The sequence below is a fragment of the Ruegeria lacuscaerulensis genome, from assembly GCF_013031245.1.
GTDB lineage: Bacteria > Pseudomonadota > Alphaproteobacteria > Rhodobacterales > Rhodobacteraceae > Ruegeria > Ruegeria lacuscaerulensis_C.
In genome coordinates this window covers 224,751-282,421 of record NZ_WPZL01000002.1, presented here as the reverse complement: position 1 = coordinate 282,421, position 57,671 = coordinate 224,751, and the positions used below count along the sequence as shown (strand labels likewise).

Below are 57,671 nucleotides of genomic sequence, written 5' to 3'. Positions count from 1 at the left end.
ATTGGCAAAGCGAAAAAAACACAACAAAAATGCTCGTCTCTCATTCCAAGAAATTCATCTACATCAAAACCGCAAAGACTGCAGGTACGTCGATGGAGGCCGCGCTACAGAAGTATTGCCTGCCACCGGGCATGGAATTGCCGGAAGGCCGATTCGATCAAATAGAAACCGAATACGGTATCGTTGCTGCGCGCGGAGCAAATGCGGGAGAGACGAATAAGTGGTACAACCACATCCCTTCTACCCAGGTAAAAAGCCAGCTTCCGCCCGAGATTTGGAACAGCTACACCAAGTTCTGCAATATTCGGAACCCCTGGGACAAGGTTGTGTCCTTCTTTCATTTTCGCGACCGGGACTTGGCTTCGCGGCCGGAAAATGAAATTTTTGCCGAATTCAGAAAATTTCTGCAACCAGATAGCAACAGCGGCAGATACCGGATCGGGATAGACACGCATATCTATTTCGTGGACGGTAAGCCAGCTATGGATGACTATATCCGCTACGATAACCTAACCGAGGACTACGCGCATATCTGCAACAAGCTAGGAATTGAAAACACCGAGCTACCCCGCCTAAAGACGGCCAGTCGTGGGAAGAAGAAGATTGACTACCGCAAATACTACGATGACGATCTGCGCGACACCGTGGCTAAGATTTTCGAAAAGGAAATCGATGTGTTCGGCTGGAAATTCTGAACAGAAAAAACGTTCCAAACCACGCGGTCCAACCATTCCTCAACAAACGGACTTCCTGTTCAGCGGACTTAGCGCCCGATGACAATATCCGCACACAGGCCTCCCAGATTTTGGCTTTCGCTCAACCGCAACGTTCCGCCATGCACGCGGGCGATATCGGCAACGATCGCAAGGCCAAGCCCAACCCCGCTGCCCTGGTTCTGATTTCGCGCCGGATCAAGACGCGAAAAGGGTTTGACTGCCTCTGTGCGCTGTTCAATCGGAATTCCCGGACCATCATCTTCAACACGAATGCGAAGAGATTTTGGTTTGATGGAAAGGCTGACATCCGCCCGGTCGCCATATCGGACAGCATTTCCGATCAGGTTTTCGACAGCACGTCGTATGGCCGTAGGGCGCAATGTGACAGTCCCTTCGCCTTCGACTGAGGTCAGGCTGACCTCATGCCCGGCCCGGCGTGCGTCTTTAATGATCTGACGCAACAATGCTTCGGGATCGACGGTCTCTGGTGATCCTTCGGCTGCCCCGCGCGAAAACTCAAGGAACGCATCCAGCAGCAACTGCATTTCATCAACATCCTGCTTCAGAGGTGCGGCCTCATCCTCGGGCAGCATCGAAAGCCCCAGTTTCAAGCGTGTCAAAGGGGTTCGCAAATCATGACTAACGCCAGACAGCATCATCGTGCGCTGTTCTATCTGCCGTTCTATGCGGGCGCGCATATCCAAAAATGCACTGCCAGCGGCGCGGACTTCAATGGCCCCGCCCGGTGTATACGGAACCACTCTGCCCCGGCCAAAGGCTTGCGCGGCGTCGGCCAGCCGAGTGATTGGACGCAGTTGATTGCGCATATACAAAAACGAAATCGTGGTCATGACGACGGCAAAAAACAACATCGTAACGATCAACTGATGCGGTGCCGTCGGAGACAGTCGGCGGCGGTCAAAGGTCAACTCCAAAAGACCAAGTTTTGTCTTTAGATACAACCGCGCCTCATGACCGCTAGGCAGGGCGACTGCCTCCAATTCCGGCAACCGGGCTCGCAGATCGGCTTCCACCTGTGGCGCGATGAAGTCATACCAGCGACGCGTGCCAAGCACCGGCTCTTCGTTGATGCCCAAAAACCGGACCTGCATCTCCAAAGCCGCCAAGTCTGGGCGAACGGCGGCCATTGCCTGTTGCTGGGTCTCGGCATCTTCCATGACGTCAATTACCAGCAACACCTCACGCGAGGCTGCGCGCGTCATCTGGGCTGTGACGTCTTCCAGGTGTTTTTGAAGGAACGCAACTCCGACCACCAACAGCAGCACGATCACTGGCAGAACCAGAATCAACGCAGAACGAGCATATAAGCTGCGTGGCATATAAGGTTTGAGCCATTGTGCGGACATGCGCTAAACCTAACGGGCTGTTACGACAAGAGAAAGAGTGCAGAATGCAGGCGCCTGACGATTTCAACCCGATCCCCGGTAAAGCCGTCGAATTGCAGCCGGGCCTAAGGCGCATTTTGGCTCCGAACCCTTCGCCGATGACCTATCGCGGGACCAATACCTATCTGTTGGGCACTGGTGAGCTTGCCGTGATCGACCCTGGCCCTCTAAACGACGCGCATCTGCAAGCGATTCTGGATGCTATACAGGCCGGTCAGCGCATTAGTCATATCATTGTCACCCACAGTCACCTGGACCACTCTCCGCTGGCCAGACCGCTGGCGGACCGAACCGGCGCCCCGATTCTGGCCTTTGGCGGACCGGAGGCCGGACGCAGCGCCATCATGACCGAACTGGCCCTGCACGGCCTTGCGGGTGGCGGCGAAGGCATAGACTCTGCTTTCTATCCCGACACCGAGGTAGCAGATGGCGCGCTTATAGATGGAGATGGCTGGCAGCTTGAAGTGATCCACACCCCGGGCCATTTGGGAAACCACATCGCGTTGGGCTGGAGTGATGTTTGCTTCACCGGGGATCATGTCATGGGGTGGGCAAGTTCGCTGGTGTCTCCTCCTGACGGCGACCTGACCGACTTCATGAGGGCTTGCCATCGTCTGCGCGCGCGCGACTGGACGGTTTTTCACTCAGGTCACGGTGCGCCGATCAATGACCCGGGCGGGCGGCTGGATTGGTTAATTAATCACCGCTTGGAACGCGAGGCACAGATTCTGGCGGCGTTGGAGGAGGAACCCGGCACTGCCCGATCTCTGGCCGAGCGAATTTACACTGACACCCCCAAAGCCCTTTTGCCTGCGGCTGAAAGGAACGTGTTTTCTCATCTGATTGATTTGTTAGGGAAATCACTAGTTTTGGCCGATAAGGAACTGTCTGTAGACGTGAGATTTTCAAGACGGGCCTGACCCTCGGAAACTTTTTTGCGAAAACGTGACATTCCCCTCTGGACGGCAAGAATCCGGGTTGTTATACGCCCCTCAGTTCCGGCGTAGCTCAGCGGTAGAGCAGTTGACTGTTAATCAATTGGTCGTAGGTTCGATCCCTACCGCCGGAGCCAAAACTTCCTAATAAATTCTGCCCTTGAGAAACGTGTTTTAGCTCGGATCTCATCACAGGGTTTTTCGTCGAAAATTCTCCTGACTCCTCTGGACGCCATAGATTCAGGTTGCTATATGGCGCGAACCGTTCCGGCGTAGCTCAGCGGTAGAGCAGTTGACTGTTAATCAATTGGTCGTAGGTTCGATCCCTACCGCCGGAGCCAAAAAAAGCCCTTAAGGTCAAAGCCTTAAGGGCTTTTTTGGCGGCCGAAGTTCAAGTTTTATCTATTGCTCGCAGGTTCAATGAACCTGACTGGCGGTTTTCTGCAAAACACAAAGCATCTTGCAGACAATCGTTCCAAAATCCGGATCTCCAGCTATGCAGCAAACTCAATATGTTGCCCCCCTGCTCCGCGGATGAACTCCCCAACCTGCTGAATCAATTCCTCACCAAAATGGGGCTTAACCGCGCACTCCCAAACTATCGCCGTGCGCCAGCCAAGGCCATGTAGCTGCCCAAGCACCTTCGCATCTCTTCGACTATTTGCCTCAAACTTTTTGGTCCAGAACTCAACATTGGTAGAAGGCTTTGTTGCCTTGGAACAGCCAGGGTGCTGGTGCCAGAAGCACCCGTGTACGAAGATCACTGTTTGCCACTTTGGCAAAACGATATCCGGTGAGCCGGGCAAGCCCCGCGCATTGACCCGAAAGCGAAACCCTTCGCGGTGCAATGCCTGTCTGAGGCTCACCTCCGGTTTGGTGTTCCTGCTCCGAATGTTTGACATCATTCGGGACCTGGTTTGACTGTCGACTATGTCCGTCATGAACCCGACATAACACTTTCATCGACGAATTCGAGCTTCCGCGTCACGCGAAACCTGGTACAAGGCCTTTGTTGAGGGGATACGCATGACAAAAGAGTATGCTATCATAGATTTGTTCGCCGGCCCCGGAGGGCTGGGCGAAGGGTTTTCCCGGGCTGGTCGCGATACGGACACGCCCATGAAAATCCATCTTTCGGTGGAAATGGATGACCATGCTGTCCAGACACTGCGCCTACGCGCGTTTCTGAGATCGTTTCCAGATTTCCCGGTAGAATACTACAACGCGCTGAATTCCGGATGTGTTCTACCAAACTGGGCCGAGCTGTATCCGGAAAATTGGAAACACGCTCATAGCGAGGTCAGGCAAAGGGTTCTCGGAGAAAAAGGCGTCTTCGAGGAACTTGCGATCGAGCTTGATAAGGCTCGTGAAGCCTACAACGGCAATACAATTCTAATCGGAGGTCCCCCCTGTCAAGCATACTCGCTGGCTGGCCGATCCAGAAATTCAGGCAAGGCAAACTACGTCCTTGAGGACGACCACCGGCACTACCTCTACCGTGAGTATGTTCGCATTCTTCACAAGCTCCTTCCTGCTGCCTTTGTCATGGAGAACGTCAAGGGAATGCTCTCAAGCAAGGTAGACGGCGGTGGTATTTTTAGCCGAGTTCTGGACGATCTCGAGGCTGCCGGGGATGGTTATTTCCTCATCCCCCTGTCAAAGGCGACACCTGAGGACGGCGCTCGCGCACCTGCCAGAGACTTTCTCATCAGAGCAGAAGATCATGGAGTACCTCAAGCACGCCATCGCGTGATCGTCGTCGGCATCCGCAAGGATATGGCAGAGGGACTGCATCTCGAAGAACCGCTTCTTGGTCAACCTCAGGCACCGGTGAGTGTAGAACAGGCGATCGGCGACATTCCGAGTCTGCGAAGCGGCTTGAGCAAAGGCGACACGGTCGAAGCTTGGCAAAGCGCGCTTAGAGACCAAGCGTCTGCGATCGCATCCTCCGAAGCGGTACCGATGGAAGTCAGAGAAACCGCACGCGCGATCGAAATAGCAAACGAAATGCCTTTCCTACGCGTCAGCAGCAGAAAGCAACAGTCAAACAGAATGCCTCTTCATTTGCGAGACTGGTTTGCAGACGATCGCCTCAAGGCCTTGCTACAGCACGAAACACGCGGCCATATTCCGGGTGACCTCGGCCGATATCTCTTCTCTTCAGCGTTCAGCAGAGCTTTTGGCAAATCTCCCAAACTTGTCGAGTTTCCAGAGTTCCTCCAACCTTTGCATCGCAACCGAAGTAGCGGAAAGTTTGCTGACCGCTTCCGCACGCAAGTGGTAGGCCGCCCCTCAACGACGGTCACCAGCCATATTTCGAAAGACGGGCACTACTTCATCCACCATGATCCTATGCAGTGTCGTTCATTGACGGTTCGCGAAGCAGCGCGTCTCCAGACGTTTCCGGACAACTATCTCTTTTGTGGCCCCCGTACCAAACAGTATCATCAAGTTGGAAACGCCGTTCCCCCTTACCTCGCTTGGCAGATAGCGAAGGCAGTGCAACGTCTTCTCGCTTGAAAACAACATAGCTACCAAACACAAAATTCTTACTCTGCTACACAATCCCACCAGACAGCCATTGGACCTCATCTTGGGCGCAAACTACGCATAAAAAGGCTCTTGCTCTTGTAAAGGCGACATAGGCAAGCTCTCGTCTCTCCATTTCTTCACCTGTGACGACCAAGACAATCGCCGAGCGTTCGAGGCCCTTGAATCGCCTGACTGTATCGACAACTACCTCTTCAAGAGCCATTTCCTCCGCGTCAGTAACCGGGATGCTTGTGCCGCTGGTCAGCCCCAGGAACTGTTCTTTTGCCAATGGTCCGTTGAAAAGGACGGCTATGTCTCTTGGCGCCACCTCCTCGTTGAAAACAAGGCGGCGCATTTCCTTGTAAGCCGCCTGCATTTTCGTTTTGGTGTTGTCTTCTGTGACCCACGAAACTTCAAGTCCGTCAGGACCATCCGCAATGATATCCGGGCCCGTGTAGTGGACTGTAGCTACTGTATGGATATTCTTGGTATTTCGAAGATTTCGAGACAGTCTCAAAGGAACCACGCTCAAGTCTTGAGCAGTAATTCCAGCGTTGCCATAGACTTCTTGATTGCTGTCCATGAAGACGCGAAGCCTGCCATCAGTCGCGACGCATGCATCAATTGCAATCCACCAGTCCGGGCGAAAATCTTGCCCTTCATCTACAATAATGGTGTCCCATTTCAAGGCAGGGTTTTTCTCGACAGCCTGAAAAAGCATGTTGGGTAGTTCGGTTTCATAGAAATCCCGCTCACCAACATTCAAAGGCTTTGGGACACCAGCATTTTTTGATGTCTTCCCGCACAGGGCATGAAATCCTAAAACAGTCAAATTTTCGATGCCACCAAGTTTCCGTTTGAGGCTCATCGCCAACGGTCGGCTGTGACAAGTCAGGAGTGTTTTCCTTCCTTCGGACGCTGACCTGATTGCTTCCTCGACCGCAACCACAGTCTTTCCCGTACCTGCTCCCCCTCTAATCAAAGCGCGTGGAATATCAGCGATAGCATCCAAAATAAGGTACTGCGTTGGCTCCAAGACTCGAAATTCTGCTTCAGCTTCCGCAAGCGCAGCTCCAATCCTGAAACTGAGTGTGAATGGGTGCGCCAGTAGCCTTTTCAATGCGGCGATACCGTCATGACCAAGTGGTTCACAATTTGCCGGGCGTTTGCCTTCCTTCAGCCGATCCGAAATCCAACTCCTGAGATCACGATTGAATTGGCTCGCGCCGCAAAAAATATGCGCGGGCCGATCAGACCCAAGACTGCTTGCAGGTACACTCGCACTTGGGAATATCACACCATGTGCCGCATGAATGAAGCGCTTTGACCATTTCGGTACATCATTCAGGCGAGTAAGCATCTCGTGTTTTGCGCTTCGAGCCTGAGCAACCGGATCTTTAATCTTGTGAACGAAATTTCTATGGTCCTTGCTTCTCCATTGCCCGTCACTTGGATCAAAGGAAATCTCTTTGCCTCCCTTAACCTCGATGGCCAAGATACCGTGCTCAGGGTGCGCAACCAGAAAGTCGCATTCACCATCTTTTTCGTTTCCCAACCTGTCAGTTCCCAGCCATGGGCTCGAATAAAAAACATGGAAATCATCGTCGAGAACTTCTGAGAGCCTGTTGTAGACACGGACTTCAGCTTTGCGACGCTCATCATCGAGCACCGAGCGAGGTAGTTTCTTTGGCCAAAGTAACGCCATTAAGATCTCCGGAGCATGTCTTCAAAAAACCCGAGACCTGAGCCGGATCCATCGCCCGTAAGCAGCGCTCTGTCCAAAAAGCTGTTGAATGCTTCACAAGAGGTTTCCGGAACGAGACAACAGGCATGGCATACAGAATGGGAATAACTATTCAATGCTCCCATCATGTCTGTGATGCAAAGCGGATCCGAGGAACACCACTCGATCGCTTCGAGTGAGCGCTGCAGAATGCCTTCAATTCGACCTGCCTTTCCTTGGCGCTCAAGACCTCCAAGCGTTCCGTCGGCATCAGGTGTGGCAGTATAGACGAGAAGCCCGGCCATCTGCTCCTCTTCACAACCAGCGTAAATCCTTTCCTGTAATGAAGCTGACGAATAGCCACATTCCAGTGTCAGTTGCCGCATGAGAGCATGAGAAAGAGTGTGGCAAAGCATGTATCGAGGAGTAATTTGTTGCTGTGGGGCGGCATCATCCCCGTATCTCTCCCTCCAATCCGCCAGATGCCGATCTTCGCATTCTGAAACTCGATTGATAACATCATCCCGGCGCTCCCATTTCGCCAGCTTTTCTTCATTTAGAGCAAGAAACACTCCCTCGCCACGCACTTCGATTGCCGGAAGCCACTCAAGTGCCTCCTTGGAAAGTCGCGCCACCTCGGAGGAATCTGGATCACCGGGTGGATTGATCCTGGTAAACCCTTTGATCGCCCTTACTTCGCGCAGGCGAACGGCCCTGACCACTCGTGATATCCAAGGAGATATCTCAGACGGTACGGCCTCCCGGCGTGTTTCGAAATCAATGTCTGGAGTTCGACTGCGTCCCGGCTCGGTGACAAACTGCCTGTATTCAGCGGGACGTAGATCGTCAGTACGCAGTTGACCGAATGATGTGAGACGAGCTCGAATGGCCTCAGCCAACTCGGCTGGAGACATCTCGAGTTCTCTCAAAATGCTCTCCAAGTCGCCCTTTGCTAAGAGCTCGATATACTCCTCAAGCTTTGAGTGATCGTCGAGGTTTGTCAAAGAGCTCCACCAATCACCCAGTACTTCTTGAAGACGGTCAGACCATGGGGGGATGCTCAGCGCTGATTCCGTCACTGGGAAATACAGGTTGGACGCACCACGTTGGACTGCATACTGCTCGTTTCCACAGTTTTCATTACCATTTGCCAGCCATGGCCTGAGACCTCGACATTTTGGACCGTGCTCCCAAGTCTTCTTCGAGAAGACACCGTCCATGGATCTCCTCGCGCCACATTCCGGGCAACTAAGGATAAGTCCAGCGAGGCCAGGACTCTCTGAACGCAACCTTAATCCCCGGTGGCGATCCGAATTCTCCCTTTTCGCAGTTTTGCATCCTGGTTTGTGCCCTACCCACCAGTCCCAAGGGAATTCGTCGATGTGTCCATTTTTGCAAGCCATGACGAAGCGAACTGGAATGACAAAAACCTTGCTGTCGCCATGAGAAGCTTCAGTGCACTTTGGGCAATAGCGATATGCCTCTCCAGGATCGTTCTTCCATCGTCTTTCCGGCTTGATCACATCGCAATTAGGGCATTGAAGCCACTTCGGAAAGCGAACGGCAACCAAGCGCCTCAAGTCCGGATCGTCATCCTTGCCACGCTCAAGAATGACTGGTGGAGTTCTAAAACCTTTAACTCCGAGCTTCTTCTGTAGACGAGTTTCGCGAATGACTTGAGGATGAGCGAGACCAGCTGGCGGGAATGATTGGTCCCATTCCTCAAGCCCGGCCGCAATTCCTGAAACTGCACCTCCACCGGACCTGAAATCCACGACAGAACCGGGACCAAAAGTAGACACCACTGCACTACGCCGAAGTTCTTGGAGATCATTCTTCATTCATATCGTCCCTCGCCCTGAGTACAGGAGCCATCCTGAAAGGAGTGCCGGCTTCAACTGTCCTCATTGAGTTGAGTGTTGGCCACGCCGCACCAGCTTCTCTGCCGGATGCCCGGCGAGCTGCTGCCCTTTCCGCGCTTTGGAGAAGGGATTTCCCTCCTTTAAAGTCGCTCCAATATACCTCTGGAGCTCTGGCTCTCCAGGTATCCAAGAGGCGCTCGAGCTCTCCGCGAACAGCCGTCTCTTCAGGGTCTATCTTCTTTGCACGCCCCACAATCTGATCGATGATGTCCATCGCTTCATCCTCTGCATCGTCATCCATTCTCGGAGAATCGAGCATGTCAGGCACAAGGTGGCGCACTGCCGCCACCAAAGCCGCATGCAGAGCCCTATCGCGAGCACGTGATGCAAACGGGGTTACGCTTGTAGCTTCCACATCTCTGTAAAGAGTTCTGTGCCATCCAGAAAATGTCTCAAAATGGGAGCGGTCGCGCGCTTTGGCATTGTTGAGCACCGAAACCACAAGACCACTGACATCTCCCCGCCCAACACGGCTGGTGGATTGAATGTATTCAGCTATGGTCTTGGGCTGTCCATTCACAAGCATCAACCCGAGACGAGAAATATCGACACCGACACTGACCATATTCGTTGCCAAGACCGCGTCTACTGCGCCAGGTGATCCAACCTTTATGTCAAGGAGATCAAGCATTTCACGAATTTCTTCTTGTGTTCTTCTTGAGGTTAACTCCTCAACATTGCTCAAAGGCCTCGCATCTTCTGAGCGAGCGTTAGAATAGAGCTCCACACTGTCGGATACGTCGTCTTGCATCAGAACGAGGGCACCGCCAAGCTCGCGAAGAGAGTTGAAGTAACCAACAAGAGTCCAATAAGCATCTCTGCGATCGTCGTCGCTGAACGCGCCAAAGGCCGTTTGCAAAAGGGAGCCAGCCACAGCTTGTAGGGTAAATTTCGCTGAGCGCCCTGCAGTTGTAACCCCAAGATATCTTCTGCCAACGGCTTTTCGCCGTTGGTCACGAACCGCGAAACCTGAATCGTCGTGATCGATCGCAGGCGGGGGAAATTGAAAAGCTTGGCGATCAAACAATGCCAGCGCCTGCTCAGGTGCTCTACGGATCGTAGCCGTCGAGCCGATTACCTTTGCTCTGTGTCCATGCGATCCGAACATCAAATCGAACGCGGTCTCATAAGTGCCCGCGATAGTTCCCAGAGGGCCGGAAATAAGATGAAGCTCATCCTGAATAATTAGATCAGGTGGCGAGCCACTCGATACGCCGAATAGCCTGTTGGTTCTCTTCTCCCGGACAATTTGAGCGAATTTGTCCACCGTACCAATGAGCAAAGTTGGCCGCCTGTCGTAGACATCTTCGTCGACTGTAAAAACAGGCAAAGCACCATACATAGTGCATTGGCTGTTTGTGCACTGCACCAAAACTGGTGAAGTCGGGCTCGCAATGGACCAATCCAGTTTATCTCCGCACGCAGGGCAGCGAGCGAGTTGTTTAGGAGATGCAATTTCTTGTGCACGCTGGACAATGGAAGCAAATGCTGCCGTTCTCTTGTTAGGGGTGGCATCTCCACCTACCCAAAGGCCAATTGAGAAAGGCTCGTCGCCTTGCAACGGCAAACCCTGCGGACAAGTCACCTTACCTGTACGAATTGCCTCAAGGGCTACGATCATCGCAGCTGATCGGGCGAACTGCTGCGTTGTAAGAAGTCTGAGAGTGTAGCGCATCAATGCGCAGACACCACTGTGGTCGTCTGGTGTGTCCGAAAGGCGACGGTAGACCGCGATGCACGCTATCAACGCCAGATACGCCTCTGTTTTCCCGCCACCGGTTGGAAACCAAAGAAGGTCCAGAACTCCTCGGTGTTCATGGCCTCGCTCAACTGACGATGGCGCACTGAGGAGCAAAAATCCCAGTTGGAAAGGCCGCCAGCGTAGTGGACCGTGGCGGCTCTTTGTTTCGTCCCACGAATGTTGAAGATGCATGGCAAGATTTGCGAGCTGAAACGCTCGCTGGAGCCGAGGCTTGGAACAGAGCTCTTTGACTGATGCCTGCATTCGTTCAAGTGCCACTTGGCATTGGGCCAGATGAGCCACAGCCACATGTTTCAGCTCTGGATTTACATCATCGACATCATCAATTCGTTTTCGTTGCGATTTCACCCAACGTTCATATGCTCCGCAAAAACGATTTAAGCCCTCTTGAAGGGATAAGCTATCTGCATGAGCCAGTTCTTCTGCTGACAAAGGGTCGAAATTCGCAGCTTTTTCCAGATCGGAAAAATACTCATGACCATTAGGATCGACACCTTCAACGATTGCCGATGGCAACCACGTTGTCTCAACCCATCGCGCAGACCGTTGGTCGTCATTCTCTCCGCCTAACGTTTCCCACTCTGCGGAACATGTGTGGCCAACGGCAAATTCCAGTACGTTCCTATAAAGCAGGGCACCACTTACTTCGTCGCTCAACACCTCTTCTGAAGCGTTTGCCTCAAGGTTTTGACCCGCAGTCAAAGCACGACGAGGAGGCTTGGGGACCAATCGGGTTCCATCACATGGTTCTATTCGAATCGCGGTCTGGAAAAGAGATGACGCCTCGATTTCATCTCGAGCTTGCTCGGGAACCGCAGAGTTCACGAGTGCGAGCGTAGCCAGAACCGCGCCATCAACGTCCAAGCAACGCAAACTCAAGGAAACGCTGGGTAAACTTTGATCTAAGTCCCTGAGTGATATTTCTCTGGTTGGCCCTGGCTCCAACAATAGCTCAGAAATTTCGATGTTATGCGGTTGGCGTTTCCAAATGGTATTTTCTTCGCGCTCCTCGAGCCGATAGGTGGCGAAACTACAGGTAACGCGAACATGGGGGGCTCCAATGGAAGATGCACTAAAGGAAATGCCGGCTACAGAAGGCTTTTGGATGGATCTGGTTTTTACTGCGTCGTTTTCGCCACTGCTCTCTTCACTGGCACCTGCACCCGCAGTACCCAAACGTTCATCGTCCTCACCACCCATTGCTGTACACTGAGGCCAAAGAATGCCTGTGAGATAGACATCGGATGGCCGTGCGCTCAGTTCCTCATCAGACTGTCGCGGACCGATAAGGTCATCGAAGAGCCGACTGGCAACAATCACGCGATCTTGGGATCTATCCACTGCCATTAGGACCTCCGCTTAAAATAAAACGATGGATATGCGGCTATTCTTGGGGTTAGGAGAAATCCAGACGATGCCCAAGGTTCATGGAGCGTTGACGCTTCACTGTCGTCAGGAGCCAAGACCATCGTTGAGCAACCGTGCCCACGAACATAACTCAGTCGGCCTGGAGGTCTGTGACTATTCCCTTGATTCCGCTTTTTCAACAAATCCCAGAGATCGTAACCCACACTTCGCTCCATTGCTCCTGCGCAAGTTTCGCCGGAATCGGCAACAATCCGGTAGCGCCAATCCAACTCTGGATCGACCTGTAACGAATAGGTTGTGACAACATCCGAAACGCCGGCGAGAAAGTTCTGAGCTTTTGCCGCTTCGGAAGCACTTAGTTCGTTAGAACCTACAAGTCCTCTGGGGGCGATATCTCCATCGCGACCAATTTCGAGCATGGTCTTGCCATTTCTCGTCCATCCATACGCTCGACCAGATGACAAGGAGGCGGACCTCGAAACTGTCCCCTCCCCAACCATTAGCGAAGTTTTCGCACGAGTGGCGCCTACAAAAAGTACCCGCGTTTCTTCAGCCTCTTCTTCGGCATTCTCGAATTCGGCACCTGTCGGTAGAAGGAGGACAACATTCTGCGCCTCGCGACCTTTGCTCGCGTGGATAGTTCCTACGATTGGGCCGAATAAACCATATTCCTGAGTTGTAAGATCAATAGGGGGACGCTTCTGGCTCAATCGGCGGCGCAACTTACTCATTTCGACCGAGCCATCGTTTTTTCCCGCCACTCGCAATAGGCGCCACCAGGCTTCAGCCGGACCATATTCAGGCGTGGCTTTAGTTTCCACTCGCTCCGACCAAAGTTCGTAAAACATAGCCTCATCCAAGAAGGCATCGGAGTAGTCATAAAAACAAAGGGCTAACCAAGAAGGCAGCGTACCTCCGTAACCTGACAATCTAAGCCGATGCGGAATATCGCAAAACTGCGATGCCATCAGAACTTCCGATCGTGTTCTGAAAAGAAGGAGATCATCGCTCGAGAAGTCTGCGACTTTCATCTGCATCCACTTAAGGCCACTCTCATCCGCGAAGTCGCAGATTTTCTGTGCTATTTCATCATGGAAACCTTCTTTGCGCTTCTGAATACCAAGGACATCCTTCCTGACCTCGGAAAAAATTCGTCGAAGCCCCGGGGAAGAGGTGCGGTGAATTTCTTTGAGAGCCAACAACGTGAATTCCAATTCACGAACAGACTTCAAGCGTATGAGAAGAGGCTGACCAATATTGCCAACGCTCGTTTGAAGATGCCCTACACGATCATCCGAAAAGCCATAAATGGCCTGAGCTTCATCTGTGAAAACCGTGACGCCGCAGTCCTCAGGCAAACGCTTCAGCAATGCCTCTACAAGGTCGGCACGCTTGCCCACCAAATCCTGAGCCTCATCGATGACAACGTGCTCAATCTGAGACAACTCGTGGGCAACATCCTCGTCGGCCTTTAGAAGCTCAATGACACGCTCGATGTTTTTCTCATACGAGCCCGTGAGGCTTGCGTTGGGGTCGTGCCCGGAGTGTATGGACCAAGCGTGTGAATCAACCGTAGCAATACGGATGCCGAAAGAATTGTCGCCCACATATGAATGCAACCGAGCCCGAATCTCGGCAACTGCAGTTCGTGTGAAACTGATCATCCAAGTGTTACTGGGTTCGATGTCTTCTTCTTCGATCAAGTGCGCGAGCCGCGCACAAGCAACGGCAGTTTTGCCGGTACCAGGGCCAGATTCTACAATAATCCGGGCGTCATACTCAGCTGTGATCACCTTGACCTGATCTGCATCCCAATCGGCAGTTTGGCCTATCTCTTGCACAATATTCACAGCTAAAAATTACTCCGCGCCTTATTTATTCTTGTAGCACTGACCCAACTCAGGCGTTTTGATTTAAGTCATCATTCTACCTACAAAGTTGAGCACGGTGGATGTCAGGTTGATTCCTTCGTGCCGCTTTTGGGGATTTTGTGCCAACTTCAACTCTTCGATGCAACAGTATGGCCAGCATAGACGAATTTCTCGCAATTGAGTGGCCCCAACGCCCAGAGTCTGGCTTGGCATCACCCGTTCTTCATACATCCTTCAGGCGATTCTGACCTGACAAGCAAAGCGCGCCAGATCGGAGTAATCCACATTTAGAGAGGCGGGTTAAGTTAAGTGAAATTCCGAGTTGTGGTTTCGTTTTCCCTTGTTTTGAGCATTCCTCGCGAAGCCCCAAACAAGGAAAAAACAAACCAGATTTTCCGATCAGCCGAGAGATCGCAGCCTCTCCGAACAGACAACCGCGCAGACCCAAGGAGGAAATCAGGCGCCCTTGAAACCCGAGCATGATGCGAGGGTGCTGCAAAGGAGAACAGAGAAATGTTCGACTTACACCACGACCCCCTGAAGGATCTCAGGGAGTTTTTCCTAAATCATTCGGAAGCCCTACAGAATGCGGCAGTGCTACTCGGTGGCCAGATCGGTGTTCGGTGCGTTCATGCAATCATGGACGACCTGTCTATTCAACCAAAGCTGACGCGCCGGATGGAGCGAAACCTGGTCCGCCTACGTGAGTTGCTGACATTGGAAAATGTCCATGATCCTGATCGGGTCGAGGCAGCGTGTTTCGCCGAGGTCGACCCGGGCTCCGCCATCGTGGAAGATATCTGCCTTCTGGCGGATGAGTTTACAGATCATCTACGGGCACATTTCGTCGCTCAGAAGGCATCCTCAACTGCGCCGCTGCCAGCGTGAAAAGCCAACGGCCGGGGCCTGTCAGCCCGCCCCGGCTTCTTGAGAGGCAATGGCGCCTCGTTTTCACCCGCCACAGCAAAGGGGAATTTCCATGGCGAAAGATCTTAACGAACAGCTCGAACAGGCCGTTCTTTCAACCATCAAGCAAGGGCGTTGGCTCGCTGAAAAGTGGAAAGAAGCCGGAATCCATCCTGGAAAAAATCTTCGACCACTTCTGCCGCAACTGGTTCAACGTCTGCGGGACGGCGAGCCTCTGGCGATCAATGACGACAAAGGGTTGAATCTGATGGCTGAAGAAATCGCAAGAGCGTTGAACGAGCTCAAGCCCGGCTATGGTGATCTGGCGATGCGCATCGATACCTCGGAACATCTGATCTTTGACAAGGATCGGGAGCAGCTGCGGCAACTGGCCGAGAGCTGGAAAAGCTTCCAGGGCATTCGCAGGCATACTCGTGATCTGCAAGCAGCATTGCGGCAGCTCAAATTGGCATTGCGACGCGTTTAACCCGGCGTCAGGACAAGTTTACTTCGCCCTTGGTCCAAGCCCTGTGCATGGGCCAGGCGGCAAGATTCCGAAATTTCGAGAAAAGGCCAATATGAGCTCCAGCAGGCTCACTACATGTGTTCGGGCAAGGGCTGCTCATGACAAGATCATGCGCCAGACGCCTGAAGTTACAAAAAGTTTGACGTGTTTTCATGAGGTTAGAAGAAATCCATAAGTTCGTTATTTGTTTTTGGTTTGTTTGGCCAATGTTCCTTTCGCCAATACGAAAATGAAAGGAAAAACCCTGCACCTTTGCCTGCTGCTCGAGGTTCTCAGAGCAAGCGCTGAAGAAACGACAATCACCGTCAATCAGCGATCGAATTCTTGACGTGATTGAGAGGATCCGTCGGCCCCATGGGGTCCACGCAAATTCAGGCTAAGGGAAACAGCCATGGAGAAGATTTTCACTCCAAAACAGCTCGCCAATCGGTGGGGTTGTTCAACACGAACCGTCAGAGCCGTGGTCCTTTCTGGCTCATTACCACATTTCAGAGTGGGACGCCTTATGCGCATTCCGGAAGAGGCCGTCCAAACGTTCGAGAAACGCTTCTGAAACTGAACAGGAAGCGCGCTGGCGAGCCTTGGTGCACACCATGCTTCCAAGAGCTCCGTCAGCCAATTTCAAGGAGGTCTGTTTTGAACAACAGCAAAACACCTAAACAACTCGCAGAACGATGGAACTGTTCCGCCAACACGGTTCGCAATCTGATTTTTGCAGGCGAGCTTCATGCATTTCGCATTGGAGAAAAACTGATCCGCATTCCAGTTGAAGCAATCGAGGAATACGAAAAATGCGCGAATTCATGATCGAGAAACGAGGAAACACTTACGTGGTCCACTGGAAGGACAGAGCCGGAAGAAAGAGTAACCACAGGCTGCGCCAGCCCAGCTTTGACACCAGACAGGCGGTGATCATGGATGCAGAAAAACTTTTTGAGCGCTGCGCTCGGAACCAAATGAAGTCACCCGATCCCGATGTATGCCGCGGTTCGGACCGTGTTTCAGCCGTGTCCGAACAGCTCAAAATCGCAAACGCAAATGGGGAGAAATACTGACATGCCCCAGATTCACATTGGTAAACTGAAAGGTGGATACGCCGTATACTGGTATGAGAACAATGGCGGTAAGCGAAACCGCCGCAGATTCCGCCTAAAGGCCACGAACAAGCAGGATGCCTGGCCGGAGGGATTACGGATATATGAATCCGTAATGATACTTCAGGGCAACAAGCTGACCTTCGGAGACGCATGGGAAAGGTACCAAAATGATCTGGATGGTCGCCGCACCTCGGAGCAAATGAAGGGTATCTGGAAAACCGTAGGTCCATTCTTCGAGAAGTTTGATCCCCTGCAGATCGACGACAATCTCGTCAAGAAATACGTAAATATCCGAAAGAAAGACTTCTTCAAAAAGCACGGTCGGGAGATCGGTCCTGGCACGCTTTTTCACGAGGTGAACATGATCCAATCCACACTTAACTATGCGTGGAAGAAGAAACTGATCAGCGAGGAACCCTACAAGCTGGCAAAACCATCGCGACCAGCCCCTGTTGATCGATGGTTGAAAGAAGATGAAATTCAACGGCTGTTGTCTGCCAGTGTGCAAACCCCGCATCTGCACGTCGCTATTGTGTTGATGCTATCGACCGCAGGCCGCGTTGGCGCTGTACTCGAGTTAACCTGGGATCGGATCGACTTTCAGAACCGGACGATTGATCTTCGCGTCGAGGAAACCGGCCCGAGAAAGAAACGGGCTTTTGTTCCGATGAACGAAGGAACCTACAAACTTCTGTCTGCGTGGAAACCTATGTGTGACTCAGAGTTCGTGGTGGAATACAAGAGTGGTGGTGTTAACAGTATTAGCAACGCATTCAGGAAGGCTACAATAAGGGCGAAGTTGAAGAACGTCACGCCCCATGTCCTTCGCCATACAGCGGCAGTCCACATGGTCGCCAGCGGTAGCTCAATGGAAAGGGTTTCTCAGTACCTCGGGCATTCGAGTGTATCAGTCACCGAAAAAATCTATGCAAGATTTGCGCCGGAACACCTTAAGGAAGAGTCTGAAGCCGTAGATTTTCTGAAGGATGAACACGACTTCCTCCAAACAGACTTCGATGTGCCTCGTAACGATGAGTGAAAATTGAACCGTCCCACCATCTATAATACAAGTGAAAAGCCCGCTGCAAAAGCGGGCTTTTCCATTCGAAACTCTCATACTATTTGCACGCAGGTTCAACGAACCTGCCTCCCTGAGCCAAGCGCTTCAAGCTGAGCGAAACTTGATAAATACGCCCCCAAATTAGCCAAATAACAACTACTTAGTTGGCGTACACCTGTCTGTTAATCAATTGGTCGTAGGTTCGATCCCTACCGCCGGAGCCATACTTCCCTTCAGACAATGCAAAACTCCGCGAAATGAAAGAGCGCTTTGCCCGGCCTTGGCGTGAAAAGCCAGTGACTGTCTTGCGTGCTGGACTAGCCTTTAACTTCGGCGACTAGCGGTACACTATTTCTGACTATTCATCCAAAACGTTCGCAAACTCTGCCCGCAAATTTCGTTTCAACACTTTGCCCGTGGCGTTCAGAGGTAAAGCATCAGTGAACACAACCTTATCCGGAACCTGCCACTTGGCGATTTTGCCATCAAAAAACGCCAGCAACTCTTCTTCTGTTGGGTCTTCACCATCTGCCTTGACAGCAACAAGGATCGGACGCTCGTCCCACTTTGGGTGAGGCACGCCAACCACTGCGGCCGTAGCCAGCTTTGGGTGTGCGACCGCGATGTTTTCCAGTTCGACTGAGCTGATCCATTCGCCGCCGGACTTGATGATGTCCTTCGATCGGTCGCAAACCGTCATGTAACCATCCGGGTCGATCGTCGCCACGTCACCGGTGGCGAACCAGCCATCCTGCAACAGGCCCTGATCCTGTGTCTGGAAATAGCTGTCCAATACCCAATACCCCCGCACCAAAAGATCACCCTGGGTTTCTCCGTCGTTCGGCAGCTCCTTGCCATCATCGTTCACAATTTTCAGTTCCACCCCAAAACAGGGGCGCCCCTGGCTTTCCCTCAGTGTATGTTGCGCATCCACGGGCAGGTCCCCGTGTTTAGCAAGCGGGTGATTGGCTGTGCCCAACGGACTCATCTCGGTCATGCCCCAGGCGTGGATAGTTTCAACACGGTAGGTTTCGCGGAATGTTTCGATCATCGACGGAGGACATGCCGCCCCACCGATCACCGTCCGCCCGAGGCTTTCTAATTTACTTCCGGATTGTTCGGCATAAGCCAGCAAACCTTGCCAGATCGTGGGCACTCCCATAGCCAAAGTCACTCCATAGGTGTCGATCAGTTTGACCAACGCCTCACCGTGCAGGTCTGGCCCCGGCAGAACCATTCGCGAGCCCGACATGGCGCAGGCATAAGGTGATCCCCATGCGTTTACATGGAACATCGGCACCACTGGCAGGACTACATCCATTGCGGAAAATCCAATTACGTCGCGCGTGTTCGATCCGAAACTGTGCAGAACGGTTGAGCGATGTGAATAGAGCACACCCTTGGGATTGCCAGTCGTACCGGATGTGTAACACAGGCTGGAGGCCGTGTTTTCATCAAAGCAGGGCCATTGGAAACCGGCGTCTCCGGTCTCGATCAGGTCATCGTAGAACTGAACATCAGGTATCTGGGAAATGGCGTCCTCGTTCCGTGGGCCCATCAACACATAATGCTTCACCTCGGTCAGGTGCTCCTTCAAGGCCGCGACCAGCGGAATGAAGGTTGCGTCAAAAAACAGGACCTGATCCTGCGCGTGGTTGATAATATAGGTCAGCTGTTCCGGAAACAGACGCGGATTGACCGTGTGGCATACAAAACCTGCGCCCGATGTGGCGAAGTAAATCTCAAGATGTCTTCGGTTGTTCCAGGCCAGCGTCCCGATCCGGTCATGCAGGGCCAACCCGAGCTTTGTCAGCGCCGAGGCCAGTTTTCGCGCATTTTCTGCAACTTGGGCCCAGTTGGTCTCAGTCACGGTCCCATCAGTTTCGACCGAGATGATCTCAGTCTGGCCATGATAGTGATTGGCGTGTTCAATCAGCGACGAGATCAGCAAAGGCTGCGTCATCATCTGTCCCAGCATGGACGTCCTCCCTTTGTCGGTGCCGCTTCTGATCGTTGGCACCTATTTTGACCCTGTCACTTCGACCGACATTTGGCCGGCAGAAATTTCAAGGCATCTCCTCAATAGGAACCCTGCCAATCATTTAATTGTCTGACAATAAGAGAATGCAAACTGCCGCCTTGCCCGGCGGCGGTTTGAACGGGCCTTAGTCCCGGTGGCGCATCGCATAGGCGACCAGCGCCGCGGTCGAACCATCCTTCTCGTCCGCGCTGGTCTCTCCGTCCACGACAGGCCCCAGCGAGGTCGCAAGTTCCTTACCCAGTTCAACGCCCCATTGGTCGAACGAGTTGATGCCCAGCAGAACGCCTTCGACAAAAACACGGTGTTCATAAAGGGCAATGATCTGCCCCAGTACAAAGGGTGTAAGCTTCGGATAGATCAATGTCGTAGACGGTCGATTGCCCGGGAAGACGCGGTGCCGCGCCTGACGTTCCAACTCGTCGCCGTGAAGCCCCTTGTCCGCCATGCGCTGCCGCGCTTCGTCCAGTGAGCGGCCCAGCATCAACGCCTCGGACTGCGCCAGACAGTTGGCCAACAACAGGCGATGATGGTGGGCAAGTTCAGGCTCGTGCCCCTCTGCGGCGACCATGAACTCACAAGGGATCACGTCGGTGCCCTGGTGGATCAGTTGGTAAAAAGCATGCTGACCATTGGTGCCGGGTTCGCCCCAGACAACCGGGCCGGACGGTATTTCCAGCGAACTGCCATCCATTGCGACAGACTTGCCGTTCGACTCCATCTCCAACTGCTGGAAATAGGCCGGCAAGCGCAACAACCTCTGATCATAAGGAAGAACCGCGCGGCTGCTGTGCCCCAAGACCTGACGGTGCCAAATTCCAACCAAAGCCAGCATCACCGGCATATTGTCGCCCCAGTCAGCGGCACGGAAATGCACGTCCATCGCCTGTCCGCCCCGCAGAAACGCGTCAAAGGCGTTTGACCCAACTGCGATCATGACCGGCAGGCCGACCGGCCCCCAGATCGAGTAGCGCCCGCCCACCCAATCGGCAAAACCGAAAACACGGTCCTCGGGGATGCCGAAGGCTTGCGTCTTATCCGGGGCGCTGGACACGGCGGCAAACTGTTTTGCCGGATCGCCTCCGCCATCCGTCATCCAAGCCCGTGCAGTTCGGGCGTTTGTCATGGTTTCGATGGTTGTAAAGGTCTTGGATGCGACGATGATCAGCGTTCGGGTCGGATCAAGCTGGCGCAAAGTATCCGCGATATGCGCACCGTCCACGTTGGAGACATAGTGCAGCCTTGGCCCGTCGTGATATGGAGCCAGCGCATGGGTCGCCATGACCGGACCCAGATCAGAGCCGCCGATGCCGATATTCACCACATCGGTAAAGCTGCCCCCTGCCCCGGTAACTGCGCCGCCGCGTACCTCTTCGGAAAAGACCCTCATCCGTTGCAGCGTGTCCAGCACATTGGGCATGACGTCCAAACCATCAACCTCAACCGGGCCACCGTCCAGGTTACGCAGCGCAGAATGCAGCACCGCGCGCCCTTCGGTTTCGTTGATCTTTTCGCCTGAAAACATCGCCTTGCGACGGTCGGCCAGCCCGGCCTCATCGCACAGACGGATCAGAGCGTCCCGGACGTCCGAATCAATCCGGGTTTTCGAATAATCAAACAGCAGATCGCCGGTGGAAGCCGAGAAACCCTGCGCCCGGTCAGCGTCTGCATCAAACAAGTCCAGAATGGCTTGGTTTTTCCGGTCAGCTGCAAGTGCGATAAGTGCGTCCAGTTGCATCGTTGCTACTCCGCCCAATGTACAGTCATGCCGCTCAGTACCGCCGCGATCGGAGCATCTTCCGGCGGCAGGGACATGGCTCGCTCCAGTGCGTCGCGTTTGGCTGTCCCGTAGATGATCAGGTGCTTCGACAAGGCGCCATCCAGCACGGGTGCAGTCATGGTAATGCGCGCCTCGGGCTGCACATCCGTTCGGGCCACGGCCAATGTGGGTGCGTGACCGTCCAGTGCCGCCGACAGTTCATCCATTCCTGGGAACAGAGAGGCCGTGTGCATGTCTTCGCCCATCCCAAGCACCAGGACTGACAGCGGTAGCACCGGATTGATCAGGCTTTCGATCTCGGGCAGGACGTCTTCGGGTTCCTTACCCGGTACGTATAAGGGAATAAACTGCGCCACCGACGCACGGCTGGTCAGAAGACGCTCGCGGATCAGACGCTCGTTCGAGCGCTGGTGATCACCCGGCACGCAGCGTTCATCCGTCGGCAGAACCCGGACACGGTCCCATTCCAAATCGGCGGCACACAGCACGTCGAAAACCGGCCCCGGCGTCGTACCGCCCGGCACTGCCAACGAAACAATATCATGGTGCAGCAAGGCGGACTCAAGATCCCCGGCCAAAACGTTGGCAACGTCTATGGCCAGCATGTCCCTGTCGGCGTATTCCAGTATATTCATGGGTTTATTCCTTGCCAGCGGCGACCGTCTCGTTTCATCAGCAGCTCGGCGTCGCCCGGACCGGTGCTGCCGCTTTCGTATGGTTTGGGTACGTCACCACGCGCCTGCCAGCCCGCGATGATCGGATCGGTCCAGGCCCAGGCGGCTTCGACCTCGTCGCCGCGCATAAACAACGTCTGGTTGCCACGGATCACATCCATCACCAGCCGCTCATAGGCGTCCGGCGGATCCTGACTTTCCGATCCCAGCGCCTCGGCGAAACTCATGTCCAAAGGAACATCGACGAGGCGCATTCCGCCCTGACCGGGCTCTTTGATCGTCACCTTCAGCGTAATGCCTTCGTTCGGCTGCAGGCGAATGGACAGAACATTTGCGTGGCGTCCGGCGTCAGCGCCAAAGATTGAATGTGGCGCGTCCTTGAACATCACGTTTATCACCGAGGACCGTGCCACCAACCGTTTGCCCGTGCGCAGATAGAACGGCGTGCCCGCCCATCGCCAGTTGCTGACATGCGCCCGCAGCGCCACATAGCTTTCGGTGGTCGAGCGCGGATTGCCCACAACTTCGCGATACCCCGGCCCGTTGGCACCACCCTCGAACTGTCCGCGCACGATATGGTGCGGTTCCACCGGGTCCAACGCGCGAATAACCTTGAGCTTTTCGTCCCGGACCGCGTCGGGATCGAACTTGGCCGGAGGCTCCATCGCGATCAGGCACAAAAGCTGCATCAGGTGGTTCTGCATCATGTCGCGCATCGCACCTGCGCGGTCATAATACTCCTCTCGCCCGGCAATGCCCACGGATTCTGCAACGGTAATCTGGATGTGATCGACATACTGGCTGTTCCACAGTGGTTCGAACAGCATGTTCCCGAACCGGACAGCCATCAGGTTCTGAACGGTTTCCTTTCCCAGATAATGGTCGATCCGATAGATCTGGCCCTCCGAGAAATGTGCGGCAAGCGTGGCGTTCAACGCCCGCGCGCTTTCCAGATCGTGACCAAAGGGCTTTTCTACCACGATACGTGTGTGCAAGGTTGCCAGATCATGAGATTTGATCCGCTCGGCCAGCGGACCGAACAGGCGCGGCCCGACCGAAAAATAGAACCCTCGCACGCGATCGACAGTCAGTCTTTCGGCAAGCTGATCCCACCCCTCATCTGTCAATGCGTCCAGCGACACGTAGTCAACCCGCTGCAAAAACGCGTTCAGAGAACCAATGTCCTGACACTGCGCCGGTGCATGGCTGCGCAACGATTCGGCTACGATGCCGCGAAAACCCTCAGGGTCGTATGCAGCGCGCGCCGCACCAATGATCTGCACCTCTTCGGGCCATTGACCTGCGCAAAAACGCCGAAACAGCGCCGGAAGGATTTTGCGCTGGGCAAGATCGCCGGTACTGCCAAAGATGACCAGATCGAAGGGATCGACAGGGATGACGCGAGAAACCATGCGTTTTCCTTACCTTGCCCCCGCGGGCATGTCCAATGTTAGCGCAATCATTTGGCGGTTTTTCTCCCATCATCAAAACTCTGTCAGTACCGCAACGTTGCCCTTACCAATCCGGCAGTAACGAACTAAGTCCACATAACGACATCAAAGAACCGGATACCGGAATGAAAGACAACGCCCCTCAGATCGCCAATATCGGCAAGTTTCAGAACAAATTGTTGACAGCTGACGGGCAAACGCGAGCATCCGTTGCGCTGAACAACCCTGAGACACTTTGGTTCAACACTGGAACCTTGTGCAATATCGAATGTGTGAATTGTTATATCGCCAGCAGTCCGACAAATGATGCCCTGGTTTATATAACGGCCGACGAAGTGCGCGATTACCTGAATCAGATCGAATCCCGCAGCTGGCCAGTGCGCGAAATCGGGTTTACCGGCGGCGAGCCCTTCATGAACCCCAACATGATCGAAATGACCCGCGCAGCGCTGGAGCGCGGGTATGAGGTTCTGATCCTGACCAATGCGATGCAGCCAATGATGCGCAGCAAAATGCGCGAGGGGCTTTTGGAGCTTCAGCGAGATTTTGGCGACAAGCTGACCCTTCGGATCTCGGTCGATCACTACCGCGCGGAACTGCATGACGATGTGCGTGGCATAGGCAGCTTTGACAGGACGTTGACCGGAATGGAGTGGCTGCGCGACAACGGTTTCAACATGGCTGTCGCCGGGCGCACACTATGGGGTAACAGCGAAGCCGACAGCCGCGCCGGGTATGCGGCCTTTTTTGCCGAGCATGGCTTTGACATCGACGCGCAGAACCCGAGTGAAACAGTACTGTTCCCCGAGATGGACGAAACCGTTGAAGTGCCCGAAATAACAACATCTTGCTGGGACATCCTAAACACATCACCGAACGAGGTAATGTGCGCGAGCGCCCGTATGGTGGTCAAGCGCAAGGGTGCTGACCGGCCTGCGGTTCTGGCCTGCACCCTACTGCCGTATGAGCCCGAGTTCGAGATGGGCCATACCCTGGCCGAGGCCGAAGCGGACGTGCACCTCAACCACCCTCATTGTGCCAAATTCTGCGTTCTGGGCGGCGCCAGCTGTTCCGGTTGACCCTCAGTTCAATTCCGGGGATTTCCAGAATTTCGTGCCGGAAGCCCCGGCCGAAACGCGCCAGCCTTTTTTGCCGAGCACAAAGAATGACCGGCCATCAGTGAACCGGACGGTTTCGCCGGTGCTGCCGTCACCGTACATGGCTCCGGTTTCAGCCGTCGCGTCGTACCCCTGATCAATGAATTTCTCCAGATCCGAGGGCGTTTCGAACAGGATCACGAATTTGGTTTCAAAGCCGCCGATACCGATGGCCGCGCCAACGCCACCCGTGCCCATGTTCATATATGTGTGTTGGCCCGTATCCTTCGAAACCGCCACGCCGCGCCCATACCCGGCCGAGACCGGAAACACCGTAACCTTGCGAGAGTCGAAAACCGCGTAGCCTGCGCTGACATCATAGAGCGACTGCGCCTCGGGATTTTCGATCAAAAGCTGATCCAGAATCTCAGTGGCCATATCGTCCAGCTTGGCACGTGTTTCTTCCGGTGTGGCCTCGTTTGACAGAAGATTGACTGTGGAGCTTACGGTATCATCGACCGCATTTGCGCCTTTTTCGACTGTATTCCCAACACTCTCAGCTCCGCGCCCAATAGCATCGGCGGTGTTTTCTGCGCCCTTCTTGATCTTGTCCAGGACGCCTTCGGCAAATACCGGGCCGCCCATCAAAGCTGCGGCTGCAATAATCAATACTCTTGGCATAGCGCGATTCCGTATGTGACCAATGACTCGGCCGACACTTTAGCCTACGCGCTTAAAAATATAACTCGTCTCAATCGTTACTGACCGAGATTTCGGCCGGACACTCAATTTACCCGAAATTCACCTACGACATTCCGCCATTCACCCGGCGAGATCATCTTGCGATGCGTAAACCGAACCGAATGCAGCGGCCCTTCAATCTCGCGCTGCCAGAAGTCGATGAAATCGAACAGTTTCGGATGATCCGGTGCCAGATCGTAATCCTGCCAGATGAAGGTGTTCAGGACGTGGATATAATCGGGCATGTGGTAGAAGAATTCCGCCGTTGTCAGCCCGTACCCCTTGAGCATCATTTCCGTTTCGCTTTGCTCCATGCAGACCTCCAAATTTGTTACAAGGTCTCTTCAGGGTAACACGAAAACTCCCTAACCCTCAGTTAACATTATGTTACTCGGGTGATACGCGTCTTTTTCCCATGCAAAATGGTTGCTTGCTTGCACCTTATATGCCGGGTCTGATAAGATGCATCCACAAGATATAGACCCAGAACAATACACGGGCAGTTTACGTGAGCGATACGCCAGAAATCCCAGAAAACATGGATGAAACCCCGCCCGAGCGCCCTGTTTACGACGGCCCGACGGTGTCCATCGAATCCGAGATGCGCACATCCTATCTGGATTATGCCATGTCGGTCATCGTGTCCCGAGCGATCCCCGATCTGCGCGACGGGCTGAAGCCGGTGCATCGGCGCATCCTGTACGCGATGCACGAAACCGGGAATACGCACGACAAGTCCTATCGCAAATCGGCGCGTCCTGTTGGCGACGTGATGGGTAAATACCATCCGCATGGCGACAGCGCGATCTATGACGCGCTGGTGCGGATGGCGCAGGATTTTTCAATGTCGCTGCCGCTGCTGGATGGTCAGGGCAACTTTGGTTCGATGGACGGCGATAACCCGGCAGCCATGCGTTATACTGAAGTGCGGATGGATAAGCCCGCTGCATCCCTGCTGGCCGATATCGAAAAAGACACAGTCGATTTTCAGGACAATTATGACGGCAAGGATAAAGAGCCGACCGTCCTGCCCGCTCGCTTTCCGAACATGCTGGTCAATGGTGCCGGTGGTATCGCCGTGGGGATGGCGACGAATATCCCTCCGCACAATCTGGGCGAAGTGGTCGATGCCACACTGGCATTGATCGACGACCCGGACCTGACCTCCGAGCAGCTTATCGAATACGTCCCCGGTCCTGACTTCCCGACCGGAGGCGTAATGCTTGGCCGCTCTGGCGCGCGCAAAGCCTATCTTGAAGGCCGTGGCAGCGTCATCATCCGCGCCAAGACCCGCGTCGAGGAATTGCGCAAGGACCGGTATGCCATTGTCGTCGATGAGATCCCCTATCAGGTGAACAAGGCCGCGATGATCGAAAAGATCGCCGAGGCCGTGCGCGAAAAACGCATCGAGGGCGTCAGCCACGTGCAGGACGAGTCCGACCGCAACGGCGTGCGCGTGGTCGTTGAACTGAAACGCGACGCGACACCCGAGGTGGTGCTGAACCAACTTTACCGTTTCTCGCCGATGCAGACGTCTTTTGGTTGCAACATGCTGGCGCTGAACGGCGGTCGGCCCGAGCAGCTGACCCTGCGCCGGTTCCTGACCTCGTTCATCGACTTCCGCGAGGATGTCGTCGCCCGTCGTACCGCCTACGACCTGCGCAAGGCACGTGAGCGCAGCCATATCCTTTGTGGTCTGGCTGTGGCTGTGTCGAACGTGGACGAAGTGGTTGCCACAATCCGATCCTCTGCCGACGCCGCCCAAGCGCGCGAAAAGCTGATGACCCGTCGCTGGCCTGCTGCTGAGATCGAAGGCTATCTGCGTCTGATCGACGATCCTCTGTCCAAGATGAACGACGACGGCACCTATAACCTGACCGAAGTTCAGGCCCGCGCCATCCTCGACCTGCGCCTGCAGCGACTGACCCAACTGGGCGTCAAAGAGGTCACGGACGAGCTGGAAGAACTGGCGGCCAAGATCAAGGAATATCTGGATATTCTGTCCTCGCGCGAGCGCATCATGTCCATCATCGGTGATGAGCTGCGCAGCGTCCGCGAGCAGTTCGCCGTTCCCCGCCGTACCGAAATCGTCGACTGGTCCGGCGATATGGAAGACGAGGATCTGATCGAACGTGAAGACATGGTCGTAACCGTCACCTCTGGTGGTTACATCAAGCGCACTCCGCTGGCCGATTTCCGGGCGCAAAAGCGCGGCGGCAAGGGCCTGTCGGGCATGCAGACCAAGGAAGAGGACGTGGTTACCAACCTCTTCGTGGCAAACACGCATACGCAGCTGTTGTTCTTCACCACTGATGGGATGGTCTACAAACTCAAGACCTGGCGCCTGCCGCAATCGGGACGTACAGGTAAAGGCAAGGCCATCGTCAACATCCTTCCGATCCCCACCGGTGTCTCGATCGCGGCGATCATGCCCGTCGATGTACCGGATGACGAATGGGAAAACCTGCAGATCGTCTTTGCTACCAGCGCCGGAGATGTGCGCCGTAACCGTTTGTCGGATTTCACCAATGTTCGCCGCAACGGCAAGATTGCCATGAAGCTGCCCGAAGGCGTTGAACTGGTGAACGCACGCATCTGTTCCGAGGATGAAGACGTGATGCTGGTGACCAATGCGGGCCGCGCCATCCGCTTCCGCACGACTGATGTGCGTGTTTTCAACTCACGCGAATCCACCGGTGTTCGGGGGATCAGGCTGACCAATGGCGACCGGGTCGTTTCGATGTCAGTGATCCGCCATTTCGAGGCCGGGCCGGACGAACGCGCCGCCTATCTGAAAATGCGCCGCCTGATGGCCGGTGTCACCGACGAGGCTGACAGCGATGAGGATGAAGGCAACGCCGACAGTGTACTGCCGCAAGAACGCTACGCTGAAATGTCGGCCGCCGAGAATCTGATCCTGACAATCACGGCAGGCGGCGCGGGCAAGCTCAGCTCCAGCCACGACTATCCGGTTCGTGGACGCGGCGGTATGGGTGTTGCAGCCATGGACAAGGCGATGCGCGGCGGTGAACTTGTTGCCTCGTTCCCGGTTGAGATTGACGACCAGATCATGCTGGCCACCTCCAAGGGTCAGTCGATCCGGGTGCCGGTGGACGGCATTTCCTTCCGATCCCGCAGCGCAGGCGGCGTGAAGGTGTTCAACACCGGCAAGGGCGAAGAAGTCGTCAGCGTCGCCTGGATCGCCGATCAGGGTGAGGACGAAACAGAGGCGGAATAGACCCCGCCCCACCGAAAATCTTGTTTCCCCGCAGCGCCACGCGCTGCGGGGTTTTTTGTGGCCTCTGCCCATTGAAACCGATGGTGAATCTGTGACGACCGCAGGCAGGCTTCAGAGCGTCAAAATTGCCTTAAGCGGATCACGGACACCAAATTGCATAGAACTCGTGACAAGCCATGCTAACGTCATGAAAACCCTGAAACCCTCATCGCAGGAGTTCGCTGATGCTTGATGGCGCTATGCTTGTCTGGTTCCTGCTCACCGGCGTCAGTGTTTTGTTCGTTTTGTGGGATTCGATTTCAAATGGCGTCACCAGTTGGGTGCAACGTGCCGCATGGATTCTGGTAACGCTGTATACCGGGCCGGTCGGATTGTTCTTTTACCTGCTGGCTTGTCGACGCCCTTTCCCCGGCGGGCATGATCAATTCACAAAAGCCATATGGAAGCAGGGAATCAACAGCGAAATGCACTGCGTTGCCGGCGACGCGACGGGCATCATCGTTGCGGCCATTCTGTTGCATTTTTTTGCACTACCCAATGGCTGGGACATCCTTGTCGAATACGGTTTCGGTTTTGTCTCTGGTCTCTTCATTTTTCAGGCTTTGATGATGTTGCCCATGTTTGGCAGCTACATGGAAGCCGTTCGCAAAACGATCTTTGCTGAAACGGTGTCCATGAATTTCGTGATGACTGGGATGATCCCGACGATGGTTATTCTGGCTGCGCTTTGGCCAGGTTCCGAAAATCCGTTAACACCGGATTTCTGGTTTAGAATGAGTCTGGCCACAGTCGTAGGCGCGGTGATCGCATTTCCCGTGAACTGGTGGCTGGTCGCACACCATCTGAAGCATGGCTGCATGACCCTGCCCGGGGCAGATGGGCCTGCACCGGCTTTAGGCCATCGGTCGCCCGAGGGTTCAATGAGCTCGATGCCTCAAAAGCAAGGGCAGATGGGCGATCACGAGATGATGAAAATGCACGCGCTTTCCACCGCACAAATGACGGCATGGGTGGTAGGCACGTATGCGTTGCTGATTGTGTCCCTCTGGGTGGCCGCGCAGTTTGTTCCCATAAAATTCTAGGCAACCCTCCTGTGTCGGCCAAAGCCAAGTGGGCGACCGCGATAAAGAGCTGCTGCTACAAAAAAGCCGCCCGTAAGCAAAACGGCGGTTCCAATCACAAGCTGTAGAGCTCGCCGAATTTGCTTTCCAGATAATCCAACAGAGGCTCCGGTCCAGGTTCCCTTCCGCTCGCGCGCCTGATTACGTCTCGCGGCGTATAAAGCCCGCCATATTGTTGAACGTTTTCCCGCAGCCAGCCGGTCGCGCCTGAGGTATCACCTGCTGCCAGTTGAGCATCAAGACCCGCCACCGCCGCGCGCAGTGCCTGATACAGGCACCCGGCATAGACATTGCCCAGCGAATAAGTGGGGAAATACCCGAACAACCCGACTGACCAATGGACATCCTGAAGGCACCCGTTCGATGGCTTGTCCACCGCATAACCGAAGTCGGCATTGAAGCGGTCATTCCACGCGGCTTCTAAATCGCTGACCTGCAGATCACCCTCCATCAACGCGCGTTCCAGATCAAAGCGCAGCATGATATGCAGGTTGTATTGCACTTCATCCGCCTCGGTCCGGACATAGCCGTTGTGGACACCGTTTACCGTGGCATAGAACGCGCCGGCGTCAGCGATACCGAAATCGCCAAATGTCTCGGTCATCTGTCCGTAGAGCCACCCGGTGAAGGCGCGTGACCGGCCAAGCTGGTTTTCATAGATCCGGCTCTGGCTTTCATGTACGCCCATCGACACGCCCTGCCCCAAAGGCGTTAGCGCATAGGCCGGGTTAATGCCCTGTTCATAGGCGGCGTGGCCGACCTCGTGAATGGTCGAGTAGAAACAGTTGAACGGGTCGGTTTCGCTGGTGCGCGTGGTGATCCGCACATCCAAACCGCTGCCCGAACTGAACGGATGCACCGCCTTGTCCACGCGTCCTGTGTTAAAGTCGTAGCCAAACGTCGCCGCCAGTTTCCGGGACAGGCGCATCTGGGCCTGTTCGTCATAAATGCCGGAAAGAGGCGCGGGCCCGAGCTTGTCCAAAACAGCGGCGCGCAAGGCTACAAGACGTGGGCGCATCTGGTCGAAAATCTCAGCAATCTGCGTGCCGGTTGTATAGGGTTCGTAATCCTCAACCATGGCGTCAAAGATGTCGCCACCCTGCGCCAGGGCCGCGCCCTCTTCGCGCTTCAGGGCAACGACCTCTTGCAGCACGGGCAGAAAAGCCGCGACGTCTTCATCGGCGCGCGCCTGCGCCCAGGTACCCTGCGCGGCAGAGGTCACGCGCGCAATAGCCTTGGCCAGATCGGCGGGCACTTTCACCGTGCGCTCGTAGGACCTGCGGATTTCGCGCAACTGCGCCTGACCCGCTTCGTCCTGCGGCTGAGCCTGTTTCAGCCAATCGGCTACGCGTGGGTCCGAGCGACGAGCATGGAGAACCGCCTCAATCGCGGCCATCTCTTCGGCGCGTTGCGGGGCGGCCCCGCGCGGCATCACCGTTTCCTGATCCCAGCCCAACCGCCCGGCGATCTGCCCGAGAGCCGAGGTTTCGCGTTGAAAGGCCATCAGGTCATCAAAGGCTGTCATCGGGGTCAGGCTCCGCGGATCGAAGTTGCGATTGGGTAAGCAGTCAGGAAGCGTGCGCGCAGAATCAAGGTCCAGACGACGACGGCCATGAACTGGTGGAAGATAGCGATTTGCCAGGGGGCCGCGTAGACCACCGTCAGGATACCGATAACCACCTGCAGCGACAGTGCTGCGAAGGCTGCATTGAACGCAAAACGCGTCTGCGGATGCGCACTGGCACCGCCGCGCCTCCAGACAATGACACCGAAGGCGAACAGCAGATACCCGGCGCAACGGTGAATGAACTGCACAAGACCGGGGCTTTCGAAGAAGTTGCGCCACATCGGTTCCAGCGCTGTGACATCAGGCGGCAGGATTTGGCCCCCGATCAGCGGCCAGTCGGTGTAAGATCGACCTGCGTCGATCCCGGCGACCATCGCACCAATGAGTATTTGCAAAAAGGCGAAATGCATCAGTCCGGTGGACAATGAGAACAGCTTGGCCTCTTTCGCGCGGCGGGCCTGCATCAGGTCGCGCTCCTCGCGGCCCAGCATGAAAATGTACCAGGCCAGAAAGCCCAGGATTACAAAGGCCAGCCCCAGATGCACCGCCAGGCGATAGCTGGCAACTGCAATCATCCCCTCGCCTTGTGTCACGCCCGAGGCGACCATCCACCAGCCGACCGCACCCTGAACACCGCCCAACACGCCGGGGATTAGCAGCTTACCGGTCCATCCGGTTGGAATCTTCCTCGCCACGAGGAAACCAAGAAAACCAACTGCCCAGACCAGACCGATCAAGCGGCCCAGCTGACGGTGTCCCCACTCCCACCAATAGATGGATTTGAAATCATCCAGCTCCATCCATTGGTTCTGAATGCGCCACTGATCGATTTCCTTGTACTTGTCGAATTCGGCTTGCCAGTCGGCTTCGGTCATTGGGGGTACAGCACCGGTAATCGGACGCCATTCGGTGATCGACAGCCCGCTGTCGGTCAGACGGGTCAGCCCCCCGACTGCGATCATCACTACGACCAGTGCGAACAGGATCATCAGCCAGACACGAATGGCGCCGCGAGCCCCACCACGGCCCCGGTCGATCATGCCCGGCTGCACCGCCTGTTGTTTCGCGGTGTCCGAGACCTCTTCGAAGATGCTGCGCTTACCGTTCATGCCGTCCTCATGTCCTGATTTTCGTCGCAAGCTAGGGCCAAGGGGGTTCGAGGTCCAGCCTCAGCCGCCATTCAACTCTTGTCCTTCCAGCGGACCATCTGCCGCATGATCCCGTGCAACATCTGCACATCGGCCCGTGTCATGCGCATCCGCGACCACAGATTGCGCAGGTTGGTCTTCATGCCTTCGGCCTTTTCGGGAGGATAGAAGAAGCCCGCCTCTTCCAAACGATCCTCGTAATGTTCTACCAATTTTTCGACCTCGATCCCCGTTGCCCAGTCTCCCTTGCCCAGATCGGTGGCCTCATGCACTACATCACCGCTCTGGCGCATCCACTCATAGGCGGTCAGCAATACGCATTGTCCGAGGTTCAGCGAGGCGTATTCGGGGTTCACCGGGACCGAAATGATGGCGTTGGCCTTGGCAATATCCTCATTCTCAAGCCCCGCGCGTTCGGGGCCAAACAGAATCGAGACCATTTCCCCCGCCGCCACCTTTTCTGTGGCCAATTGCATGGCGCGTTCAGGGCTATAGACCGGCTTGGTCAGCCCTCGCTGGCGCGCGGTGGTGGCAAAGACAAAAGTGCTGTCTGACAAAGCGCCGGCCAGATCATCGAATAACTGCGCCTCGTCCAGCAACCGCCCGGCCCCGCTGGACATCGCCACTGCCTTGGGGTTCGGCCACCCGTCCCGAGGGGCCACGATCCGCATCCTGTCCAGCCCGAAATTCCACATTGCCCGCGCGGCGGCACCGATGTTTTCACCCATCTGCGGGCGCACGAGCACAAAGGAAGGCTGGGATTTATCGCTGGGCATGGTTCACTCCGAAAACTTGGCCTGCTGTAATCGGCGCAATTGCGCAGGGCAAGGTGTCCGGGCGGTCAATTGCCCCTTAAACAGGCATAAAAGTTTGCTTCCCCGCTGCAATCCGCTAAACCGCGCAAAAGACTGATAGCGAAGGACGCGCCGATGGACACCCCCGAGCAGCCGCAGATTTACCTGATCACCCCACCGACGATCTCGTTAAGCACCTTCCCCGACCAACTGGCCCGTGTTCTGGACGGTGCCGAAATCGCCTGCATCCGTCTGGCGCTGGCCGGAGGCGACGAGGACGCCATCGCCCGCGCAGCCGATGCCTGCCGCGAGGTGGCACACGCGCGTGACGTCGCTCTGGTGATCTCCAACCACGTGTTGCTGGCGCAGCGGCTGGGGCTGGACGGGGTGCATCTGGACGATGCCGCACGCTCGGTCCGGGCGGCGCGCAAGGAACTGGGCGCGGATGCCATCGTTGGCAGTTTCTGCGGATCCTCGAGCCATGACGGCATGTCCGCGGGCGAAGCAGGCGCGGAGTACGTGGCGTTCGGCCCGGTCGGCGCGTCGGTGCTTGGAGATGGGACAGTTGCTGAACGTGACCTGTTCCAGTGGTGGTCCGAGATGATTGAGGTTCCGGTCGTGGCCGAAGGCGGCCTGACCCCTGACCTGATCCGCGACCTGACCCCCTGCACTGATTTCTTCGGAATTGGGGATGAGATCTGGTCACAGGACGACCCTCTGGCATCGCTGAAAGCTCTGACCGACGCCATGCGCTGACCATGTGAGCGTTAACCCTTGCACCCGCGCCGGGGCTGCGGCATGACGTCCACATGACTCAGAACAGCGAAATCCTGTGTATCGGCTCGGTCCTGTGGGACGTAATCGGACGCTCTGCAAGCGCCATGCGGCAAGGATCGGACGTGCCGGGGCGGATCACCCGCCTGCCCGGCGGCGTGGCCATGAATATTGCCATGACCTTGGTGCGGTTCGGTATGACGCCAACCCTGCTGACCGCCATCGGTCGCGACCCCGAAGGGGACGAGCTGGTAAACGCATGTGCCCGATTGGGGATGGTGACAGATCACATCTACCGCTCGCAAGATTTGCCGACCGACCGTTACATGGCCGTCGAAGGCGCAAACGGGCTGATCGCAGCCATCGCCGACGCGCATTCACTGGAGGCTGCCGGCGCCAAAATCCTGCGCCCGCTGATGCACGGACCGCTGGGCTATGAGAACGCACCGTTCGACGGTCCCATCGCGCTGGACGGCAACCTGACACTGGACCTGCTTGAGGAAATCGCCCAGAGCCCCGCTTTTGCCCGGGCCGATCTGCGCGTGGCCCCGGCCTCGCCCGGTAAGGCCGAACGCCTGTTGCCCTTCCTCATACACGCGCGCGCCACGCTCTACGTGAACCTGGAAGAGGCTGGAATTCTCTGCCAGCGCGAATTCACCGACTCTGAGGCCGCCGCAAGGGGTCTGCTGGATCGCGGCGCACTTCGGGTGCTGGTCACCGACGGCGGCAACTCGGCCACCGTTGGCAGCGCGGACGAAATCCTGACCCAAACTCCCCCATCCGTTCTGGTCACACGCGTGACTGGCGCGGGAGACACCTTCATGGCGGCCCATATCGCATCCGAGGCCGGTGGCGCGTCCAGCGACGAAGCCCTGGCCCGCGCCCTGCGCGCCGCTGCAACTTACGTTTCCGGAGAAACCCCACTGTGATCGACATTCAATACTCCGCCGAGGTCCGCGCCGCCAAAGACACGGGCCAGCCCATCGTTGCGCTGGAAAGCACTATCATCACCCATGGGATGCCCTATCCTCAGAACATTGAGGTCGCGGCACAGGTCGAACAGGACATCCGCGACGGCGGTGCGGTTCCGGCCACCATGGCCGTAATCAAGGGCAAGCTGCATGTGGGCCTTGAAGCGGATGAGCTGAAAGGCCTGGGACAAGCTCAGGGCGTGGCCAAACTGTCCCGCGCCGATATGGCGGCTTGCATGGCGACCGGCGGCACCGGCGCTACCACGGTGGCGGCCACCATGATTGCTGCGCATCATGCCGGTATCGAAGTCTTCGCCACCGGCGGCATCGGCGGTGTGCACCAAGGGGCTGAGACGTCGTTCGACATCTCCGCTGACCTGCATGAACTGGCCCAAACACCTGTGACGGTCGTGGCCGCAGGTGCCAAGGCTATCCTTGACCTGGCCAAAACGCTTGAGGTTCTGGAAACGCTGGGCGTTCCGGTAATCGCCTATGGTCAGGACGAATTCCCCGCCTTCTGGTCAGCCAAATCGCCCTATGCCGCCCCGTTGCGCATGAATACCGCCGAAGACATCGCCAAGGCGCACACCACACGCCGCACGCTTGGTTTGCCGGGCGGTCAACTGATCGCCAACCCGATCCCGGCTGCGGATCAGATCGCGGCTGAGGAACTGGCCCCCATCATCGCCTCGGCGCAGGCCGACGCGGATGCGCACCGCATCAGCGGCAAAGGTGTCACGCCTTACCTGCTGCAGCGGATCTATGAACAGACCGAAGGCCGCTCGCTGACTGCTAATATCGCGCTGGTCCGCAACAACGCACGGCTGGCGGCCGGGATCGCGCGCGCGCTGTCCACCCAAGCGGATTGACACAAACCTATTGTACCAAAGCACCGGACTGCTTAACTAAATCCGCAAACCGCTCAGGATCGCAATGAACACACCGTTTGACGAAGAACCCCACCGCCGCCCGGGCCTGTTTTCCCGGCTGCGCGCGTCCTTTCTGACGGGCATCGTCGTCATCGCACCTGTGTGGCTGACCATCTGGCTAATCTGGTCGGTGGTCGGCTGGATTGACAGCGCGGTACTTCCTCTGGTGCCGCAACGGTTCCAGCCGCAGGAATACGTCGGAATTAACCTGCATGGCGTCGGTGTAATCATCTTCCTGATCTTCACCGTCCTCGTTGGCTGGATCGCCAAAGGTATTCTGGGCCGTTCGCTGATCCATTTCGGCGAAAGCCTGGTGAATCGAATGCCGGTCGTCCGGTCGGTCTATTCCGGGATCAAACAAATCTCGGAGACTGTCTTTGCCCAAACCGAACGGTCCTTTGAAAAAGCCTGCCTGATCCAGTATCCCCGCCGCGGCATCTGGGCCATCGGCTTCGTATCGACCACCGCCAAGGGCGAGGTCAGTGAACGGGCAGAAACGGGCGGAGAGTTGCTGAGCGTCTTTGTTCCCACCACACCGAACCCGACTTCCGGGTTCCTGCTGTTCTTCCCGGCCGAGGATGTCATCCTGCTGGATATGTCGATTGAAGACGCAGCAAAGCTGGTGATTTCGGCGGGTCTTGTCTACCCGAACGAAAAAGACCCGACGCAGCCGCCAGAGTGATCAGCCGAACATCTCTGGCAGGTTGACCGTACTGCGTTCACCCAGGTCATTCTTGTGATCAGACAAAAACCGGTCGGCCGCCGCGCGCCCAGCCCTTTTGAGTTTGGCTAGAACCACCGGGTTTGGCACCGTTTTGGTCGCCACCGAAAGATCGTTCATCAGCTCGTCATCTGCGATCATATGCACCAGTACCCGATTCATCTCTCCGGCTTTCAGTTTGCCCTCTGCCAGCAAACGCTGAACGAAGCTGATCGCGCGTAGTTCGCGAAACAGCGACGAATTAAAGCTGATCTCATTGATCCGGTTCTGGATTTGCTGCGGTGTCTTTGGTACTTCGTCCCGCTCCAACGGGTTGATGTTCACGATCACCACGTCGTCAGGAAGGTCATTGTTGAACAATGGGTACAGCGCCGGATTGCCGGTGTAACCGCCATCCCAATAAGCCTCGGTCCTATCAGATTTGGGATCGAAAATCTCGACCGCCTTAAAAAGATTCGGCAGGCAGGCCGAGGCCAGAATGGCATCCGTCGAGACCTCACCTCCAGTAAACACCCGGATCTTGCCACTGCGCACACAGGTCGCGCAGACAAACAATTGCGGGCCTTCGTCCGCGCAGATCTCGTCAAAATTGAACCGATCAACTACTGGCTCCAGCGGATTGCGATAAAACGGACCATATGAATAAGGCGAGACCATCCGGGACCAGGCATCACCTACAGAGAACGGCAAAGAATACTCCATCGCATGGGCAATCTGCGCCGGCTCAATCGCCTGCATCCAGTTGGCAAGGCGCATGTCACCTACCGCGCCCATGCGCGCCCAGAGCCCGTTCAGACTAGCCCGCGCACCTTCACGCCCGTCTCGCACCATTCCCGACTTGAAAGCGGCCCCGTTCAGCGCCCCAGCCGAGGTTCCGGTGATCGCCGCAACCTCGATGTCGTCTTCGTCCAGAATCCGGTCCAGAACACCCCAAGTAAACGCGCCATGCGCGCCACCACCTTGGAGAGCCAGATTGATCCGTTTCACTGCGGGTCTCCGTCACTCATTGTTGAGGGCAGTTTCCAGAGCTTGCTCGAACTCATCTTTCGAGATCTCAAGCGTATATCCACTACCCCATTTCTCTTCGAACTCATCCAGTGGCTCTAGTGCGATAGACAAGTTGCCATGGTGGTCTTCATTGATTCTCTGAAGCTTTGGGAGCCTAAATCCCGCAAAAGGGAGAAGAGCGTAGTAACTAATACAGTCCAACATCCTCCCGTCTTTTGAGAACCGAAAGTACTGCAAGCATGGTGAGTCTTGAGCTTTCGGCTCAACAAGCTTGAAGTAGCGAAAAACCGTCTTCGCCATTTATATACAATGCCTTCCTACGGACAATCGTGAACAATCATAATGCCGTCCAGCCCCCATCCACCGAAATTGTTGTCCCGGTGATCTGTGCTGCTGCATCTGAGCATAAAAAGACAGTGGTGCCGCCCAGTTGTTCGACCGTGGCAAACTCTTTTGAAGGCTGCCGTTCCAGCATGACGTTTTTGATCACGTCCTCGCGGCTCATGTTGTATTCCTTCATCGTGTCCGGGATTTGGGCTTCGACCAGAGGCGTCAGCACGTAACCCGGGCAGATCGCATTACAGGTGATCGGCTCCTGCGCGGTTTCCAGCGCAACGGTCTTTGTCATCCCCACCACCCCGTGTTTCGCCGCGATATAAGCTGCCTTGAACGGAGATGCCGTCAGACCGTGCGCCGAGGCGATATTGACGATCCGTCCCCAACCGGCTGCACGCATCATCGGCAGAGCAGCCGCCATGGTGTGGTAGGCAGAGTTCATGTTGATCGCGATGATCGCGTCCCACTTGTCGACCGGAAACTGATCGATGGGCGCGACGTGCTGAATGCCCGCATTGTTCACCAGAATATCGCAGGCGCCTGCCTGCTCAATCAGTGCTCGGCATTCCTCGCCTTTGGACATGTCCGCCTTGATGTAGCGTGCCTTGGTTCCGGTCTCTTGCGCAATCTCGGCGGCCAGAGCGTGATCCTCGTCCCGGTCGGTAAAAGAATTCAGAACCAGGTCGGCCCCGGCTTTCGCCAATTCCTTCGCTACACCCAGTCCAATACCTGAATTCGACCCGGTGATAATTGCTGTTTTTCCTGACAGGCTCATGAGCTCTCTCCCTCAAATTCCGCTTTGGCCACACAGTGCCATGCTGCATCTGCAAAGAAAACGGGAAACACCCGTGTTTTGCATTCAGGAGGAAATGAGCCAAAAAAAACGCCCGCACGAAGCGGGCGTTAAGTTATTGAGGCAGGTTTCATACAGGCAAGAAACCTATCGAGCAGTGCGTCCTTTATACGCAATTCCTCGCCTTCGTCCAAGCTAAAAGTTTGATAATAAGAAAAATCATCGGTACGGTGAATCCCAACAAAATAAGGCCAGAGCAGGATTGTTTCCAAAATGCGCCCCGATTTTCTACGTCCCGTTCGTTCTCTGATCGCGGGAATCACTTCCGTTTTTGCCGCCACAATCGCCCATGCAGAATCGGCTCATGGCATAGCTATGTACGGCGACCCTGCCCTACCACCGGATTTTGTGTCTCTGCCCTACGCCAACCCAGACGCACCCAAAGGCGGCAAAGTCGTTTTCGGAAATACCGGCGGCTATAACAGTTTGAACCCTTTTGTGCAAAAAGGCACCTCTCCGTGGCAGCTGAGATTCTGGACCCATGAAAGTCTGATGGGCCGGTCCTGGGACGAACCTTTCACTCTTTACGGGTTGTTAGCCGAATCGGTTGAGACTGCGCCGGACCGGTCTTGGGTCGAATTTACCCTGCGCGAAGACGCCCGGTTTTCAGACGGCACTCCGGTAACAGTAGACGATGTCATCTGGTCGTATGAGACTTTGGGTACCGAAGGACACCTGCGCTATCGCGGGCTATGGACCAAGATCGACAGTATCGAACAAACTGGGCCGCGTTCGGTCCGGATCACCTTCAACGAGCCCGACCGAGAACTCGCCCTGATCGCCGGCCTTCGCCCGATCCTGCAGAAAGCCCAGTGGGACGGAAAGGATTTCGCCAACGCCGCTCTGCACGACATTCCTATTGGCACTGGCCCCTATGTAGTCGACAGTTACGAGGCCGGGCGTTACGTGAACCTGCGCCGCAATCCGGAGTATTGGGGGATCGATGTCCCCTTCCGCCGGGGCACCATGAACCTGGATGAGATACGGATTGAATTCTATGGCGACGGGACTGTTCTGTTCGAAGCCTTCAAGGCCGGAGAGCTGGCGGCCGTGCGCGAATTCAACGCTGACAAATGGGAAACCCAGTACAACTTCCCGGCTGTTCAGCGCGGAGATGTGGTTAAGACCGAGATCCCGCATGGCAAACCCTCGGGCATGACCGGTTTCGTCATGAACACTCGCAAGGCGCCATTCGACGACTGGCGCGTGCGTGAGGCGTTGCTTCTGGCGTTCAATTACGAATTCATCAATGACACGATCACCGGCAGCGCCCAGCCACGGATCACGTCTTATTTCTCTGGCTCGGACCTTGCCATGCAGCCCGGGCCAGCCACCGGCCGTGTCGAAGAACTACTGTTGCCCTATGCAGATGACCTGCCCGCTGGTGCGCTTGAAGGATATACCCTGCCCGAAGGCGATGGATCGGCCCGTAACCGTTCCAACCTCAGAAAAGCAAGCAAGCTGCTGGCGGATTCCGGCTGGACCATTCAGGATGGGGTGCTGCGCAATCAGGATGGAGAGGCTTTCACGCTCAATGTCTTGCTCCAACAGGGTGACAGTGAAAGTGAAACGGCGATCGAAATCTACTCCCGCGCGCTGGAGCGTTTAGGGATTCAGGTCACCACCGAACAGGTCGACAGCGCCCAGTTTACCGGTCGCAACGCCGAGCTGGATTTTGACATGACGTTCTTCCGGCGCGCCCTGTCCCTGTCGCCCGGCAACGAGCAACGTCTGTATTGGGGCAGCGAAAATGCGGACACTCCGGGTACACGCAACCTGATGGGGGTCGCTTCACCCGCTGTGGATGGTCTGATCGACGCCATGCTCGCCTCGGAAAGCCACGAAGATTTTGTCGCCGCCACTCGTGCGCTGGATCGTGTTCTGACCGCGGGGCGTTATGTCATACCAATCTGGAGCTTTGATGTCGGGCGCATTGCACATGCGAAAGAACTGAAGCAACCCCAGACTCTGCCAATTTACGGAGACGGACCAGAATATATGCCGCAAATGTGGTGGTACGAAGAGTGAGAGATTAGGGCTGGCCGCCTCGGCCGTCGACTCTGTGTCCGTTGGCTGGTCGCATTCAATTATCCGCTTTTTGGGATGCCGATTGTTGCATAATGTATGATCATACTTTTCGGCGGAATTCGGCACATACCAACAGTTGCACCAAATCTGGTAGGCGGAAAATTCCATTCCGCCACAATTAGTATCAGGGCCTAATTTCAGTCGAAATCCGAAAAACTCCTACAAGGGACTTTACGCAAGCCGCCTGCACGATATAGCTTGTTGACAATCAGGCTTGCTGACCGACTGAAATAATGCTGTTAATTTCGTCGGATAGCATTCGTTCCGACGATGAAAGCCAAGAATTTGCGGACCGGCCTCCACTCACTCCAAACCCTGGTCCGTCGGCCCGTTGCGGGTTTCTGCAGCGGGCCCATTTGACCCCACGTAAACTTGAACTCGGTGCGACATTTTGTCATGCGCAAAGTCCACTGCACCCTCCGTACCCTGAAATAAGGGGCGAGCAGCCGTGAAACCCGAACTACGGAAAGCTATCTGATGTTGAACTGGACTGACCTGACGCAAGACTGGGACGCGATGTATTCACGTGCGAAACGGCGTTTTCCGAATTTGCGCGATCAGGACAAGGTGCGGCTGAGTAAAGATCGCAAGGGGTTCGAAGCGTATTTGGCCGAGCGCCACCACCTGACCGTGAATGAAGCGCACGAAGAACTTGAAGATTTTTTGTTTACCGAAGGTTTGAACCGCGAGTTCAGCCGGGCATTAAGTAAGTGACGTTACCCAGAGGATCGTCGCATCTTCGTCGCTGACGGAGATCACATTGTGACCCATGCTCCCGTCGTAGTAGGCGCTGTCGCCACGACGCATCTCAACTGGTTCGTAGAACTCGGTATACAGTTGCACGACACCGGTCAGCACATACAGGAATTCCTCGCCGTCGTGGCGTACCCAGCCTTCAAACTCGTCCATTGACCGCGCACGCACACGTGCGCGATAGGGCAGCATCTGCTTTTTCGTCAGCGTCTCGGCCAGCAACTCGTGTTCATACGTCACCGTTGGGTGGGCTGTACCTTCGCCCATACGGGTGACGGCCATGCGCCCGATTACCTGATCGCGCTGCGGCGGGGTGAAAAGCTGAGGCACCGAAATCTCGAGCCCGGTTGCCAGCTTTTTCAGCGCGTCATAGGTCGGGGACATCTGCCCGTTCTCGATCTTGCTGAGCGTCGAGCGCGCCAGACCCGCTTGCGTTGCAGCCTGTTCCAACGTCCAGTTCCGTGCCTTGCGCAACTGGCGGACGCGCGCCCCCAGGTCCAGCGGCTCAAGCTCTGTATGGTCGCCCGAGTCGCGGGCGATGCGGATCAAGGATGGCTGGTCTTGGGTGCTCATGAGCAACTCTATATGCTTAGCCTGCCCTGCTTGCAACGCGCCAAACACCACGTTAGCCAGTTGGCATGCTTTCTGTTTTCGATCAGGGTCCGCCCCCCGCCTGCCCCACGCCGTTCAATATGGCCGCGCATGTATTGCGCCGCGCGAACCAGAACCCTGACAAAACCGCCCTGTCGGTTCTGCGCTCTGACGGCGCGGATGACTGGTCGTATCGCGACCTTCAGTCCGCCATCCTGGGGACCGCCACAGGATTGCTGCAAGCTGGGCTGAAACCGGGCGACATTGCGCTGATGCGGTTGGGAAACACGGTCGATTTTCCCATCGCCTATCTTGGGGCAATTTCGGTGGGGATCGTGCCTGTGCCAACATCTTCGCAACTGACTGAGCCGGAAACGGCACGGATGATTGACGAATTGAAGCCCGCTGCCGTACTCAGGGACCCAACCGTCGCCTGCGCCGCGCATCCGCTGCAGATCGAGCTGGCCGAGTTGACGCGAATGCGTGACCTGCCTCCGGCCGAGGTTCAATTGGGCGACCCGAACAGGCTGGCTTATGTCGTCTATACCTCGGGCACATCCGGCAAACCCCGCGCCGTGGCGCACGCGCATCGCGCCATATGGGCGCGTCAGATGATGGTGGATGGCTGGTACGGGCTGCAAGAGACTGATCGCCTGTGCCACGCCGGGGCCTTCAACTGGACCTACACGTTGGGCACCGGATTGATGGATCCCTGGACAATCGGCGCCACCGCCCTGATTCCAGAGCCCGGCACGGACCCGAACGGCCTGCCCGCGCTGTTGCGCCGGCACGGCGCAACGATCTTTGCCGCAGCCCCCGGTGTTTTCCGCAAGATCCTCAAGACAACTGGCGACATAGATTTACCCGATCTGCGCCATAGCCTGTGCGCCGGGGAAAAACTCTCACGGCATTTGCACACGCAATGGGCCGAAAGGACCGGAACCGAGCTGTATGAGGCATATGGGATGTCCGAGTGTTCGACCTTCATTTCCTCCAGCCCCGCGCACCCGGCGAGGGGCGAGGCACTGGGCCAACCTCAGCCCGGCCGCCGCGTGGCGATCCTCGGACAAGACGGCCCTGTCCCGCAGGGACAGGAAGGCACCATTGCGATCCACCGATCCGACCCCGGCCTGATGCTGACCTATCTGAACGCCCCGGACGAGGCTAAGGCCCGCATGCAGGGCGACTGGTTTCTGACCGGTGATCAGGGCGCGATGGCCGTCGACGGGCAGATCACCTATCTCGGCCGCGACGACGAAATGATGAACGCCGGAGGCTATCGCGTCTCACCGGTCGAGGTCGAGGCCGCTCTGTCCCGATACCCCGGCATATCGCAAGTGGGTGCGGCGGCTGTCGAGGTTAAACAGGACACCTTTGTAATCGCCGCCTTCTATACCGGGCCGGAAAAACTGGACGAGGCGACCCTGCAATCCTATGTGGAAGCCAATCTGGCGCGATACAAACAACCGCGCGCTTTCATCCATCTGCCCGAATTGCCGACCGGCGGTAACGGTAAACTTTTGCGCCGGGCGCTGCCGGCCTATTTCAAGGCGACCAACAAATGACCCAGACCGTCAAACTTGACATCATGTCCGACCCGATCTGCCCGTGGTGCTACATCGGCAAGACCCATATGGATAAAGCGCTGGCTGCCATCCCGGACCATCCCTTTGTCATCGAATGGCATCCGTTTCAGCTGAACCCTGAAATGCCGGAGGCTGGTATGGACCGGCGGGAATATCTTGAGCGCAAGTTCGGTGGCAAAGAAGGCGCTGTGCGCGCCTATGCGCCCGTGGTCGAACATGCAGAGAATGCAGGCCTGAGCATCGACTTTGAAGGCATGAAGCGCACCCCCAATACTCTGGACGCGCACCGCCTGATCCATTGGGCCGGGATTGAGGGTAAACAGAACGCAGTCGTTGACGCTCTGTTCGACGCGTATTTCGTGCAGGCCCGCGACATCGGTGACCACGAGGTTCTGGCCGACATCGCCGACAGCGTCGGCATGGACGCTGCTGTGGTGCTGAAACTGCTGAACTCCGATGCCGACCGCGACGATATCCGCGCCCGCGACACGCATTCGCGCCAGATGGGCGTGACCTCGGTGCCGACCTTCATTGTCGCCAACCAACACGCTGTTCCGGGCGCGCAACCTCCTGAAATGTGGGAAAAAGTGATTGCCGAGATCATGTCTCAATCTGAGGCTTCCCCTGCAAATTAGCACAGACACCTGTGCAATTTGAGACCTAGCGCCGCCTGACGTGTCGTGATAGCGCGATCAGGTCAGGAGGGCGCCATGGCCAATCGTATGTCCCGAGGTGAATTCATTGCACTTGTCGCAATGATGTTTGCGACCATCGCGTTTTCGATCGACTCGATGCTGCCCGCCCTGCCCGAGATCGGAGCGCAGCTCAGCCCCGATGACATCAACCGGGCGCAATTGATCCTGACATCCTTTGTGCTGGGAATGGGCATCGGGACGTTTTTCATGGGCCCGTTGTCGGACGCCTTCGGGCGCAAACCCGTCATCTATGCCGGCTCTGTGTTGTATATTGTAGCGGCGGCTGTGGCCTGGGCCAGTTCCTCGCTGGAACTTTTGCTGATCGCACGTGTGATTCAGGGCTTTGGTTGTGCGGCTCCGCGCGTAGTGGCGATGGCTATCATCCGGGATTTGTATTCCGGGCGCGTCATGGCGCGGATCGTGTCGATTGCCATGATGATTTTCACGCTGGTGCCGGCCGTTGCGCCGATGCTGGGCGCAGGAATGATCGCCTTTGTAGGATGGCGCGGGATTTTCGTGTCCTTCATCTTATTCTCGCTGATCACTGTCATCTGGATGGGTTTACGCCTGCCCGAGTCACTGAAGGTTGAAAACCGCAGACCCCTGCGTCTGCCTTTGATGGCCTCAGCCGCGCGCGAGATGTTTACGCACCCGACGGTCCGCGTTTCGATCTTCGTGCAAACCCTGTGCCTAGGCATGCTGTTCACCATGCTGACGATGGTGCAGCCGGTTTACGATGTGATCCACGACAGCGCCGACAGCTTTCCTTTCTGGTTTGGCGTAGTCGCGCTGATCGCCGGGTCCGCCAGCCTGTTGAACGCGGCCCTGGTGATCCATGTTGGGATGCGGCGGCTTGTGACCTGGGCCCTGGGCGCGCAAATCGTGGTCACGACCGGCGTCATTATTGTGAACATGATGCCCCTGTCGGCCAACCTGTCCTTCGCGGTTTTTGTCTTCTGGCAGACTTCGATATTCTTCATGGCGGGCATGACCATGGGCAACCTGAACGCCATCGCGATGGAGCCGATGGGCCATATTGCTGGCATGGCGGCCTCCGTCATCGGTGCGGTTTCAACCGTTCTGGCTGCAGCCATCGCAGCACCCATCGGACAATTGTTCGACGGCTCTCTTGCCCCCCTGAGCACAGGTATTCTGGTCATGAGCCTGACCGGTTTTGGTCTGATGCTGCACATGGGCAGAATCGAAAACAGACTACCCGCCTGATCTGTGCAGCTTTCGTGAATCGCGCTAATCTCCCCCTGATCCGAGGGGAGATTTTCAATGAGCGACTATTACGATTTGGGTACGCATTCCTGTCCTGTAACGACATCTTCATCCGAGGCTCAACGATGGTTCGACCGGGGGCTGGTCTGGACCTACGGGTACAACCACGAAGAAGCCGTCGTCTGTTTCCAGCGCGCAGCCGAACAAGACCCTGATTGCGCCATGGCGTATTGGGGCATCGCCTATGCGGCAGGCCCGAACTACAACCTGCCCTGGGAATTGCGCGACGACCGCGGACAGCAGAAAGCCCTGGCGCAGGCCTATGATGCCACGCAACAGGCGCTGGCTCTTGTCGAGACCTGTACTCCCGTCGAACGGGCACTTATCCAAGCCCTACCCGCCCGGTATCCGCAGCGCGATCCTGCCCCCGACATGCACCGTTGGGACTACGACTTTGCCGACGCCATGCGCGCCGCCTTTGCCGAACAGCCCGACCAACTGGACCTGCGCACCATCTACGTCGAAGCACTGCTGAACCTGACGCCCTGGAAAATGTGGGACCTCAAGACAGGCCAGCCCGCCGAAGGCGCAGCAACTCTGGAAGCTCAAAAAGCCCTGGAAGACGCGATGGCCAACGACCCGGCTACCATGTCGCATCCTGGCCTGTTGCACCTCTATGTCCATCTGATGGAGATGTCACCGACCCCCGAAAAGGCGCTTAAGGCCGGCGATGTGCTGCGAACTCTGGTGCCCGACGCTGGCCATCTGGTGCATATGCCCACCCATATCGACGTACTGTGCGGCCATTACCACAACGTCGTTTACTGGAACGAAAAGGCCACCGTGGCCGATCTGAAGTATTATGAGCGCGAGGGCGCGTTCAATATTTACACCGGCTATCGCCAGCACAACTATCACTTCGTCATCTACGGCGCGCTGTTCCTCGGCCAGATGGAACCGGCTCTGCGCGCCAATCAGGGCCTGTGGGATACCACGCCCGAAGAGATGCTTCGCATCGAAAGCCCGCCCATGGCGGATTATTTCGAAAGCTACATGTCCATGGGGCCGCATATCCTGATCCGTTTCGGCCAGTGGGAAAAAGCCAAGGCATTGGAATTGCCCAGTGATCCGGATCTGTACCTCACCGTGACCGCGACCACTCACTATGCCCGCGCCATTGCTCACGCTGCCACAGGTCAAGTGGCCGAGGCGGAAGCCGAGGAACAGCTGTTCCTCGCCGCAAAGGGCCGCGTGCCCGAGACCCGCCTGCTGCACAACAACCGCGTCATTGATCTACTTGAAATTGCTCTGGAAATGCTGCGCGGAGAGATCGAGTACCGCAAGGGAAATTATGAAATTGCGTTCCAGCACCTGCGCCGCTCGGTCGAGCTGGACGACACGCTCCCATATGACGAGCCGTGGGGATGGATGCAGCCGACCCGCCACGCGCTTGGGGCGTTGCTGTTCGAACAGGGCCACGTGGCCGAGGCCGAAGCGGTCTATCGCGAGGATCTGGGTTTGGGTGGCACACTCAGCCGTGCATCCATTCACCCGGACAACGTCTGGAGCCTCAAGGGATTGCACGACCGCCTGAAGGCGCGCGGAGAAACTGTTGAAATCAAACAAATTAGACAACGCTTGGATTTGGCGTTAGCACGCGCGGACCGGGCCGTTGGCGCATCCTGTTTCTGCGCTCAGGCCGCGATGAGAGCCGCCGAATGAGATTCGCCCTGCTCCTGACTGCTCTGATCTGTGGCCCTGCTTTGGCCGAGCGCCAGTCCTTTCCGCCGGTTGACCAGGCCGGCCGCGACTCGACCCTTGTGGCCTTTCGGGACGAACTGCGCGCCATGGTGGCTGCGCGGGATACCGAAGGCGTCATTGCCGCGACATGCCCCGATCTCTATCTCAGCCACGGCGGCAATGGTGGCCCCGAAGAATTCCGTGCGAACTTGGCCCTCGACCCTGCGACCCTTCCGGAACAGGACCAGCAGAACGCCGACGAATTACGCAAGGGCTATTGGGCCGATCTGGAAAACACCCTGTCCCAGCCCGGTTATTTCGACGATGAGGGCGAGTTCTGGATGCCGCATCAATGGCAGATCACCCTGCCCGCCTCATTGGATCCATACATGGCCTACTACGTGACCGGCCAGAATGTGGCGTTGCGCCAGGCAGCAGTTCGGAGCGCGCCGAAACTGGCCCTGATCAGCCACGAGGTCGTCATCATCCCGAGTTATGTGGACGCAGCGGACTATCAACGCGTTGTGCTGACCGACGGGACCCAGGGCTACATGCACAGCGATTTTCTGTGGTCCATGGTCGGCCACCGCGCCGCGTTCGTGAAATCGGACGCGGGCGAATGGCAGCTTTGCACCTTTGTGGCCGGTGACTAGACCTTGGCCTTTTTCTTTTCGGCCACGACCTTTTCCGCCAGATCGCGGGCGATGGCAAAGGCGCCTTTGATCTTGTCGCTGTCCTTCTTCCAGTCCCGGCGCACAACGATCTTGTTGTCCTTGACCTTGGCCAGCCCACGCTGGTTCTGGATGAACTCGACCAACCCCTGAGGGGACGCAAACTTGTCGTTGTGGAACTGGATCGTCGCACCTTTCGGCCCGCCGTCCAGCTTGGCAATCCCGGCACGTTTGCACATCGCTTTGATCCGAACGACCAACATCAGTGTGTTCACTTCCTTCGGCAGTGCGCCGAACCGGTCAATCAGTTCGGCGGCGAAACCTTCCAACTCGACCTTGGTCGAGAGAGACGAGAGGCGACGATACAGACCCAATCGCACGTCCAGATCGGGCACGTAGTCCTCCGGGATCAGGACCGGCACGCCCAGATTGATCTGCGGAGCCCATTGGTCGTCGGCATCCGACAACCCTTCCATCTCACCCGCTTTGATCTTGGCAATCGCCTCTTCCAGCATCGACTGATAGAGCTCATACCCCACGTCGCGCATCTGACCCGACTGTTCCTCGCCCAGCAGGTTGCCTGCACCGCGAATATCCAAATCCTGCGAGGCCAGCGTGAACCCAGCACCCAGCGTATCCAGTGAGCCCAGAACGCGCAGGCGTTTCTCGGCCGTGGTCGTCAGTCTCTGGCGCGGCTTGGTGGTCAGATAGGCATAGGCGCGCGTCTTCGACCGCCCCACCCGACCCCGGATCTGATAGAGCTGCGCCAACCCGAACATGTCGGACCGATGCACCACCATCGTGTTCGCGGTCGGAATATCCAGCCCGCTTTCCACAATTGTCGTGGCAAGCAGAACGTCATATTTGCCGTCATAGAAGGCGTTCATCCGGTCATCGAGTTCGCCCGCCGCCATCTGACCATGCGCGACCATATAAGTGAGTTCCGGCAGCTGGTCTTTGAGGAACTCCTCGATTTCCGGCAAATCCGAGATGCGTGGCACCACATAGAAACTCTGCCCGCCGCGATAGTGTTCGCGCAGCAGCGCCTCGCGGATGGTGACCGCGTCGAACTCGCTGACATAGGTGCGGATGGCCAGACGGTCGATGGGGGGTGTTCCAATGATCGACAGGTCGCGCACGCCCGTCAAAGACAGTTGCAACGTCCGAGGGATCGGAGTCGCCGTCAGGGTCAGCACATGTATGTCGCTGCGCAATTGTTTCAAGCGCTCTTTGTGGCCGACGCCAAAATGCTGCTCTTCGTCGATGATCAGCAGGCCAAGATTGTTGAACCGTACCCCTTTTGCCAGGAGCGCATGGGTGCCGATCACGATATCCACCGTACCGCGCGCCAGCCCGTCGCGGGTCTGCTGCGCCTCTTTGCCGGACACGAACCGCGACAGCTGCCGCACCTCCAGCGGGAAACCCCGGAAGCGTTCCCTGAACGAGGCCGCGTGCTGGCGCGCCAGAAGTGTCGTTGGAGCAACGATCGCCACCTGCACCCCGGACATCGCGGCGACAAAGGCGGCGCGCATGGCGACCTCGGTCTTGCCAAAGCCAACATCGCCACAAATCAGGCGGTCCATCGGCGCGCCCGAGTGCATGTCTTCCATAACTTCTGAAATGGCGCGCAACTGGTCGTCGGTTTCCTGATAGGGAAAGCGGGCGCTGAACTCCTCCCAGGCATGGGGTGGCGGGTCCATCACCGGCGCTTTGCGCAGCGCGCGCTCGGCAGCAATGCGGATCAGCCGGTCGGCCATCTCGCGGATACGCTCTTTCAGCTTGGCTTTCTTGGCCTGCCATGCGCCGCCGCCCAGCCGATCCAACAACCCCTCGTCATGGCCGTATTTCGACAGTAATTCGATATTTTCGACCGGCAGGTATAGCTTGGACTGTTCGGCGTATTCCAGCAGCAAGCATTCATGGGCCGCACCCGCAGCCGTGACGACCTCCATGCCCATATAGCGGCCGATACCGTGATCCACATGCACCACCAGATCACCGGGGCTGAGGGATTGTGTCTCGGTCAGGAAGTTCTCGGCCTTGCGGCGTTTCTTGGGCTGGCGGATCAGGCGGTCGCCCAGAACGTCCTGTTCGGCGATCACCGTCAGGTCGGGGGTTTCGAACCCGTGTTCCAAAGCCCAGACTGCCAGATGCAACCCGCGCTTACCGATGCGAGTGCCGTTGGCGACGGGGATCGCCTCGGCGAGGCCTTCGTCCTCGATCAATCCGGTTAGACGTTCACGCGCACCTTCAGAATAAGACGCGATCAGAACCGGCCCTTTGTTCATCTTGTCGGTAATGTGGCTAGCCAATGCACCAAACAGGCTGATGCTTTCCTGCTGCCGTTCCGGAGCAAAGTTCCGCCCGATCCGACCGCCCGCGTCTATCACGCCGGGACCACTGGCCTGTGGCAGAGGGCTGAACTGCATCACCCGCCGGTCGCCCACAGCCCGTTCCCAGGCGGTATCATCCAGATAAAGCAGACCGGGCGGTGTAGGTTTATACACCGTATCCATGCGCGAGCGGTTTTCCAGCGCCAACCGACGTGTCTCGTATTGATCTTCAATGGAATCCCATCGCGCCAGCCGCGCGGGCGTCACCTGATCATCCAGCGAGATCGTCGCCCCCGGCAGGTAGTCAAACAGAGTTTCCAGTTTTTCATGGAAGAAAGGCAGCCAGTGTTCCACCCCCTGATGCTTGCGCCCTGCGCTGACGGCTTCGTAAAGCGGATCGTCGGTACCAGCCGCCCCGAATTCGATCCGATAATTCTGACGGAACCGCGTGATGGCCGCGTCGTCCAGAATAACCTCAGAGACCGGTGCCAATTCCACCAAATCCAGCTTTTCGGTCGTGCGCTGAGACACCGGGTCGAATCGGCGTGCACCGTCCAGAACGTCACCGAACAAGTCAAGACGAACGGGGCCAGACTCACCCGGAGGAAAGATGTCGATGATGCCGCCGCGGATCGCATAGTCGCCGGGCTCCATCACCGTCGGGCTTTGGATGAATCCCATGCGCACCAGAAAATTCCGCAATGCGGTTTCATCGACGCGATGGTTCACACGCGCGGTGAACGCAGCCTCACGCAAAACCTCACGCGCAGGCACCCGCTGTGTCGCAGCGTTCAGCGTCGTCAGAAGCACAAACCGGTCGGGCATCTGATGTACCAGCGCGGCCAAAGTCGCCACCCGCGCCGCTGCGATATCTGAATTGGGCGACACCCGGTCGTAAGGCAAACAGTCCCAACCCGGGAAGGCAAACACCGGCATATCCGGTGCAAAGAACGCCAGCGCGGCGCGCATCGCCTCCATCCGTTTGTCATCACGCGCGACATGACAGACCGGCCCGCCCGAACGCGCGATCTCGTTCAAGACAAGCTGTGCGTCAAACCCCTCGGGGGCGCCGCCAACTGTTACGTGGTTCGGAGCCGTCATCGCCAAGCCTTTCCGATTTTCCTATCCCAGAACACCAATCGAGAAGTTCTGATACATGCCCCAAAGCGATGTGATCAAAATCGAAACCATACCGATGATTTGCGTATATATCCGGCACCGCGTCAAAATTTTGGTCACAATTTCCAGCGTTCCTTCGCTTCTCCGCAGTTTACGCGCTGCCGAGATGTTGATGAGCATCACAATGCACACCGGAAACAGCAACAGAAACACGGCCTGCGCAAATTCGACACCATAGTAAAAGCCGAGTGTCGCGAGGCCCGTGAAAAAGAAACAGCTCAGCCCCAGAATAGCCAGACCAGACACGTCGACGATATAGAGCAGTCTGTTACCGTTGATCCGCACGATGTCTAGCAAATCCTGTTCGGCCTGCCCTCTGATCCGGCGTGCGCGAACCACCAGATCGTACGGAACACCCATCGCCCAGTGACTGGCCGACGACCACAGCACGGCCAGCCCGATCCAGTACCACAGATTCGAAAAGCTGCGCATGTCGATAATTTCGAAAAGCGAAGAGTATAAGTCCAAGCGTCAGCCCTTTGTTCACTGTCCTTTGGGGCCTTATTTGCGCAGGCGCGTCCATTGTAACCCTTGAGACCTCCGGGAATTCATGCCACCCAATGCGGAATTATTCAAGGAGAGCGCGACATGAAACCCACCATCGCCCCCTATCCCCTGACCCGCTTTCGCAGGGCGCGCCAATCGCAGGCAGTGCGGGGCCTAGTCCGGGAAAACACGCTGACCACGGATGACCTGATCTGGCCGGTTTTCGTGCGTGATGGTGAAGGTATTGAAGAGCCGGTGCCGTCGATGCCCGGCGTGGTGCGCCGTTCGGTCGATCTGATCGCTAAGGCCGCTGCAGAGGCACAAGCGATGGGAATTCCTGCGATCTGCATCTTTCCCTACACAGATCCCAGCCTGAAAACCGAGGATTGCGCCGAGGCCTGGAACCCTGAAAACCTCTCGAACCGCGCCATTCGCGCGATCAAGGCCGCAGCGCCGGATATCGCGGTCATGACAGACGTGGCGCTGGACCCTTACAACATCAATGGCCATGACGGGTTTGTGGTCAATGGCGAGATCGTAAATGACCAGACGGTCGAGGCGCTGGTCAAAATGACTCTGGCGCAGGCCGAAGCCGGGGCCGATATCATCGGCCCGTCCGACATGATGGACGGTCGCATTGGCGAGATGCGCCGGGCTCTGGAATCGGCAGGACATCAAAACGTGATGATCCTCAGCTATGCCGCGAAATACGCCAGCGCGTTTTATGGTCCATTCCGTGATGCGGTAGGCGCATCAGGCGCGCTGACAGGTGACAAGAAAACCTACCAGATGGACCCGGCCAATTCGAACGAAGCCCTGCGCCTGATCGAGCGTGACCTGACCGAAGGCGCCGACATGGTGATGATCAAGCCCGGGATGCCTTATCTGGATATCTGCAGACGGGTGAAAGACGCCTTTGGCGCCCCGACCTATGCCTATCAGGTGTCGGGTGAATACGCGATGGTTCAGGCGGCAGCGCAGAACGGCTGGATTGACGGAGAAAAAGTTATGTTGGAAAGCCTTCTGGCTTTCAAGCGAGCGGGCTGTGATGGCATTCTGACCTACTTCGCCCCACAGGTCGCGCGCATCCTTCAGGGCTAAAACCCCTAATTGTCGCAATATTTCGCCGATTGCGGTCTGTCGTTGCTCAGCTTTCCCGTGACACGCTGACCCAATCGGCGTATTCTTGCACATAAGATCGGGAACACCCGACATATCAGGCAGTAATACAGAGAAAAAACATGAGCAGTTCCAATTCCACTCGACTGACCCGTCGTGGCTTAGCTTTTGGCATGGCCGGTCTGACACTGACCGCGGCGTGCGGCAATGGTGTCGGCAATTCGAATGCAGCCACGATCGACGCCCGCGTGGATGCCACGCTGACCGAAATGTATTCACGCTATCCCAATACGGTTGAGATCGCGAATAAATCCAACGGCATGCTGGTTATGCCCCTGATCACCGAGGCAGGGTTTATCTTTGGCGGAGCCTACGGCCAGGGCGCGCTGCGCATCAACGGCGCAACGGTTGACTACTACTCAGCCGTTTCCGGCAGTGCCGGCCTGCAGATTGGCGCACAGCAATACGCGCACGTCCTGTTCTTCATGACACAAGATGCGTTGAACGATTTCCGCCGTTCCAGCGGTTGGACCGCCGGGGCTGATATCGGCTACGTCGTCGATGCAACCGGCGACTCGCTGTCGACCGACACCACCACACTGCGCTCTCCGGTACTGGCGGCGGTATTCGGACAGGCAGGCCTTAAATTCGGCGCGACGGTCGAAGGCACCAAATACACGCGGATCATTCCGTAACTCAGGACTACCACACCCCCCCTCCTGCGGTCCCCGCCACACGCATTAAGCTGTGGCGGGGTTTTTAGTTTATAGCGCTGTAAACACGGATTTTCCCGGGCTGTTCCTCTTTCGGTCAGCGCGACCATCCACTAATCTTTGCGCAAACAGAAATTGATCAGGATTGTAGGCCGCTGATGGGATTCGTGTTTCGCTGGCTTGTGCGTATTACCTCAGGTCTGGTCCTGCTAACCCTCGCCGGTGTGGGTTTGGTGTATTTTTTGGCCAGCCAGTCGCTGCCGGATTATGACCAGACGGTCGAAGTTAGAGGTCTGCGCGCGCCTGTCGAGATCATCCGCGACACTGCCAACGTTCCCCACATACTGGCCGAAAATGACCCCGACGTGTTTTTTGGGCTGGGTTATGCCCATGCGCAGGACCGCTTGTGGCAGATGACGGTCATGCGCCGCACCGCGCAGGGCCGCTTGTCCGAAGTGTTTGGCAAACGCACCGTTCATGTCGACAAACTGCTTCGCAGGCTTGACCTTTATGGTCTGGCGCATCGCTCGGTCGAAGTGCAGGACGACTACACCAACGCGGCATTGCGCGCCTATGCCGCCGGGGTGAACGCGCGATTGGATGAGATCAACGAATCCGCTCTGGGCCGAGGCGCGCCCGAGATGTTTCTATTCAATGCCCCGGTCTCCCCCTGGCAACCCGGTGACAGTATCGCGGTTATCAAGCTGATGAGCCTGCAATTGTCCGGTCACCTGAAGGACGAAGTTCTGCGCGCGCGCACCTCGCTGATACTCAACGATCCTGCACGTCTGGTCGATATTCTGCCCAATGTTCCCGGCCCCGGTATCGCGGCCCTGCCGGAATACGCGGCACTGTTTCCCAACGCGCCCCGATATGCCAAAGGCACGCCGATGCCTGATACCCCGCTGTCACCCTTCCCAAAACGCGGGTTGGCCGGAGCGTCGAACGCATGGACCGCAGCGCCCTCGCGTTCTGCCAGTGGTGGCACATTGCTGGCCAACGATCCGCATCTGGGTTTCACCGCGCCGGGTGTCTGGTATCTTGCCCGACTTGAACTGGCGAAGGGCGGCGTGATCGGGGCCACCATCCCCGGCATTCCCGCCATTATGACCGGACGCAGCGACCGACTGGGCTGGGGTCTGACCTCGTCCTATCTGGACGATCAGGACCTGCATATCGAAAAGCTGAATCCCGAAAACCCTGAGGAATACCTGACGCCTGACGGGTACACAGAGTTCCGCTCCCGCCCCTCTATTATTGAGATAAAGGACGAAGCCCCCATCACTTTGACCCTGCGCTGGTCCGAGAATGGCCCCGTCCTGCCCGGCACTGATTACGATCTTGAAACGATCACGCCACCCGGCCATGTTGCCTCGTTGTCATGGACGGCCCTCAGCTCGCGGGACACGTCGATGACGGCGTCGATGGCGCTGATGAACGCCAATAATGTTCGCGAAGCGATTGCTGCCGCGGAAAAATTCATATCGCCCTCTCAGAATCTGTCTCTGGTCGACAAGGAGACGATCGGCCTGAAACTGATCGGAGCCATGCCCAAACGCGATCTGCGAAATCAGAGCCGAGGCCGCATTCCAACGCCCGGCTGGCTGGCGGAAAACCTGTGGCAGGGTCGCCTGCCCTATGAAGACAACCCGGAATTCGTGGCCCCTGCGGGCGGCATTCTGGGCAACACCAACAACAAGATCATCGACCGTCCGTTTCCCGAGCATGTGTCCTATGAATGGGGCGACACTCAGCGTGTGCATCGCTGGGAACGCCTGATGCAGTCGCGTGAGGTCCACACCCGAGACAGCTTTATCGAGGCGCAGCTGGACACAGTCAGCTTCACCGCCCGCTCTCTGCTGCCGCTGATCGGCGCTGACCTGTGGTTCACAGGGGCCTCTGCCCCCGAAGGCACCCCCGAACGCCAGCGCCAGATCGCCCTGTCCTTGCTGGCTGAGTGGAATGGTGAGATGAACGAGCACTTGCCTGAGCCGCTGATCTATGCGGCATGGCTGCGGGCGTTGCAAATCCGGCTGATCTCGGACGATCTGGGACCGCTGGCCGCCGAATACAAACATGTCGAGCCCCTGTTTATCGAGCGTGTCTATCGCGACATTGACGGTGCCTCGGTCTGGTGTGACGTCCGGCAAAGCGCCCCGACCGAGACCTGCACCGACATGGCACGACTGGCCCTGGATGACGCTATCATTTGGATTTCTGAAAACTACGGCACGGCGTTGGAATCCCTGCGCTGGGGTGATGCTCATCAGGCGACCCATGACCACCCGGTTCTGGGCTCGGTTCCTGTACTGCGCTTCTTCGTCAATATTCGCCAATCTACCAGCGGCGGAGACAACACTCTGCTGCGCGGACGCACCTCGGGCGAAGGCAAAGACCCGTTCCAGAACGTGCATGGCGCGGGCTATCGCGGCGTGTATGACTTTGCCGATCCAGATAGTTCGGTCTTTATCACCGCCACCGGCCAATCCGGCCATTTCCTGTCGCGCTATTACGATGATCAGGCGCAGCTTTGGCGACGGGGAGAATATATTCCGATGTCGCTGGACCTTGATCTGGCCCGCGCAGCCGCTGTCGGGGTAACGAACCTGATCCCGCGCTGATTTCACCAGCTTCGGCAGGACCTTGCCCCTTTTTTTACCCACCGTGGACGCAGACCGGTGTTTTCGCCTACGATCTGCAAGCCGAAGACTTGGGACCAGGGGGCACAGATGGCCAGTATACGGGATAGGCTGAACAATCTGGCGCGGGATTACGCAATCGCCTGGAGTTCGGGCGACGCAGATGCAGTTGCCGATTTCTTTGCGCCGGATGGGCAGATCACAATCAACCGTGGCGATCCGATTGTCGGTCGTGCAGCGGTGGCAGAAATGGCGCGCGGCTTCCATACTGATTTCCCCGATCTCGAGGTCAGGTGCGATATGCTGCGTTGGGCCGGAACCCATGCGATCTTTGTCTGGACGCTGGAAGGCCATCACGCGCAAACCGGCAACCACGTCGTGACCCGCGGCTGGGAGGAATGGGAACTGACGGCCGATCACAAGGTCCAATCGTCACTGGGATGGTTCGATGCCGAGGACCATCAGCGCCAAATCGACGGTGCATGATCGCGAAGGCAGTTCGGCCTATTCCGAAGTGATGGAATATTCTCGCGGAATGCCCTGAGTTATCTCAAACCAGGCCGATTCTTTTGTCCGCTCCTGATGTGCGTCGAAAGCGGCCTGATTTTCGAACACTTCGCTGACATTGAATTGGCCAGGAATGTCTGCGTCTTCGGCAACTTCGAAGGAAAGACAGCCCGGCTCGGCCCGCGTCAGTGCGATATGGTCAGGCAGCGCGGCCCGGACCTGCTCAAGCCGATCGGAAGGTACTGTTATGCGGCCCTTCAAGGATACCTTTCCGTTGTCTTC

The 57,671-nt window shown here is 56.7% G+C and carries 48 protein-coding genes and 2 tRNA genes (1 of these 50 only partly in view); 29 read left to right on the top strand and 21 right to left on the bottom strand.

Annotated features, from left to right (window positions below; all coding sequences use genetic code 11):
• The first annotated feature begins 29 nt into the window (after positions 1–29).
• Positions 30–695 carry a sulfotransferase family 2 domain-containing protein gene (locus tag GOX66_RS03950; RefSeq protein WP_170759798.1) on the top strand — a complete coding sequence of 222 codons (666 nt, stop codon included), beginning with the start codon at positions 30–32 and terminating at the stop codon, positions 693–695.
• Between the two features lie 68 nt (positions 696–763).
• On the opposite strand, the gene GOX66_RS03945 is transcribed toward GOX66_RS03950, so the two are convergent.
• Complete coding sequence (locus tag GOX66_RS03945) at positions 764–2,083, bottom strand: ATP-binding protein (protein ID WP_170759796.1); 1,320 nt, start codon at positions 2,081–2,083, stop codon at positions 764–766.
• 44 nt (positions 2,084–2,127) lie between these two features.
• On the opposite strand from GOX66_RS03945, the gene GOX66_RS03940 reads away from it, so the two are divergent.
• The 3 genes from GOX66_RS03940 to GOX66_RS03930 all read left to right on the top strand — a co-directional run bounded on the left by GOX66_RS03940 (position 2,128) and on the right by GOX66_RS03930 (position 3,398).
• Positions 2,128–3,042: an MBL fold metallo-hydrolase gene (locus GOX66_RS03940; RefSeq protein WP_170759794.1), complete on the top strand. Its 915-nt coding sequence runs from the start codon at positions 2,128–2,130 to the stop codon at positions 3,040–3,042.
• 77 nt (positions 3,043–3,119) lie between these two features.
• Positions 3,120–3,194, top strand: a tRNA-Asn gene (locus tag GOX66_RS03935).
• Between the two features lie 129 nt (positions 3,195–3,323).
• Positions 3,324–3,398: transfer RNA gene (locus GOX66_RS03930), tRNA-Asn, on the top strand.
• Between the two features lie 153 nt (positions 3,399–3,551).
• Here GOX66_RS03930 and GOX66_RS03925 read toward each other — a convergent pair.
• Positions 3,552–3,998, bottom strand: coding sequence for a very short patch repair endonuclease (locus GOX66_RS03925; protein WP_170759792.1), 447 nt, complete (start codon positions 3,996–3,998; stop codon positions 3,552–3,554).
• Positions 3,999–4,083: 85 nt separating this feature from the next.
• On the opposite strand from GOX66_RS03925, the gene GOX66_RS03920 reads away from it, so the two are divergent.
• Positions 4,084–5,577, top strand: a complete 1,494-nt coding sequence (locus GOX66_RS03920; protein WP_170759790.1) for a DNA cytosine methyltransferase — start codon at positions 4,084–4,086, stop codon at positions 5,575–5,577.
• A 37-nt stretch (positions 5,578–5,614) separates the two neighbouring features.
• Here GOX66_RS03920 and GOX66_RS03915 read toward each other — a convergent pair whose 3' ends face one another.
• From GOX66_RS03915 to GOX66_RS26130, 4 genes are read right to left on the bottom strand one after another with little or no spacing between them, the layout of a single operon-like run.
• On the bottom strand, positions 5,615–7,294 hold the full coding sequence (locus GOX66_RS03915) for a nuclease-related domain-containing DEAD/DEAH box helicase (protein ID WP_170759788.1): 1,680 nt from the start codon (positions 7,292–7,294) through the stop codon (positions 5,615–5,617).
• Complete coding sequence (drmB, locus tag GOX66_RS03910) at positions 7,294–9,153, bottom strand: DrmB family protein (RefSeq protein ID WP_170759786.1); 1,860 nt, start codon at positions 9,151–9,153, stop codon at positions 7,294–7,296. The genes GOX66_RS03915 and drmB overlap by 1 nt, the downstream gene beginning before the upstream one ends.
• Positions 9,143–12,343 carry a helicase-related protein gene (locus tag GOX66_RS03905; RefSeq protein WP_170759784.1) on the bottom strand — a complete coding sequence of 1,067 codons (3,201 nt, stop codon included), beginning with the start codon at positions 12,341–12,343 and terminating at the stop codon, positions 9,143–9,145. The genes drmB and GOX66_RS03905 overlap by 11 nt, the downstream gene beginning before the upstream one ends.
• Complete coding sequence (locus GOX66_RS26130; RefSeq protein ID WP_170759782.1) at positions 12,343–14,214, bottom strand: UvrD-helicase domain-containing protein; 1,872 nt, start codon at positions 14,212–14,214, stop codon at positions 12,343–12,345. The genes GOX66_RS03905 and GOX66_RS26130 overlap by 1 nt, the downstream gene beginning before the upstream one ends.
• A gap of 534 nt (positions 14,215–14,748) precedes the next feature.
• Here GOX66_RS26130 and GOX66_RS03895 point away from each other — a divergent pair.
• From GOX66_RS03895 to GOX66_RS03870, 6 genes are all read left to right on the top strand, one after another.
• Positions 14,749–15,123: a hypothetical protein gene (locus tag GOX66_RS03895; RefSeq protein WP_174822640.1), complete on the top strand. Its 375-nt coding sequence runs from the start codon at positions 14,749–14,751 to the stop codon at positions 15,121–15,123.
• A 91-nt stretch (positions 15,124–15,214) separates the two neighbouring features.
• Positions 15,215–15,628 (top strand): hypothetical protein, encoded by a 414-nt coding sequence (locus GOX66_RS03890; RefSeq protein WP_170429163.1) that lies wholly within the window; start codon positions 15,215–15,217, stop codon positions 15,626–15,628.
• 430 nt (positions 15,629–16,058) lie between these two features.
• Positions 16,059–16,220, top strand: coding sequence for an excisionase family DNA-binding protein (locus tag GOX66_RS26275; protein WP_170759780.1), 162 nt, complete (start codon positions 16,059–16,061; stop codon positions 16,218–16,220).
• Between the two features lie 83 nt (positions 16,221–16,303).
• Complete coding sequence (locus GOX66_RS03880; protein WP_170759778.1) at positions 16,304–16,474, top strand: helix-turn-helix domain-containing protein; 171 nt, start codon at positions 16,304–16,306, stop codon at positions 16,472–16,474.
• A complete protein-coding gene (locus tag GOX66_RS03875; RefSeq protein ID WP_170759776.1) occupies positions 16,459–16,722 on the top strand; it encodes a hypothetical protein in 264 nt (87 codons plus the stop codon). Before GOX66_RS03880 ends, GOX66_RS03875 begins: the two co-directional genes overlap by 16 nt.
• Before the next feature lies 1 nt (position 16,723).
• Positions 16,724–17,803, top strand: coding sequence for a tyrosine-type recombinase/integrase (locus GOX66_RS03870; protein ID WP_170759774.1), 1,080 nt, complete (start codon positions 16,724–16,726; stop codon positions 17,801–17,803).
• A 379-nt stretch (positions 17,804–18,182) separates the two neighbouring features.
• Here the strand turns inward: GOX66_RS03870 and GOX66_RS03865 are convergent, their stop codons facing one another.
• From GOX66_RS03865 to zwf, 4 genes are all read right to left on the bottom strand, one after another.
• Positions 18,183–19,802 carry a long-chain-fatty-acid--CoA ligase gene (locus GOX66_RS03865; RefSeq protein WP_170759771.1) on the bottom strand — a complete coding sequence of 540 codons (1,620 nt, stop codon included), beginning with the start codon at positions 19,800–19,802 and terminating at the stop codon, positions 18,183–18,185.
• Between the two features lie 187 nt (positions 19,803–19,989).
• Complete coding sequence (gene pgi / locus GOX66_RS03860; protein ID WP_170759769.1) at positions 19,990–21,600, bottom strand: glucose-6-phosphate isomerase; 1,611 nt, start codon at positions 21,598–21,600, stop codon at positions 19,990–19,992.
• Between the two features lie 5 nt (positions 21,601–21,605).
• Entirely contained in the window at positions 21,606–22,277 is a 672-nt protein-coding gene (pgl, locus tag GOX66_RS03855; RefSeq protein ID WP_170759767.1) for a 6-phosphogluconolactonase, read from the bottom strand.
• Positions 22,274–23,728, bottom strand: coding sequence for a glucose-6-phosphate dehydrogenase (zwf, locus tag GOX66_RS03850; RefSeq protein WP_170759765.1), 1,455 nt, complete (start codon positions 23,726–23,728; stop codon positions 22,274–22,276). The genes pgl and zwf overlap by 4 nt, the downstream gene beginning before the upstream one ends.
• A 164-nt stretch (positions 23,729–23,892) precedes the next feature.
• On the opposite strand from zwf, the gene GOX66_RS03845 reads away from it, so the two are divergent.
• On the top strand, positions 23,893–24,846 hold the full coding sequence (locus GOX66_RS03845) for a radical SAM protein (RefSeq protein ID WP_170759763.1): 954 nt from the start codon (positions 23,893–23,895) through the stop codon (positions 24,844–24,846).
• Positions 24,847–24,849: 3 nt separating this feature from the next.
• Here the strand turns inward: GOX66_RS03845 and GOX66_RS03840 are convergent, their stop codons facing one another.
• Both GOX66_RS03840 and GOX66_RS03835 read right to left on the bottom strand, forming a co-directional pair.
• Complete coding sequence (locus GOX66_RS03840; RefSeq protein WP_170759761.1) at positions 24,850–25,545, bottom strand: lipid-binding SYLF domain-containing protein; 696 nt, start codon at positions 25,543–25,545, stop codon at positions 24,850–24,852.
• A gap of 104 nt (positions 25,546–25,649) precedes the next feature.
• Complete coding sequence (locus GOX66_RS03835; RefSeq protein ID WP_170759759.1) at positions 25,650–25,919, bottom strand: usg protein; 270 nt, start codon at positions 25,917–25,919, stop codon at positions 25,650–25,652.
• Between the two features lie 194 nt (positions 25,920–26,113).
• Here GOX66_RS03835 and gyrA point away from each other — a divergent pair, with 194 nt between their 5' ends.
• Together gyrA and GOX66_RS03825 are read left to right on the top strand one after the other, a co-directional pair.
• Positions 26,114–28,843, top strand: coding sequence for a DNA gyrase subunit A (gene gyrA / locus GOX66_RS03830; RefSeq protein WP_336509161.1), 2,730 nt, complete (start codon positions 26,114–26,116; stop codon positions 28,841–28,843).
• A gap of 224 nt (positions 28,844–29,067) precedes the next feature.
• Positions 29,068–29,925 carry a DUF4396 domain-containing protein gene (locus tag GOX66_RS03825; protein WP_170759757.1) on the top strand — a complete coding sequence of 286 codons (858 nt, stop codon included), beginning with the start codon at positions 29,068–29,070 and terminating at the stop codon, positions 29,923–29,925.
• Between the two features lie 94 nt (positions 29,926–30,019).
• On the opposite strand, the gene GOX66_RS03820 is transcribed toward GOX66_RS03825, so the two are convergent.
• The 3 genes from GOX66_RS03820 to GOX66_RS03810 form a co-directional block, all read right to left on the bottom strand.
• Entirely contained in the window at positions 30,020–31,489 is a 1,470-nt protein-coding gene (locus GOX66_RS03820) for a carboxypeptidase M32 (protein ID WP_170759755.1), read from the bottom strand.
• A 5-nt stretch (positions 31,490–31,494) separates the two neighbouring features.
• Complete coding sequence (gene ctaA / locus GOX66_RS03815; protein WP_170759754.1) at positions 31,495–32,640, bottom strand: heme A synthase; 1,146 nt, start codon at positions 32,638–32,640, stop codon at positions 31,495–31,497.
• Between the two features lie 71 nt (positions 32,641–32,711).
• Positions 32,712–33,455 carry an RNA methyltransferase gene (locus GOX66_RS03810; protein WP_170759752.1) on the bottom strand — a complete coding sequence of 248 codons (744 nt, stop codon included), beginning with the start codon at positions 33,453–33,455 and terminating at the stop codon, positions 32,712–32,714.
• 153 nt (positions 33,456–33,608) lie between these two features.
• Between GOX66_RS03810 and GOX66_RS03805 the strand changes: the two genes are divergently transcribed.
• The 4 genes from GOX66_RS03805 (at position 33,609) to GOX66_RS03790 (ending at position 36,829) form a co-directional block, all read left to right on the top strand.
• Positions 33,609–34,229 (top strand): thiamine phosphate synthase, encoded by a 621-nt coding sequence (locus tag GOX66_RS03805; RefSeq protein ID WP_170759750.1) that lies wholly within the window; start codon positions 33,609–33,611, stop codon positions 34,227–34,229.
• Between the two features lie 53 nt (positions 34,230–34,282).
• Positions 34,283–35,176, top strand: a complete 894-nt coding sequence (locus GOX66_RS03800) for a PfkB family carbohydrate kinase (protein WP_170759749.1) — start codon at positions 34,283–34,285, stop codon at positions 35,174–35,176.
• Complete coding sequence (locus tag GOX66_RS03795; RefSeq protein WP_170759747.1) at positions 35,173–36,087, top strand: pseudouridine-5'-phosphate glycosidase; 915 nt, start codon at positions 35,173–35,175, stop codon at positions 36,085–36,087. Before GOX66_RS03800 ends, GOX66_RS03795 begins: the two co-directional genes overlap by 4 nt.
• Positions 36,088–36,151: 64 nt before the next feature.
• Complete coding sequence (locus GOX66_RS03790; protein ID WP_170759745.1) at positions 36,152–36,829, top strand: DUF502 domain-containing protein; 678 nt, start codon at positions 36,152–36,154, stop codon at positions 36,827–36,829.
• On the opposite strand, the gene GOX66_RS03785 is transcribed toward GOX66_RS03790, so the two are convergent.
• Complete coding sequence (locus tag GOX66_RS03785; protein WP_170759743.1) at positions 36,830–37,855, bottom strand: patatin-like phospholipase family protein; 1,026 nt, start codon at positions 37,853–37,855, stop codon at positions 36,830–36,832.
• Positions 37,856–38,213: 358 nt separating this feature from the next.
• Positions 38,214–38,987, bottom strand: a complete 774-nt coding sequence (locus GOX66_RS03780) for a 3-hydroxybutyrate dehydrogenase (RefSeq protein ID WP_170759741.1) — start codon at positions 38,985–38,987, stop codon at positions 38,214–38,216.
• Between the two features lie 291 nt (positions 38,988–39,278).
• Here GOX66_RS03780 and GOX66_RS03775 point away from each other — a divergent pair, with 291 nt between their 5' ends.
• A complete protein-coding gene (locus GOX66_RS03775) occupies positions 39,279–41,093 on the top strand; it encodes an extracellular solute-binding protein (protein ID WP_170759739.1) in 1,815 nt (604 codons plus the stop codon).
• Positions 41,094–41,630: 537 nt separating this feature from the next.
• On the top strand, positions 41,631–41,867 hold the full coding sequence (locus GOX66_RS03770; protein ID WP_170759737.1) for a hypothetical protein: 237 nt from the start codon (positions 41,631–41,633) through the stop codon (positions 41,865–41,867).
• Here the strand turns inward: GOX66_RS03770 and GOX66_RS03765 are convergent.
• Positions 41,856–42,479: a helix-turn-helix domain-containing protein gene (locus tag GOX66_RS03765; protein ID WP_170759736.1), complete on the bottom strand. Its 624-nt coding sequence runs from the start codon at positions 42,477–42,479 to the stop codon at positions 41,856–41,858. The genes GOX66_RS03770 and GOX66_RS03765 overlap by 12 nt on opposite strands.
• A 65-nt stretch (positions 42,480–42,544) precedes the next feature.
• On the opposite strand from GOX66_RS03765, the gene GOX66_RS03760 reads away from it, so the two are divergent.
• From GOX66_RS03760 to GOX66_RS03740, 5 genes are all read left to right on the top strand, one after another.
• Complete coding sequence (locus GOX66_RS03760; protein WP_170759734.1) at positions 42,545–44,062, top strand: class I adenylate-forming enzyme family protein; 1,518 nt, start codon at positions 42,545–42,547, stop codon at positions 44,060–44,062.
• Positions 44,059–44,718, top strand: coding sequence for a DsbA family oxidoreductase (locus tag GOX66_RS03755; protein ID WP_170759733.1), 660 nt, complete (start codon positions 44,059–44,061; stop codon positions 44,716–44,718). Before GOX66_RS03760 ends, GOX66_RS03755 begins: the two co-directional genes overlap by 4 nt.
• 75 nt (positions 44,719–44,793) lie before the next feature.
• A complete protein-coding gene (locus GOX66_RS03750) occupies positions 44,794–46,002 on the top strand; it encodes a multidrug effflux MFS transporter (RefSeq protein ID WP_170759731.1) in 1,209 nt (402 codons plus the stop codon).
• A 57-nt stretch (positions 46,003–46,059) separates the two neighbouring features.
• A complete protein-coding gene (locus GOX66_RS03745) occupies positions 46,060–47,724 on the top strand; it encodes a tetratricopeptide repeat protein (protein WP_170759729.1) in 1,665 nt (554 codons plus the stop codon).
• Positions 47,721–48,395 (top strand): SH3 domain-containing protein, encoded by a 675-nt coding sequence (locus GOX66_RS03740; RefSeq protein ID WP_170759728.1) that lies wholly within the window; start codon positions 47,721–47,723, stop codon positions 48,393–48,395. Before GOX66_RS03745 ends, GOX66_RS03740 begins: the two co-directional genes overlap by 4 nt.
• Here the strand turns inward: GOX66_RS03740 and mfd are convergent.
• On the bottom strand, positions 48,392–51,847 hold the full coding sequence (mfd, locus tag GOX66_RS03735; RefSeq protein ID WP_170759726.1) for a transcription-repair coupling factor: 3,456 nt from the start codon (positions 51,845–51,847) through the stop codon (positions 48,392–48,394). The two genes, GOX66_RS03740 and mfd, sit on opposite strands and share 4 nt — an antisense overlap.
• 21 nt (positions 51,848–51,868) lie before the next feature.
• Complete coding sequence (locus GOX66_RS03730) at positions 51,869–52,393, bottom strand: component of SufBCD complex (protein ID WP_170759724.1); 525 nt, start codon at positions 52,391–52,393, stop codon at positions 51,869–51,871.
• 120 nt (positions 52,394–52,513) lie between these two features.
• Between GOX66_RS03730 and hemB the strand changes: the two genes are divergently transcribed.
• From hemB to GOX66_RS03710, 4 genes are all read left to right on the top strand, one after another.
• A complete protein-coding gene (gene hemB / locus GOX66_RS03725; RefSeq protein WP_170759722.1) occupies positions 52,514–53,512 on the top strand; it encodes a porphobilinogen synthase in 999 nt (332 codons plus the stop codon).
• 140 nt (positions 53,513–53,652) lie between these two features.
• Entirely contained in the window at positions 53,653–54,225 is a 573-nt protein-coding gene (locus GOX66_RS03720; RefSeq protein ID WP_170759720.1) for a lipid-binding SYLF domain-containing protein, read from the top strand.
• Positions 54,226–54,401: 176 nt separating this feature from the next.
• Positions 54,402–56,864, top strand: a complete 2,463-nt coding sequence (locus GOX66_RS03715; RefSeq protein ID WP_170759718.1) for a penicillin acylase family protein — start codon at positions 54,402–54,404, stop codon at positions 56,862–56,864.
• Between the two features lie 108 nt (positions 56,865–56,972).
• The gene (locus GOX66_RS03710) at positions 56,973–57,368 is read left to right on the top strand and encodes a nuclear transport factor 2 family protein (RefSeq protein ID WP_170759716.1); all 396 of its coding nucleotides are present in this window, start codon (positions 56,973–56,975) and stop codon (positions 57,366–57,368) included.
• A gap of 18 nt (positions 57,369–57,386) precedes the next feature.
• Here GOX66_RS03710 and GOX66_RS03705 read toward each other — a convergent pair whose 3' ends face one another.
• On the bottom strand, positions 57,387–57,671 hold the 3' portion of the coding sequence (locus tag GOX66_RS03705) for a putative quinol monooxygenase (protein WP_170759713.1). 9 nt of this gene lie beyond the right edge of the window; the window shows 285 of its 294 coding nt (coding positions 10–294); its start codon lies beyond the right edge, outside the window; it ends in the stop codon at positions 57,387–57,389.

Excerpts from the sequence above, each read along its gene's own strand:
- GOX66_RS03780 (WP_170759741.1), bottom strand. The coding sequence starts at position 38,987 with ATGAGCCTGTCAGGAAAAACAGCAATTATCACCGGGTCGAATTCAGGT.
- GOX66_RS03775 (WP_170759739.1), top strand. The coding sequence starts at position 39,279 with ATGCGCCCCGATTTTCTACGTCCCGTTCGTTCTCTGATCGCGGGAATC.
- GOX66_RS03810 (WP_170759752.1), bottom strand. The coding sequence starts at position 33,455 with ATGCCCAGCGATAAATCCCAGCCTTCCTTTGTGCTCGTGCGCCCGCAG.
- GOX66_RS26275 (WP_170759780.1), top strand. The coding sequence starts at position 16,059 with ATGGAGAAGATTTTCACTCCAAAACAGCTCGCCAATCGGTGGGGTTGT.
- GOX66_RS03895 (WP_174822640.1), top strand. The coding sequence starts at position 14,749 with ATGTTCGACTTACACCACGACCCCCTGAAGGATCTCAGGGAGTTTTTC.
- GOX66_RS03920 (WP_170759790.1), top strand. The coding sequence starts at position 4,084 with ATGACAAAAGAGTATGCTATCATAGATTTGTTCGCCGGCCCCGGAGGG.
- GOX66_RS03945 (WP_170759796.1), bottom strand. The coding sequence starts at position 2,083 with ATGTCCGCACAATGGCTCAAACCTTATATGCCACGCAGCTTATATGCT.
- GOX66_RS03720 (WP_170759720.1), top strand. The coding sequence starts at position 53,653 with ATGAGCAGTTCCAATTCCACTCGACTGACCCGTCGTGGCTTAGCTTTT.
- GOX66_RS03845 (WP_170759763.1), top strand. The coding sequence starts at position 23,893 with ATGAAAGACAACGCCCCTCAGATCGCCAATATCGGCAAGTTTCAGAAC.
- GOX66_RS03820 (WP_170759755.1), bottom strand. The coding sequence starts at position 31,489 with ATGACAGCCTTTGATGACCTGATGGCCTTTCAACGCGAAACCTCGGCT.
- drmB (WP_170759786.1), bottom strand. The coding sequence starts at position 9,153 with ATGAAGAATGATCTCCAAGAACTTCGGCGTAGTGCAGTGGTGTCTACT.
- pgl (WP_170759767.1), bottom strand. The coding sequence starts at position 22,277 with ATGAATATACTGGAATACGCCGACAGGGACATGCTGGCCATAGACGTT.
- GOX66_RS03925 (WP_170759792.1), bottom strand. The coding sequence starts at position 3,998 with ATGACGGACATAGTCGACAGTCAAACCAGGTCCCGAATGATGTCAAAC.
- GOX66_RS03890 (WP_170429163.1), top strand. The coding sequence starts at position 15,215 with ATGGCGAAAGATCTTAACGAACAGCTCGAACAGGCCGTTCTTTCAACC.
- GOX66_RS03760 (WP_170759734.1), top strand. The coding sequence starts at position 42,545 with ATGCTTTCTGTTTTCGATCAGGGTCCGCCCCCCGCCTGCCCCACGCCG.
- zwf (WP_170759765.1), bottom strand. The coding sequence starts at position 23,728 with ATGGTTTCTCGCGTCATCCCTGTCGATCCCTTCGATCTGGTCATCTTT.
- GOX66_RS03840 (WP_170759761.1), bottom strand. The coding sequence starts at position 25,545 with ATGCCAAGAGTATTGATTATTGCAGCCGCAGCTTTGATGGGCGGCCCG.
- GOX66_RS03770 (WP_170759737.1), top strand. The coding sequence starts at position 41,631 with ATGTTGAACTGGACTGACCTGACGCAAGACTGGGACGCGATGTATTCA.
- GOX66_RS03745 (WP_170759729.1), top strand. The coding sequence starts at position 46,060 with ATGAGCGACTATTACGATTTGGGTACGCATTCCTGTCCTGTAACGACA.
- GOX66_RS03765 (WP_170759736.1), bottom strand. The coding sequence starts at position 42,479 with ATGAGCACCCAAGACCAGCCATCCTTGATCCGCATCGCCCGCGACTCG.
- GOX66_RS03835 (WP_170759759.1), bottom strand. The coding sequence starts at position 25,919 with ATGGAGCAAAGCGAAACGGAAATGATGCTCAAGGGGTACGGGCTGACA.
- GOX66_RS03905 (WP_170759784.1), bottom strand. The coding sequence starts at position 12,343 with ATGGCAGTGGATAGATCCCAAGATCGCGTGATTGTTGCCAGTCGGCTC.
- GOX66_RS03755 (WP_170759733.1), top strand. The coding sequence starts at position 44,059 with ATGACCCAGACCGTCAAACTTGACATCATGTCCGACCCGATCTGCCCG.
- GOX66_RS03875 (WP_170759776.1), top strand. The coding sequence starts at position 16,459 with ATGCGCGAATTCATGATCGAGAAACGAGGAAACACTTACGTGGTCCAC.
- GOX66_RS03825 (WP_170759757.1), top strand. The coding sequence starts at position 29,068 with ATGCTTGATGGCGCTATGCTTGTCTGGTTCCTGCTCACCGGCGTCAGT.
- GOX66_RS03950 (WP_170759798.1), top strand. The coding sequence starts at position 30 with ATGCTCGTCTCTCATTCCAAGAAATTCATCTACATCAAAACCGCAAAG.
- GOX66_RS03740 (WP_170759728.1), top strand. The coding sequence starts at position 47,721 with ATGAGATTCGCCCTGCTCCTGACTGCTCTGATCTGTGGCCCTGCTTTG.
- GOX66_RS03750 (WP_170759731.1), top strand. The coding sequence starts at position 44,794 with ATGGCCAATCGTATGTCCCGAGGTGAATTCATTGCACTTGTCGCAATG.
- mfd (WP_170759726.1), bottom strand. The coding sequence starts at position 51,847 with ATGACGGCTCCGAACCACGTAACAGTTGGCGGCGCCCCCGAGGGGTTT.
- GOX66_RS03715 (WP_170759718.1), top strand. The coding sequence starts at position 54,402 with ATGGGATTCGTGTTTCGCTGGCTTGTGCGTATTACCTCAGGTCTGGTC.
- pgi (WP_170759769.1), bottom strand. The coding sequence starts at position 21,600 with ATGCAACTGGACGCACTTATCGCACTTGCAGCTGACCGGAAAAACCAA.
- GOX66_RS03805 (WP_170759750.1), top strand. The coding sequence starts at position 33,609 with ATGGACACCCCCGAGCAGCCGCAGATTTACCTGATCACCCCACCGACG.
- GOX66_RS03865 (WP_170759771.1), bottom strand. The coding sequence starts at position 19,802 with ATGCTGGGACAGATGATGACGCAGCCTTTGCTGATCTCGTCGCTGATT.
- GOX66_RS03790 (WP_170759745.1), top strand. The coding sequence starts at position 36,152 with ATGAACACACCGTTTGACGAAGAACCCCACCGCCGCCCGGGCCTGTTT.
- GOX66_RS03940 (WP_170759794.1), top strand. The coding sequence starts at position 2,128 with ATGCAGGCGCCTGACGATTTCAACCCGATCCCCGGTAAAGCCGTCGAA.
- GOX66_RS03800 (WP_170759749.1), top strand. The coding sequence starts at position 34,283 with ATGACTCAGAACAGCGAAATCCTGTGTATCGGCTCGGTCCTGTGGGAC.
- GOX66_RS03870 (WP_170759774.1), top strand. The coding sequence starts at position 16,724 with ATGCCCCAGATTCACATTGGTAAACTGAAAGGTGGATACGCCGTATAC.
- hemB (WP_170759722.1), top strand. The coding sequence starts at position 52,514 with ATGAAACCCACCATCGCCCCCTATCCCCTGACCCGCTTTCGCAGGGCG.
- ctaA (WP_170759754.1), bottom strand. The coding sequence starts at position 32,640 with ATGAACGGTAAGCGCAGCATCTTCGAAGAGGTCTCGGACACCGCGAAA.
- GOX66_RS03915 (WP_170759788.1), bottom strand. The coding sequence starts at position 7,294 with ATGGCGTTACTTTGGCCAAAGAAACTACCTCGCTCGGTGCTCGATGAT.
- GOX66_RS03710 (WP_170759716.1), top strand. The coding sequence starts at position 56,973 with ATGGCCAGTATACGGGATAGGCTGAACAATCTGGCGCGGGATTACGCA.